The organism is Caballeronia sp. M1242, from assembly GCF_017220215.1.
In the GTDB taxonomy this organism is placed as follows: domain Bacteria; phylum Pseudomonadota; class Gammaproteobacteria; order Burkholderiales; family Burkholderiaceae; genus Caballeronia.
On sequence record NZ_CP071130.1, the window covers coordinates 683928 to 740086 of the forward strand.

The 56159-nt window shown below is 64.5% G+C and carries 54 protein-coding genes and 1 pseudogene (2 of these 55 cut by a window edge); 18 read left to right on the top strand and 37 right to left on the bottom strand.

Going from position 1 to position 56159, the window contains the following annotated elements; all coding sequences use genetic code 11:
- From JYK05_RS16620 to JYK05_RS16655, 9 genes and pseudogenes are all read right to left on the bottom strand, one after another.
- A protein-coding gene (locus tag JYK05_RS16620; RefSeq protein ID WP_206468319.1) for a peptidylprolyl isomerase crosses the window boundary here: on the bottom strand, positions 1-85 show its 5' portion. The gene continues 668 nt to the left of window position 1, outside the view; 85 of the gene's 753 nt are visible here — the first part of the coding sequence; its start codon is at positions 83-85; the stop codon falls past the left edge of the window.
- A 25-nt stretch (positions 86-110) separates the two neighbouring features.
- Entirely contained in the window at positions 111-1484 is a 1374-nt protein-coding gene (locus JYK05_RS16625) for an HlyD family efflux transporter periplasmic adaptor subunit (RefSeq protein WP_206468320.1), read from the bottom strand.
- Positions 1462-2868 carry a hypothetical protein gene (locus tag JYK05_RS26725; protein WP_371826459.1) on the bottom strand — a complete coding sequence of 469 codons (1407 nt, stop codon included), beginning with the start codon at positions 2866-2868 and terminating at the stop codon, positions 1462-1464. The genes JYK05_RS16625 and JYK05_RS26725 overlap by 23 nt, the downstream gene beginning before the upstream one ends.
- 483 nt (positions 2869-3351) lie before the next feature.
- Positions 3352-3975: pseudogene (locus JYK05_RS26730) on the bottom strand (FHA domain-containing protein); the annotation flags it as partial.
- Positions 3976-4123: 148 nt separating this feature from the next.
- Positions 4124-5527, bottom strand: a complete 1404-nt coding sequence (locus tag JYK05_RS16635) for an efflux transporter outer membrane subunit (protein ID WP_206469598.1) — start codon at positions 5525-5527, stop codon at positions 4124-4126.
- 236 nt (positions 5528-5763) lie between these two features.
- Positions 5764-6042, bottom strand: coding sequence for a hypothetical protein (locus tag JYK05_RS16640; RefSeq protein WP_206468322.1), 279 nt, complete (start codon positions 6040-6042; stop codon positions 5764-5766).
- Positions 6043-6081: 39 nt separating this feature from the next.
- Positions 6082-6366 carry a hypothetical protein gene (locus tag JYK05_RS16645; RefSeq protein ID WP_206468323.1) on the bottom strand — a complete coding sequence of 95 codons (285 nt, stop codon included), beginning with the start codon at positions 6364-6366 and terminating at the stop codon, positions 6082-6084.
- Positions 6367-6584: 218 nt separating this feature from the next.
- Positions 6585-7043: a DUF4399 domain-containing protein gene (locus JYK05_RS16650; protein ID WP_206468324.1), complete on the bottom strand. Its 459-nt coding sequence runs from the start codon at positions 7041-7043 to the stop codon at positions 6585-6587.
- Between the two features lie 59 nt (positions 7044-7102).
- Complete coding sequence (locus JYK05_RS16655; protein ID WP_175941598.1) at positions 7103-7540, bottom strand: DUF4399 domain-containing protein; 438 nt, start codon at positions 7538-7540, stop codon at positions 7103-7105.
- A gap of 223 nt (positions 7541-7763) precedes the next feature.
- Here JYK05_RS16655 and JYK05_RS16660 point away from each other — a divergent pair, with 223 nt between their 5' ends.
- Positions 7764-9605: an SUMF1/EgtB/PvdO family nonheme iron enzyme gene (locus JYK05_RS16660; protein WP_206469606.1), complete on the top strand. Its 1842-nt coding sequence runs from the start codon at positions 7764-7766 to the stop codon at positions 9603-9605.
- Between the two features lie 6 nt (positions 9606-9611).
- On the opposite strand, the gene JYK05_RS16665 is transcribed toward JYK05_RS16660, so the two are convergent.
- Positions 9612-11489: a DUF3857 and transglutaminase domain-containing protein gene (locus JYK05_RS16665; protein WP_206468325.1), complete on the bottom strand. Its 1878-nt coding sequence runs from the start codon at positions 11487-11489 to the stop codon at positions 9612-9614.
- Positions 11490-11640: 151 nt separating this feature from the next.
- On the opposite strand from JYK05_RS16665, the gene JYK05_RS16670 reads away from it, so the two are divergent.
- Genes JYK05_RS16670 through JYK05_RS16680 form a run of 3 tightly spaced genes read left to right on the top strand, consistent with a single transcriptional unit; the run spans position 11641 to position 15009 of the window.
- Positions 11641-12786, top strand: a complete 1146-nt coding sequence (locus JYK05_RS16670; RefSeq protein WP_206469608.1) for an HPP family protein — start codon at positions 11641-11643, stop codon at positions 12784-12786.
- Positions 12787-12793: 7 nt separating this feature from the next.
- Positions 12794-13204: a MarR family winged helix-turn-helix transcriptional regulator gene (locus JYK05_RS16675; RefSeq protein WP_175941602.1), complete on the top strand. Its 411-nt coding sequence runs from the start codon at positions 12794-12796 to the stop codon at positions 13202-13204.
- Positions 13205-13233: 29 nt separating this feature from the next.
- Positions 13234-15009 (top strand): chloride channel protein, encoded by a 1776-nt coding sequence (locus JYK05_RS16680; protein ID WP_206468326.1) that lies wholly within the window; start codon positions 13234-13236, stop codon positions 15007-15009.
- Here the strand turns inward: JYK05_RS16680 and JYK05_RS16685 are convergent.
- Entirely contained in the window at positions 14988-16253 is a 1266-nt protein-coding gene (locus JYK05_RS16685) for a glycosyltransferase family 9 protein (protein WP_206468327.1), read from the bottom strand. The two genes, JYK05_RS16680 and JYK05_RS16685, sit on opposite strands and share 22 nt — an antisense overlap.
- Before the next feature lie 197 nt (positions 16254-16450).
- Between JYK05_RS16685 and JYK05_RS16690 the strand changes: the two genes are divergently transcribed.
- From JYK05_RS16690 to JYK05_RS16720, 7 genes are all read left to right on the top strand, one after another.
- On the top strand, positions 16451-17020 hold the full coding sequence (locus JYK05_RS16690; protein WP_206468328.1) for a hypothetical protein: 570 nt from the start codon (positions 16451-16453) through the stop codon (positions 17018-17020).
- Between the two features lie 246 nt (positions 17021-17266).
- Entirely contained in the window at positions 17267-17626 is a 360-nt protein-coding gene (locus JYK05_RS16695) for a winged helix-turn-helix domain-containing protein (RefSeq protein ID WP_175941611.1), read from the top strand.
- A gap of 65 nt (positions 17627-17691) precedes the next feature.
- The gene (locus JYK05_RS16700) at positions 17692-18630 is read left to right on the top strand and encodes an aldo/keto reductase (RefSeq protein WP_206468329.1); all 939 of its coding nucleotides are present in this window, start codon (positions 17692-17694) and stop codon (positions 18628-18630) included.
- A 24-nt stretch (positions 18631-18654) separates the two neighbouring features.
- Positions 18655-19077, top strand: coding sequence for a DUF1810 domain-containing protein (locus JYK05_RS16705; protein ID WP_206468330.1), 423 nt, complete (start codon positions 18655-18657; stop codon positions 19075-19077).
- 58 nt (positions 19078-19135) lie between these two features.
- Positions 19136-19351: a DUF2945 domain-containing protein gene (locus JYK05_RS16710; protein WP_206468331.1), complete on the top strand. Its 216-nt coding sequence runs from the start codon at positions 19136-19138 to the stop codon at positions 19349-19351.
- Between the two features lie 118 nt (positions 19352-19469).
- On the top strand, positions 19470-19907 hold the full coding sequence (locus JYK05_RS16715) for a PRC-barrel domain-containing protein (protein WP_206468332.1): 438 nt from the start codon (positions 19470-19472) through the stop codon (positions 19905-19907).
- Between the two features lie 66 nt (positions 19908-19973).
- Positions 19974-20954, top strand: coding sequence for an MDR family oxidoreductase (locus tag JYK05_RS16720; RefSeq protein ID WP_206468333.1), 981 nt, complete (start codon positions 19974-19976; stop codon positions 20952-20954).
- 462 nt (positions 20955-21416) lie between these two features.
- On the opposite strand, the gene JYK05_RS16725 is transcribed toward JYK05_RS16720, so the two are convergent.
- The gene (locus tag JYK05_RS16725) at positions 21417-23105 is read right to left on the bottom strand and encodes a methyl-accepting chemotaxis protein (protein WP_206468334.1); all 1689 of its coding nucleotides are present in this window, start codon (positions 23103-23105) and stop codon (positions 21417-21419) included.
- 210 nt (positions 23106-23315) lie between these two features.
- On the opposite strand from JYK05_RS16725, the gene JYK05_RS16730 reads away from it, so the two are divergent.
- Positions 23316-24578: an aminotransferase class V-fold PLP-dependent enzyme gene (locus tag JYK05_RS16730; RefSeq protein WP_206468335.1), complete on the top strand. Its 1263-nt coding sequence runs from the start codon at positions 23316-23318 to the stop codon at positions 24576-24578.
- Positions 24579-25082: 504 nt separating this feature from the next.
- Here the strand turns inward: JYK05_RS16730 and JYK05_RS16735 are convergent.
- A complete protein-coding gene (locus JYK05_RS16735) occupies positions 25083-25928 on the bottom strand; it encodes an NAD-dependent protein deacetylase (protein ID WP_206468336.1) in 846 nt (281 codons plus the stop codon).
- Positions 25929-26108: 180 nt separating this feature from the next.
- On the opposite strand from JYK05_RS16735, the gene JYK05_RS16740 reads away from it, so the two are divergent.
- Positions 26109-27119: a zinc-binding alcohol dehydrogenase family protein gene (locus JYK05_RS16740; protein WP_206468337.1), complete on the top strand. Its 1011-nt coding sequence runs from the start codon at positions 26109-26111 to the stop codon at positions 27117-27119.
- A gap of 138 nt (positions 27120-27257) precedes the next feature.
- Here JYK05_RS16740 and JYK05_RS16745 read toward each other — a convergent pair whose 3' ends face one another.
- From JYK05_RS16745 to JYK05_RS16755, 3 genes are all read right to left on the bottom strand, one after another.
- The gene (locus JYK05_RS16745) at positions 27258-27659 is read right to left on the bottom strand and encodes a GFA family protein (RefSeq protein WP_206468338.1); all 402 of its coding nucleotides are present in this window, start codon (positions 27657-27659) and stop codon (positions 27258-27260) included.
- A 65-nt stretch (positions 27660-27724) separates the two neighbouring features.
- Positions 27725-28303, bottom strand: coding sequence for a hypothetical protein (locus tag JYK05_RS16750; protein ID WP_206468339.1), 579 nt, complete (start codon positions 28301-28303; stop codon positions 27725-27727).
- 184 nt (positions 28304-28487) lie between these two features.
- Positions 28488-29117 (bottom strand): OmpW family protein, encoded by a 630-nt coding sequence (locus tag JYK05_RS16755; RefSeq protein ID WP_241269921.1) that lies wholly within the window; start codon positions 29115-29117, stop codon positions 28488-28490.
- A 183-nt stretch (positions 29118-29300) separates the two neighbouring features.
- On the opposite strand from JYK05_RS16755, the gene JYK05_RS16760 reads away from it, so the two are divergent.
- Complete coding sequence (locus JYK05_RS16760) at positions 29301-29645, top strand: hypothetical protein (protein WP_175941636.1); 345 nt, start codon at positions 29301-29303, stop codon at positions 29643-29645.
- Between the two features lie 24 nt (positions 29646-29669).
- On the opposite strand, the gene JYK05_RS16765 is transcribed toward JYK05_RS16760, so the two are convergent.
- From JYK05_RS16765 to norR, 10 genes are all read right to left on the bottom strand, one after another.
- Positions 29670-30248: a hypothetical protein gene (locus JYK05_RS16765; RefSeq protein WP_175941638.1), complete on the bottom strand. Its 579-nt coding sequence runs from the start codon at positions 30246-30248 to the stop codon at positions 29670-29672.
- Between the two features lie 113 nt (positions 30249-30361).
- Positions 30362-31075 (bottom strand): extensin family protein, encoded by a 714-nt coding sequence (locus tag JYK05_RS16770; protein ID WP_241269922.1) that lies wholly within the window; start codon positions 31073-31075, stop codon positions 30362-30364.
- Positions 31076-31105: 30 nt separating this feature from the next.
- Positions 31106-32167 carry an NAD(P)/FAD-dependent oxidoreductase gene (locus JYK05_RS16775; RefSeq protein WP_206468340.1) on the bottom strand — a complete coding sequence of 354 codons (1062 nt, stop codon included), beginning with the start codon at positions 32165-32167 and terminating at the stop codon, positions 31106-31108.
- Between the two features lie 122 nt (positions 32168-32289).
- Positions 32290-33093, bottom strand: a complete 804-nt coding sequence (locus JYK05_RS16780) for a cytochrome c (protein ID WP_206468341.1) — start codon at positions 33091-33093, stop codon at positions 32290-32292.
- The gene (locus JYK05_RS16785) at positions 33090-34715 is read right to left on the bottom strand and encodes a b(o/a)3-type cytochrome-c oxidase subunit 1 (RefSeq protein ID WP_206468342.1); all 1626 of its coding nucleotides are present in this window, start codon (positions 34713-34715) and stop codon (positions 33090-33092) included. The genes JYK05_RS16780 and JYK05_RS16785 overlap by 4 nt, the downstream gene beginning before the upstream one ends.
- Complete coding sequence (locus JYK05_RS16790) at positions 34705-35271, bottom strand: cytochrome C oxidase subunit II (RefSeq protein ID WP_175941646.1); 567 nt, start codon at positions 35269-35271, stop codon at positions 34705-34707. Before JYK05_RS16790 ends, JYK05_RS16785 begins: the two co-directional genes overlap by 11 nt.
- A gap of 38 nt (positions 35272-35309) precedes the next feature.
- The gene (locus JYK05_RS16795; RefSeq protein WP_175941648.1) at positions 35310-35468 is read right to left on the bottom strand and encodes a hypothetical protein; all 159 of its coding nucleotides are present in this window, start codon (positions 35466-35468) and stop codon (positions 35310-35312) included.
- 13 nt (positions 35469-35481) lie between these two features.
- Positions 35482-36750 (bottom strand): cytochrome c, encoded by a 1269-nt coding sequence (locus JYK05_RS16800; RefSeq protein WP_206468343.1) that lies wholly within the window; start codon positions 36748-36750, stop codon positions 35482-35484.
- An 11-nt stretch (positions 36751-36761) separates the two neighbouring features.
- Positions 36762-37373, bottom strand: coding sequence for a c-type cytochrome (locus JYK05_RS16805; protein WP_206469611.1), 612 nt, complete (start codon positions 37371-37373; stop codon positions 36762-36764).
- 450 nt (positions 37374-37823) lie between these two features.
- Complete coding sequence (norR, locus tag JYK05_RS16810) at positions 37824-39413, bottom strand: nitric oxide reductase transcriptional regulator NorR (RefSeq protein ID WP_206468344.1); 1590 nt, start codon at positions 39411-39413, stop codon at positions 37824-37826.
- Positions 39414-39532: 119 nt separating this feature from the next.
- Here norR and hmpA point away from each other — a divergent pair, with 119 nt between their 5' ends.
- On the top strand, positions 39533-40717 hold the full coding sequence (gene hmpA / locus JYK05_RS16815; protein ID WP_206468345.1) for an NO-inducible flavohemoprotein: 1185 nt from the start codon (positions 39533-39535) through the stop codon (positions 40715-40717).
- Positions 40718-40852: 135 nt separating this feature from the next.
- On the opposite strand, the gene JYK05_RS16820 is transcribed toward hmpA, so the two are convergent.
- The 7 genes from JYK05_RS16820 to JYK05_RS16850 form a co-directional block, all read right to left on the bottom strand.
- Positions 40853-42250: an OprD family outer membrane porin gene (locus JYK05_RS16820; protein WP_206468346.1), complete on the bottom strand. Its 1398-nt coding sequence runs from the start codon at positions 42248-42250 to the stop codon at positions 40853-40855.
- 162 nt (positions 42251-42412) lie between these two features.
- Positions 42413-43402 carry a murein tripeptide/oligopeptide ABC transporter ATP binding protein OppF gene (gene oppF / locus JYK05_RS16825; RefSeq protein ID WP_206468347.1) on the bottom strand — a complete coding sequence of 330 codons (990 nt, stop codon included), beginning with the start codon at positions 43400-43402 and terminating at the stop codon, positions 42413-42415.
- Complete coding sequence (locus JYK05_RS16830; protein ID WP_206468348.1) at positions 43395-44393, bottom strand: ABC transporter ATP-binding protein; 999 nt, start codon at positions 44391-44393, stop codon at positions 43395-43397. The genes oppF and JYK05_RS16830 overlap by 8 nt, the downstream gene beginning before the upstream one ends.
- A 3-nt stretch (positions 44394-44396) precedes the next feature.
- The gene (locus JYK05_RS16835) at positions 44397-45287 is read right to left on the bottom strand and encodes an ABC transporter permease (protein ID WP_241269923.1); all 891 of its coding nucleotides are present in this window, start codon (positions 45285-45287) and stop codon (positions 44397-44399) included.
- A gap of 11 nt (positions 45288-45298) precedes the next feature.
- Positions 45299-46219, bottom strand: a complete 921-nt coding sequence (locus JYK05_RS16840; protein ID WP_206468349.1) for an ABC transporter permease subunit — start codon at positions 46217-46219, stop codon at positions 45299-45301.
- A gap of 18 nt (positions 46220-46237) precedes the next feature.
- A complete protein-coding gene (locus JYK05_RS16845) occupies positions 46238-47872 on the bottom strand; it encodes a peptide ABC transporter substrate-binding protein (RefSeq protein ID WP_206468350.1) in 1635 nt (544 codons plus the stop codon).
- A 348-nt stretch (positions 47873-48220) separates the two neighbouring features.
- Positions 48221-48691 (bottom strand): VOC family protein, encoded by a 471-nt coding sequence (locus tag JYK05_RS16850; protein WP_206468351.1) that lies wholly within the window; start codon positions 48689-48691, stop codon positions 48221-48223.
- A 182-nt stretch (positions 48692-48873) separates the two neighbouring features.
- Here JYK05_RS16850 and JYK05_RS16855 point away from each other — a divergent pair, with 182 nt between their 5' ends.
- The 3 genes from JYK05_RS16855 to JYK05_RS16865 all read left to right on the top strand — a co-directional run bounded on the left by JYK05_RS16855 (position 48874) and on the right by JYK05_RS16865 (position 53162).
- Positions 48874-49635, top strand: a complete 762-nt coding sequence (locus tag JYK05_RS16855) for an SDR family NAD(P)-dependent oxidoreductase (RefSeq protein WP_206468352.1) — start codon at positions 48874-48876, stop codon at positions 49633-49635.
- A 58-nt stretch (positions 49636-49693) separates the two neighbouring features.
- On the top strand, positions 49694-51427 hold the full coding sequence (gene ggt / locus JYK05_RS16860) for a gamma-glutamyltransferase (RefSeq protein ID WP_206468353.1): 1734 nt from the start codon (positions 49694-49696) through the stop codon (positions 51425-51427).
- A gap of 334 nt (positions 51428-51761) precedes the next feature.
- Positions 51762-53162, top strand: a complete 1401-nt coding sequence (locus tag JYK05_RS16865; protein ID WP_241269924.1) for an NCS2 family permease — start codon at positions 51762-51764, stop codon at positions 53160-53162.
- 102 nt (positions 53163-53264) lie between these two features.
- Here JYK05_RS16865 and JYK05_RS16870 read toward each other — a convergent pair whose 3' ends face one another.
- From JYK05_RS16870 to JYK05_RS16885, 4 genes are all read right to left on the bottom strand, one after another.
- On the bottom strand, positions 53265-53411 hold the full coding sequence (locus tag JYK05_RS16870) for a hypothetical protein (protein WP_175941675.1): 147 nt from the start codon (positions 53409-53411) through the stop codon (positions 53265-53267).
- 126 nt (positions 53412-53537) lie between these two features.
- A complete protein-coding gene (locus tag JYK05_RS16875; RefSeq protein ID WP_206468354.1) occupies positions 53538-54659 on the bottom strand; it encodes a succinylglutamate desuccinylase/aspartoacylase family protein in 1122 nt (373 codons plus the stop codon).
- An 85-nt stretch (positions 54660-54744) separates the two neighbouring features.
- On the bottom strand, positions 54745-55503 hold the full coding sequence (locus JYK05_RS16880; protein ID WP_206469614.1) for an ABC transporter substrate-binding protein: 759 nt from the start codon (positions 55501-55503) through the stop codon (positions 54745-54747).
- 166 nt (positions 55504-55669) lie between these two features.
- Positions 55670-56159, bottom strand: the 3' portion of a protein-coding gene (locus JYK05_RS16885) for a calcium:proton antiporter (RefSeq protein WP_206468355.1). The gene runs 605 nt beyond the window's last position; 490 of the gene's 1095 nt are visible here — the last part of the coding sequence; its start codon lies off the right edge, out of view; its stop codon occupies positions 55670-55672.

Genomic DNA, 56159 nt, shown 5'->3' on the forward strand with positions numbered 1-56159 from the left:
CGTCGAACTGTCCATTGAGTTTCAGGAGCCTGAGAAATTCGTCGACATCGACCACTTCATCGTCGATTCGCACAATCGCCGTCATGTCGTTCTCCGTTCGGTTTAGCCCGCTAGCCTGCTACGCTTCGGAAGGGATCGAGCCCGAGGTCGATCAGTCGCCGCTCGCGCACCACGATTTCTGCGGAAGCCGTCATGCCATAGCGAAGCGGATATCGCGTACCGGCAATCTGGTAGTAGTCGCGGTCCAGCGTCACTCGTCCTTCATAGACCGGCTGCTTGGCAATTGCGCCCGGCTTCGTCGCTGGCGAGATGAAGGCGAGCGTGCCGTCGATCACGCCATATCGTTGATAAGGAAACGCATTGAATTTGAGTTTCACGCGCTGTCCTTCGCGCAGGAACGCGCGATCATGCTCGGCGATCTCTATCTTCAGCACGGGCCGCGCATTTGCCGGCGCAATACCACCGAGCGGCGTGTTCGCCTGAATCTTGTCGCCCGGCTGAGTCGACGTTACGTCCGTGACCACGCCCGACACAGGGGCCAGAATCAGCAGAAAGTTGTCTTTGTCGATGCTCTCGAAGCGGATGCGCGCAGCGGCGTCCGCGACGAGACGCGCGGTCTGCAATTGCAACCGCAGCTTGTCTTCCGTGCTCGTCACCTCGCGCATGGCCGACTCGTATTGCAGCCTGAGGCTCGTTGCTTCCTGACCGCTCGTTTCGAGTTGCGCCTTCGCTTGCTTGAATTCATGGCTCAAGCGAAAGTCGAGTTCAGCGAGCTTCGCCTGTTCGACGCGATAAGCGCCATCCGCTTCGAGATAGACGTTGCGCTTCGCTTCCACTTGCGATTCCGACACGCCGCCGCCGCCCGGCAAAGCGAAGAGTCGCGCGAAGCGGTCGAGTTCGCTCTTCGCGGCGTCGCGGGCGCGGCGCGCATTCTCCAGCACGCTGCGCTGCTCCTGGAGTTGCGCCTTCTGCCCTTCGGCGAGCTTGCTCGTGCCTTCGCTCACTCGCTGCTGATGCTGATGTTCCTCCACTTCCATCTGGTCCTTGAGCGCGGCGATTCTGCGTTCCATCAGCAACTTCTTCTCGGGAAACTGCTTCCATTCGCGCTCGGCGTCGTCGAGCTTGAGTTGCGCTTCCAGTGCGTTCGTCGCGGCTTCGATTGCGCCACGTGCGTTCAAGCGCGCCACGACGTCGTCCTTGCGCACCGGTTGCCCTTCCGCGATATAGAGGTCGGCCAGTTCTCCGTCGATAGGCGCGTAGAAGCGCCGCACCTCGGATTCCGGCGCAAGCGTGCCTTGCGCGGTAACGAGGACGTCCGCGTGACCGATGAAGGACCACGCGAGCGCCGCCACGACGAGCGCGACCATGGCGAGCACCACGGCTTGCGTGAGCTTCAGCGGCTCAGCGGTCAGAATCGCGACGCCTTCCGCGCCGTGATCGCCGAGCGCCTCGGAGAATGGCCTAAGGGCCGCGTTGCGCTTCACCGCTCGTCCCTCCAATCAGGTTCAGTTTCGCTTGCAGCAGCGACGGATCCAGCACCATGCGAAGGTCTTGTAGAGAGCGCCGTTGCAGAGCCGCTTCGTCATCGATCTCTTTGCTCAGCGCATTCCATTTGCCTTGATCCGCCGCGCCGTTTTGCGACGCTTGCCTGAGCATGCGCATGCCGCGAACGGAAGCATCCCGCGCATCCGACAAGCGCTTGGCTTGCGTTCGAAAGCCATCCGACACATCCGACTCCAGCCGTTGCGACCCGCCTATTCCACCGTTCGTCCGGTACTGCTCCCAAAGCGTCTGCGCATGAGTCATCAACGCTTGTCCTCGCGCGGCTGCTTTACCGTTGAGCGCTGCAATGTCGGGCGCGATAGCCTTAGCGAAATAGCCGTCGCTCTGCGGGTCGAGCGATTCATAGAACGAAAGCAGTGCGTCTTCATAGCGTCCGGAGCCGCGTGTCTTTCGCAATTCGTCGAACTGGGCGGCCACCGCCTTTTTGTGAGCCAGTTCACTCTGCAAGGTCGGCGTCCAATTGCCCTGCGGAATCTTCGTCAAGAGGTCAATTGCCTGGGCACTGCGCCCATTGCGCCAGGCGTCGGATACAGCGGCGTATTGCGCCATCACAGGTGCGGGCGGCAACTGGTGCGCGCTCAATTCCGCCCACTTGTCCTTGAAAGGGGGCGTCGAGAATGTCGTCGTTCCGATCCAGTCGGCGAGCGGTGCGAGGCTCTTCGCGGTCATCGCGTGCCTGAGGCTCGCGTAGGCATTCGCATCGGCGCGCAGGCGTTCGAGACCGCCCAGACGCGGATACCGGTCTGCATAGTCCTTCAACGCGGCATCGATCGCATCGAGGTCGTCCGTGGCGAGGCTCTTCACGACACTCGCATTCAATCGATCGATGGCGGCGAGATAGACCGAATCATCGCTTTGCAGCTTGCGCAGATGGCTGAGCGCGAGCGCGTAAGGATCGCGAAACTCGGGCATGTAGCCCGCGATGCGGTCCAGATCGCGCTGATGGCTTCCTGCATCCGCTTCCCGATGCTTCAGGATGTCCGCGATGCGCGGTTCGTCTGCGTACATTCGAACGGGCGCGTCAGGGCCGCCACGGCTCATGACGAAACGTTCGAGCTTGCCGATCCAGCGCAATTCATCGAGCATGGAACGGACTTCCGCGTTGTGCTCGCTCAACGCGTCCATCTGCGCGATGATGCTGTCCGCCTGCGCATAATCGCCTTTGCGCAACGCGACCAGCCAACGCGGCACGTCGGCCTTCAGAACGGCCTCTGTGTTCATCGACGCGAACGGCGCGTCGTGCGGATGCATGCGGAGATAATCGTTGCTCAACACCGCAGCTTGCGCATAGTCGCCGCTTGCCATGAGCGACTTCGCGCGGCGCTCGAGTGATCCGGCATGAAAAAGCGCGAAGCCTCCGGCTGCAAACGCCAACAACACGCAGACAGTGACGACGCGTGCCCGCCGCGTGACGCGCTGATCCTCGCCTATGAACGCCCGTTCCAACTCGCGAATGAAGAGAGCCCACTTGCCGCGTTTGAGTTTGACCTCGCCGCGCTGTTCCTTTTGAGCCGAGTCGGCCTGAGCGTCGGCGTTGATCTCATCATCGCCCGGCGCGGCATGATCCACGCAGAAGATGTCAAGAAACGAATGCGCAGAGCCGACGAAAGTCGTCTTGTCACTGTCGCGCTCGTCTTGGGCATCAGGCTGCGCTTGTACCGCCATTTCAGTCAACGTGGATTCGCTTTCGTCGCCATGCAGACTCACTCGATAGACGAAATGCGTGCCGCCGAACGCCAGAGTGTCGCCGTCCTTGAGTGCGATAGCCGAGTCGCCTATGCGTTGGCCGTTGACGAAAGTGCCGTTGGTGCTGCCGAGATCTTCGACGAACGGCGCCCCGCCCTTTTCGAACACATGCGCATGACGGCGCGACACGTAGTTGACCTGATGCGGGTAACGCGGGCGATAACGCGCGAAGATATTGTCGGTCTTGCTGACGAGAAATGGAAACTGCGTGAGTTCGATCGGTTCGAGACCGAGTTCTTCGCGCACCGGCACGAGCGTGAGCGCGACCTGCTTCGCTGCATGAATTCGACGACGACGGGGCACGAATTGCACGCGATACGCGAGCCGGCTACCGAACGCAATCTCGTCACCGTTTCTGACGCGAGCGGGGACATCACGCACGGGCGTGCCATTCAATGTCGTGCCGTTCTTGCTCCCCAAGTCCGCGACATAGACAGAGCCGTGCTCGATGAAGATGCGCGCATGACGGCGCGACAGTTGCGCGACGGCCTCGGGCGGGCTCTCGTCGAACGGCGCTTCGCCGCGGCCGATTGCGAAGAGATCGTCCTCGATGCGAATCTCGCTCAACGCATGCGCCGGCGTGCCGCGCGACGCCGGCTGAAGGACGACATCGAATGCTTCGTCCACGCGCGGTTGCGGTTCGGCTATCGGTTCGCCTGGAGCCATGTCAGTTCACAGGTTGCGTCGGACCGCTGCGAAGCGAGCGGCTGTTCGAAGTGTAAGACACGCATCCGCTTAGTCAATTGCGCATTAGGGTGAGCGAACGCGATCGTGTGGACGTCGTGTATTCCGGTACGATCGTTAGCCATGCGATTCACTCATTCTTTCCAATGGCGGCGCTCTGTACGTCGACCGCCGGCCATCCACCGCCGAGCGCCTTGTAGAGCGTGACCGTGTCCGACAAGATCTGCTGATGATTCGCGAGCAACGCGAGCTGCGCCGCGAGCAGCGTGCGTTCGGTCTCGAACACTTCGAGTTGTGAAATCACACCTTCTTTCAGTTGCGCATCGATCTGCGCGGCAACGATCGTCAGATGCGCGACTTCCTGCTGCAATTCTTCTCGCTGCTTCGTATGCGAATCAAGATTGACGAGCGCATTCTCCACTTCCTCGAACGCATTCATCACCGTGCTTCGATACTGCTGTTCCGCGACCGTGCTTTGCGCTTCGGTGGTCTTTACGTGCGCGCGCACGCTCGGGTCGAGAATCGGAATATTGATGCTGGGTAAGAAGCTGAACGTGAAGGACTTCAATAAGTCCGTCAACGCAAAGCTCGCGGTGCCGCCACGCCCTGTCAGGCTAATCGTGGGTAACTGCGCGAGTTTCGCTTGTCCGACCAGATCGTAAGACTCGAGCACGCGATACTCAGCGGCAATCAGATCGGGCCGCCGTGCAAGCAACTGCGACGGCAGTCCGGAAGGCACGGGCGGAACCTGCACGCGCTTCTGCAATTGGCCGTCGGGCACTTTGAATTCGCCAGCAGGCACACCGGTCAACGTAGCCAGCGCATTGTCCGCAAGGTCACGAGCGCGGCGCAGTTCGAGCAGATCACGCGTAAGACGATTCAGTTCGGCGCGTTGATTCAGCACCTGAGTATGCGGCACAAGACCGTTCTTCTCCATGCCCTCGAATATCGTCAGTATTTTCTGGTTCGTCGCAATAGTCAGCATATGCTGCTGAATCTGGTCATCGAACTGGAGGATCTGAAAGTACGTCGTCGATACATTCGCGACGAGTTCGAGATAGCCGGCACGCCAGTCCGCTTCGCTCGCGCGATACTCGGCTTTTTGCGCCTGCACGCCCTTTTCCACGGCGCCCCAGATGTCGATGTCCCAGTTCACCTGCGTGCCGAGGTTGTATTGCTTCGTGAACGGCTGGCCCGTGGTCTTTTCGAAACTGGCGCCCGCGCCCACATCCATCGAAGGCAGCGCGCCCGCGCGCGCCTCGCCGATTTGCGCACCCGCTGCCTGAATTCGCGCTGCTAGCACCTTGATATCGAAGTTTCCGTTGATGGCCTTGTCGATCAGTCCGTCGAGATACGGATCCTGAAACTGCTTCCACCAATCGGGCCGAATGGTCTCTGCGGGGGCGGCCTTGGGGACGCTTATCGTAGTGAACGCCGTCTTCTCCGGCGTATCGGGCCGCTTATAGACCGGCACGTTCACATCGATGCAGCCGGCGAGCAGCACGGCGGCAAAGAGAATCGCGCATGCGGTCATGAGGCGCGACGAGGGGATCAAAGCTCGCACGATCTGCTCCGACGATCAGGCTAGTACGAGGAATGCGCGTTTCTCCATCACCGCGCTCGGTTGCGGATCGCTCGGCGTCTCGGGAACGACGAGCGATCCGCGCCGCCTTGCGACAGGCGGTTTGATGCAGCGGAGCTCCCCGTGCTCCGCCTCTACTGCCAACAACATGAAACACCTACCCCGCCGTTATCCGGCGTGTTCCTGCTTCACACCGCATACGGCCCATAGACGTTGATGTGGCTCGTGTTGTCCGCTTTCTGATGCGGCGCCACTTTCGCCGTGGTGTCATACGTGAATGCGTTGTTCACGCCGTTTGCGCTGAGCGTGTTCTGCGCCTGGTTAGTCAGTTGCTGCGTAGTGGCGCTCAGATCGAAGCTCGACTTGTAGCTCGGGAAATAGAAGGCGGTGCCGCCGCGCACCGCGGACATTTCATGACGGCCCAATTCGGCGTGATGGACGAGATCGTGGATAGTCAGCGTAGACATGATGTCGGTTCCTGGCTTGAGAGTGATGAATGGTGGCGATCAGCGGAGCTCGAAGCCCGATCCGACGTTGACGGTGCTCGTGTTGCTGGCCTGCTGCTTCGGCGCGATGTGGGCCGCGATATTGCCGCCGAACGCCACGTTCACGCCGTTTTGGCTTTGCGTGTTCTGCGTCTGGCCGATGAACTGCTGCGTGTCGAACGAGAGCTCGACCTTCGAGACGTCATAGCCGGGAAAGTAGAACGAGGTGCCGCCGCGTACAGCCGACATCGCGCGGCGGTCGAGTTCTTCGGTGAGGGGAATGTCGAGGATCGTCAGCGTCTTCATGGTGGTTCTCCTTGGGTGCGCATTGCGCGTCGGGTGGGTTCGAGCAATCTGTTTGCTCGGGCCACTACAATGCACGGGGTATGCCATCTTTGCGCTGTTTCCCGCAATGCTTTGCAGTACAAGGCTTTCCACTCCAACGGTCCAGTGCCGGTTTCCGTTCGCGATCGGTTCAAGACAAACACTTCGGAGTCCGACTGTTTGTCTTTCACCGACACTGGTCACCTGATATAGACCGTGATCTTCTTCGAATAGACGGGCGGATTGTGCGGAATATGCCGGTCGTCGCCCATCAAGAGTTGAAGCGTATGCTTACCCGGCGGCAATTCGAGCATGGTCTCCGTTTCGCCTGCGCCGTAATGCAGATGATTACGGTCGGACGGAATCTCCTGATCCAATGGCGGCAAATCCGTATCGATCAATAGATGGTGATGTCCGGTGTTCGGAAACTTCACGCCGCGCGGAGCGACGCCCATGAACCGCAGCCCGAACCACACGCGGAAGGGTTTTCCCGCCGGAAGCGTCTGCCCGTCGTTGGGATAGCCGATATACGCGTGCGCGTTGGCGGGCGCGGGCGTCGGTCCGCCCGACGCGTGGCTCGCAGGGAATGGCGCGGCCAACGCCGCGGCGAGCAGAATCGAACGTGCGCACGAATGTGCGCCGGCAGTGCGTCGTTTCATGTCGTGTACCTTCAGGATGTGCGCCGGACGGTTTGCATCGGACGAAGCGACGGCCCGGCTCATTTCATCGTGATCGTGATCTTCTTCGAATAAACGGGCGGGTCATGCGGTACATGGTTGTAATCGCCCATGAGCAGTTGCAGCGTGTGCTTTCCGGGCTGCAACTCAATGCGCGCATCCGTTTCGCCGGCGCCGTAGTGCAGATGATTGCGATCCGACGGAATCTCCTGATCCAGCGGCGGAAGGTCCGTATCGATCAGCAGATGGTGGTGGCCCACGTTAGGCATATCGATGCCCTTCGGACACACGCCCATATTGCGCAGGCCCATGCGCACCCATAGCTTGCCGCCTGAAAGGACGGCGCCGTCGGGCGGCCAGATGATGTAAGCCTCTGCGTTCGCGGGTGCCGGGCTGCGGGTACGCCCGGCTGAAAACGACGCGTCCGCGGCCAGCGCCGCTATCGAAGCGAGCGCGCCGAGCACAGTTCTTCTCAGCATGTTTCGGATGCCTCTTCAAAGAAAGGCCGTTCACAGGCCAACGATCAAGCTCTGTGTTCAGATTAGGACGTAACGATTTGAAAAGATACATGCGTGCGAGGGGTCGCAGACGCTGCATGCGGATACCTACGTTTAGGGGATCAAAACGTGGCGGACAGCGTGCTATCGTTGTTTGTGCGGCACACGTGCGTCTCCCTCAACGCCATACGGACAGGGTATGAATATGTGGCGGATATTCTTCGTTGCGACTGTGTTCGTCGCCATGAACGCAGCCTTCGCGCAATCCGGAAAGTCGCCCGCTCCAGTACTCATCGATCACGACGGCTCAGCGCATAGTGTCGCGCTCGTCATCGGCAACGACCGTTACGGCGAAGAGCCGCTGAGCAGCGCGGCCACGGACGCGAGAGACATGAGCGCCGCACTCTCCGCGATGGGATTCGACGTGACGCGCCGCACGAATCTCAGTGCCGATGCAATGCGGCAAGCCGTTCAGTCATTCATCGATCATCTTGGTCCGCGCGACACCGCGTTGGTGTATTTCGCCGGGCACGGCGTTGAGGCGCGCGGACAGGCGCTGCTCTTGCCGATCGATGCAAGCAACATCGAGAAAGGCATCGCAGCGCAGGATCTCGCGGCGCGCATGGCGCGTGCGAGGCCGCTTGCTACGAACATCGTCGTGCTCGACATGTGTCTCGGCTATTCATCGCCTCATGCTTCGGCCAGACCTGTTCAACTTCCGCCGCGAACGCTGATCGCTTTCGCAACGCAGCTCAACGCAGGCGCAGCCGAAGACGGACGCAACGGTCGCTACACCGCGGCGCTTCTACGCGCCTTCGCGAAAGACAAGCAGATGACGTCCGCTTCATTCGATACTGCCGCGTCCGACATTGCCAATGCTTCCCGTGGCGCACAACGGCCGTGGGTGGCATCGACATTGACCGGGCCTGTCACGCTCGGACGCGCAACGGTGGCTCTGCCGGCGATGGCCGAATTTGCCGGCATCGATGGCGGACCGATCCGCATGCGCGGCATTCTGCCGAAAGACAGCAGCGAGCAATACGAACTGGCGTTCTGGGAATCGATCAAGGACAGCACGTATCCGAGCGATTACGAGGCGTACTTGAAGTCGTATCCGAATGGGCGTTTCGCGGCACTTGCGAAGGCGCGCATCGAGCGGCTCAAAGCGACCGCGAGCGCTAAGCCTTCTGTTGCGGCTCCGGCATCGGCTCAAGCATCGGCTCCAACATCGGCTCAAGCATCGGCTCCGGCCAAGCCGGCCAGCCCCGTCGCGAGCGCCAAACCGATGGCACCGACGAACACCACGGCCAAGCCCACGGGCAACGAGATCAAGGACTGCCCGCAGTGTCCGTTGCTCATTCCCATCGTGCCGGGCGCTTTCACGATGGGCAGCAACAACGATGATCCCGGCGAGAAGCCGTCGCATCGCGTGACGCTCGGGCGGCCGTTCGCCATCGGCAAATACGAAGTGACCGTCGAGCAGTGGAATGCGTGCGCCGATGCGGGCGCCTGCACCCGCATCGCGCCGGACAGCAACGCAAGCGCCCCGCCGCCACCCAATTCGCCGATGCGCAACGTCAGTTGGGACGATGCGCAGGTCTACGTGAAGTGGTTGAGCAAGGTAGGCGGCAAGCCGTATCGTCTGCCGAGCGAAGCCGAATGGGAGTTCGCCGCGCGCGGCGGCACGCAAAGCACGTTCTGGTGGGGCGATCAGATGAAAAAAGGCACGGCCGACTGCAAGGACTGCGGCGAGCCGTATCACGCGGATGCGCCGGTGCCCGTGGGTTCGTTCGCGCCGAACGGGTATGGCCTCTACGACATGAACGGCAGCGTGTGGGAATGGGTCGCCGACTGCTGGCATAGCTCATACAAGGGCGCGCCCGTCGATGGCCGCGTGTGGGACGAGCCTTCCTGTTCGGTGCGCGTGATTCGCGGCGGCTCCTGGCGCGAAGGCGGCGACTATATGCAATCCGCCACGCGCTTCAAGTACAGCGCGAGCGTGCGTCAATCGCAGAACGGCTTTCGCGTGGCGCGCGACACGCAGTGACCGCGCTCACTGCGCCGATACCTTGACGATGATCTGCGCCTGCGTATCGCGTTCGATTCTTCGAAGCGCCGGCAACGATGCCTCGAAATCTTCGGGCGAACAAACCTGCTTGCCGAAACGCGCATCCAGCGTGCGCGATACCTGGATCACATTGCTCGCCGGATCGAATACATAGCGCGAGCGATAGCGAAAGAAGCCGCTCGTCAGGTCGAGATCGTCGGGCACTTCGGCGACTCGCATGGTCTTCGGCAGCGCGATCTGCGATACCTCGTCGTATGCGCCGCCCACGCACAGATACGGCTGCGTGCGCGAGCGTTCCGCGAGCCAGTTGCGCGTCTGCGTGGCGATGCCGCCCGACAGGCTCGTGAGCGCGGGCAAGGCGGTCGTGCCGGTCGGCCAGACGACGTCGTCGAGCGTGCCGCGCAGCGTCGTCGCGAACGGGCCGCTGGTCGCGTCGACATCGGTGGTGGTCAGCGCGCCCGCGCCGCGCAGGTTCGTGAAACGCAGGCGGTCCGCGGCGATCTGGTCGCGCCGCTGCGCGCTCGCGAGCCGCAGATTCATACGCTCCAACTCGGCGCTCCATCCCGCGTCCTGCACCCAATACGCGAACGTCGCCTCGCCTTGAGGCGCGACGTCGATCTGAAGACGCGCGGTGCGCGACAACGGCTGCGTCGCGGGCGTGCGCGAAAGCGCGCCGCTATCGACGAGCAGCGTCGGTCGGTCCATGTCCGCGAGCGGCAAGAAGCCGAACTCCACGCTCGACGCCGTGCTGTCCGCGAACATCGCGAAGTCCGGCAGATACGTGATGATGTGATTGATCGCGCCCGCGCCGTAGCCCGGCACCGAAGGCAGCGAGTAAACCGAGCCGAGGCCGATCAACGCGGGCTCGTTGCGAATGCCCACCGCGTCGAGCAGCGCGCCGTACAGCGCGACATGGTCCTTGCAGTCGCCGTAGCGGTTCGCGAGCACGTCCGTCACGCGATGCGGCACGGCCGGACTCTGCCCGATGAACATCGCCACGTAGCGAATGTTGCGGCGCACCCAGTCGTAAAGCGTGCGGGCCTTCGCGCGCGCGTCGGCGTCGTTGGCTGTCAGCGTTTGAGCGAGCGCCCGCACGGCAGGATCACGCGCGCTCGCATCGGCGGCGGACGCGCGATAGCTCGCCGCGAAGCTCGCGTAGTCGGGAAACGTGGAGACCATCAGCCGGTCGCCGTATTGCGCATAGCCGACGGAACCGCTTTCGATGCGCGCGATCTGCTCGCGACGGTAATCAAACACGTAGCGCGTGCGGCCGTTTGCGGTGACAGGCGCGCGCGCGACATAGCCGCGCGTATCGGCGTAGAGCGGCTTCGTCGCGGGAAGGTCGAAAACGAGTTGCTGATCCAGCACCGGCCGCTGTCCCGGCTCGACGTAATAGCCGAACTGGCCGGGAATGACCGGGCTCGCCTGACTCTTGCGCGAATGCAGGTGCACCGTCGAGCCGACGCCCACAGCCGGAAAGATCACCGCGCGCAGCTTCGCGTCCTGGAACGTCGGCGCGCCCGCCGAGCGCGGCTCCTGAATATCGCGGATCTGATCAGACGAGACGTCATGGCGCGCGCCGTTCGCATCGACGGAATAGGCCTCCACGATGTCCACCTTCGACACGCTGCGGTCGTACCAGACGTAACGCTGCGCGATCTCGTCGACGCCCGCCGCCGTGTTCGCGCGCAGCACGGTGCGGTCGTCTTCGCTGACGGAGCCGTCGTCCGCGACGACGAACTCGTGCACGTCGCTCACGACGGTGGACGGCTCGTCGGCGTCGGGCGCCGGCGCGGCCCAGGCGCCGGTCGCAGCCAGGCACAGCGCCAATGCGTACGGGATTTGCCTGAAGAACCGGCTCATGTTCGGCTCACGAGGAAACGCGCGAACGTTCATCGTACCCGAGCCGATGTCGCCGCGACAATCTGTATCACGTTGCGATAGAATTTCACGCTTCGCCGCGGTCCCGACGCGCGATTCATTGACCCTCTCACAAGAACTCATCGCTGAAAACGTGTCGCGCACCGTCCTCTTACGCTGGTTACATGGCTTCCTTCCCGCACCCGTCACACTCAGATGGACCGAACGGCTGCGCGCGGGCGCGGGCGCGCTCATCGGCATTGCGCTGACGGGCGGCATCGCGCGTCTGCTCGTGGGCGATAGCGCGGCGATTCCGTTCCTGATCGCGCCGATGGGCGCGTCCGCCGTGCTGCTCTTCGCCGTGCCCGCGAGTCCGCTCGCGCAGCCGTGGTCGATCATCGGCGGCAATCTCGTGTCGGCGGTCGTCGGCGTGTCGTGCGCCGCGCTGATTCACGATCCCGTCGATGCCGCCGCGCTCGCCATCGCGCTCGCCATCTGCGGGATGTTCGCGCTGCGCTGCGTGCATCCGCCATCCGGCGCGGTGGCGCTGACCGCGGTGCTCGGCGGCCCGTCGATCCACGCGCTCGGCTACGGCTTCGTGCTCGCGCCGGTGGCCATCCAGTCGGCGGCGCTGCTGTGCTCGGCCATCGTCTATCACGCGCTGACGGGGCACCGTTATCCGCACGTCGCGCAGGCGTCGCCGAAAGCGCCGGACGGCGCGGCCTTCACGCGCGCCGATCTCGAAGCCGTGCTTGCGCGTCGCAGCGAAATGCTCGACGTCGATCCGGACGATCTCGAAGCGCTGCTGCGCGAAACGCAGTTGCAGGCCTACGCGCGCCGCTTCACCGAATTCAGTTGCGCGGACATCATGTCGCGCGGCGTCGTGTCCGTGACGCCCGACACGACGGTCGACGAGGCGCTCGCGCTGCTCGCTCGGCATCGCGTGAAGGCGCTGCCTGTGATCGACATGACGCGACGCATTCGGGGCATCGTCACGCGAGCGGACCTCGCGCCCGCGCACCGGTCCGCGCCCCGCGATGCCTTCGCGCGCGCCGTCGAGCGCATCATGCGCGGCCCGTCGCAAGCGCCGGCGCGCGTCGGCTCGCTGATGACCACCGATGTCTGCACGATCGACTCGCGCACGCCCATCGCGGAACTGGTGCCGATGTTCGCGGACTTCGGGCACCACCACATTCCGGTGGTCGATCACAACGAGCGCCTGCTCGGCATGATCACCGAAACCGATCTGATCTCGGGGCTGTATCGCCAGAGCTTCGCGAGCGAGCGCAAGAGCGCCTGAAAAAACGATGAAAAACGCACGCACCCTGACCAAGCCGGACTTCGAGCAGCTTTCCGAATTCCGCTATCAGATGCGCCGCTTCGAGCGGTTCTCGGAGCGCGCCGCGCAGGAAGAAGGCATTACGCCGCTGCAATATCTGCTGCTTCTGCACATCAAGGGCTTTCCGGGCCGCGCGTGGGCGACGGTCGGTGAGTTGGCCGAGCGATTGCAATCGCATCACCACGGCGTCGTGGCGCTCGTCACGCGCTGCGAAGCGCTCGGGCTCGTGCGACGCGAGCAGAGCGCGGAGGATCGCCGGCAAGTGCAAGTGCATCTCGAAGCGCGCGGCGAGCAGGTGCTCGCGCGCCTCGCGGCGCTGCATCGCGCGGAGTTGAAATCGCTCGACGGCGCGTTCCGCGTCCCGCAAATCGATCTTTGAATCTCGCGGAGTTTTCTGGAGTGACAGCCATGAATCATCATAAACGCGACTTTTCCGTGAACGACCGGCTGCTGCGCATCTGCGCACTCGCGGCAGTCATCGGCGGCATCAGCACGCTTGCGGCGGTCGTCCTGCTCGCGCTCATTCATCTCTTCACGAATCTGTTTTTCTTCCAGACGTTCTCCATCGAGGATCGCTCGCCCGCGCTCCATACGCTTGGGGCCTGGGTCATCGTGATTCCGGTGATCGGCGGGCTGATCGTCGGACTGATGGCGCGCTTCGGCTCCGAGAAGATTCGCGGCCACGGCATTCCCGAAGCGATCGAAGCGATTCTCTTCGGCAAGAGCCGCATGTCGCCGAAGGTGGCGGTGCTGAAGCCGCTGTCCTCGGGCATCGTGATCGGCAGCGGCGGGCCGTTCGGCGCGGAAGGTCCGATCATCATGACGGGCGGCGCACTCGGCTCGCTGATCGCGCAGTGCATCGACGTGACGGCCGCCGAGCGCAAGACGCTGCTCGTGGCGGGCGCGGCGGCGGGCATGACCGCCGTGTTCGGCACGCCGGTCGCGGCGGTTCTGCTCGCGGTGGAACTGCTGCTTTTCGAATGGCGGCCGCGCAGCTTTCTGCCCGTGGCGCTAGCGTGCGCCGTGGCCGGCTTCGCGCGGGCGTTCGTGTTCGGCACCGGCGCGCTTTTCCCGATGCAGACGCAGCCCCCGCACATGATTTCGCTGCTGTCGTGCCTCGTCGCGGGGCTGTTGTCGGGCGTGCTCGCGTCGGGCCTGTCGGCGGCGCTCTACAAGCTCGAAGATGCGTTCGGCAAGCTCCCGCTGCACTGGATGTGGTGGCCGGCCATCGGCGGCGTCGTGGTCGGCATCGGCGGATATCTGGAGCCGCGCGCGCTCGGCGTCGGCTATGACGTGATCGGCGATCTGCTGCATCAGCACATCGCCATTCAGGTGGCGCTCGCGATTCTGGCCGTGAAGGCGGTGATCTGGGTCGTGGCGCTCGCGTCCGGCACGTCGGGCGGCGTGCTCGCGCCGCTCTTGATGCTCGGCGCGGGTCTCGGCACCGTGCTCGGCGCGGTTCTGCCGGGCCACGACACCGCGCTCTGGCCGCTCGTCTGCATGGCCGCGACGCTCGGCGCGACACTCGGCGCGCCGCTCACGGCCATCGTCTTCGCGTTCGGCCTCACGCACGACAGCAACGCGCTTCTGCCTCTGCTGGCGGCGACACTCGTCGCCCACGGCTTCGCCACCGTGGTGATGCGTCGCTCGATCATGACGGAGAAGATCGCGCGGCGCGGGTATCACATCTATCGCGAATACGGGGTGGACCCGCTGGAGCGTCACCACGTCGATGAAGTCATGACGCGCGACGTGAACACGATCGACGCCGCGACGCCGCTCGCTGACGTGCTCGCGCGGCATTTCGGGCCGCAGCAGGCGCACCGGGCGTATCCGGTCGTGCGCGACGGGGCGCTCGTCGGCATGCTGGATCGCGCGGCATTGGCGGCGCTCGGCGAGGCGTCGCAATCGGGCGGCATCACGATCGGGGAGGCGCTCGCGCAAAAAAACGATGCCGCGCCTGCCGTCGCGCTGCCCGGCGAACCGTGTCGGCTTGCGGCCACGCGCCTTGCCGTGCATGACCTGGAACGCCTGCCGGTCGTGGCGGACACGGCGTCGATGCGGCTTGTCGGCATCGTCTCGCGCAGCGATCTGGTGAAGCCGGCGCGCGCGCATTTCGACGAAGAACACCAGCGCGAACGCTTCCGCGGCTTTCGGCGAACTCAGGCGTTGCGCAAGCCGTAAGCGTTATTCGACGTGGGGTAGCGATGCAGATCCGCGCGCAATTCCGCGAGCGGGCGCGACCAGTCGCCGAGTTGCGTCTGCCGGTAGAGACGCATGGACGGATACCACGGCGTGAAGCGCGCGCAGTCGTACCAGCGGCAATCGCAGGCCTGCGCAAGCAGCACCCACACCGGGCGATTCAGCGCGGCGGCGAGATGCGCCGGACCGCTGTCGATCGAAATGATCAGATCGAGCGCCTCGAACGCGCGGCCCGTATCGCCGAATGTATGCAGATACGGCGCCATGTCGACGACGCCGTGCGCGTTCATCAACGCGCGCTCGGCGTCCCCCGGTTCGCCCACTTGCAGCGAGTAGAAACGGCAGGTCGTATCGGCGAGCACGCTGGCAAGGTCGGCCAGCTGCATCGAACGATACGGCTCGTGGCGCGCGCCGCTCGCGCTGCGCCAGATCAAGCCGACTTTCGGCCGCGGGCCGTCCGCGTGCAACAGTGCGTTCGCTTCGGGCGCGAGAGGCTTGGCGGCATCGAGACCGATTAGCGCCGCCGGATCGGCTTGCGGCGCGTAGGGCGACGGCTGATAGCGCGCCCACAGATGGAACACGGAGGCGACGCGGTCGCACCGTTGGGCTTCCATTGAACGCGCTTCGACCGTCGGAACCGACAGGCGCACGCGCTCTCGCGGCCGCACGACGTCGCGCCAGGAATCGAACATTTCGATGACCACCTCGCGCGCGCCTTCGCGCAGCAGGGCATCGACATAGCGCGAGAAGAGCACGAAATCGCCGAAACCGCCTTCCATGAGCAGAAGAATCGACTTGCCGGCGACCGGCTCGTCCATCCCGAGCATCTTGGGCTCGAGCCACTCGATCCACGTCCTGTCGCCGCAGAACAACGTATGAAGAAGCGCCTCCACGCATCCGGTGTCACGGTTCGCGCGGTGCAGTTCGTGCGCTTCGTGGTATTGGCCGAGGCTCAAGAGCACCATGATCAACTCTTCGGTGAGTTGATAGCGGCCCACGTTCGGCACTGGGTAATCAAGGCCGCGCCTCAGCCACGCCTGCGCTTCGGCGAACATGCCGAGATAGTTCATGTCGATGCCCATCTGCCCCGCCCACGCGCCGCCGGCATCCGGCAGTGCGGCGATCGCGCGCAGCATGGCTTGCGCTTCGGGCGCCCGCCCGGCCATGCGCAACGCGCGAACGCTGTCGATGGTGACCGGAAGTCGGGCGTCGGATTGAACGGGCATATGCTGAACGAGAGTGAAATGACAGCGCACGATGCCAGATCGGCCGCTTCTTTCGATGTAATAAAAGGTGCCGACTTAAATGATAGGCATGTTGCGGCCGGAATCGATCAATAAAATATCGCTGCTTGTTTGCAGTTTGCGCATATCAGCCGCACGGCAACGCGACTCGCGCCGCTGCCTCACCGTTATCACATGTCATGAACTATCTTCGTCAACGCGTGCCGATTATCGCGGGCACGGCCGCGCTTTTTCTCGTCACGCTTGTCGGAAACGAATTACTGTTTCCGCATTCCGAATACGTGCCTGGCGCTAACTGGATTTATCTGCCAGCCGGCATGCGCTTGCTTTGCACGCTGCTCTTCGGGGAAGCCGGCGCAATCGGCATGCTGTGCGCCGCCTGGGTCAGTTGTGTTTTCCTGTATTTTCCCGACGATCCGGTGCGCTCGCTTTTCTACGGCACCATTTCCGCGCTTGCGCCTTATCTTATTTATCTATTCGCGACCGGCGCGCTCGGTTTGCGCACGTCGTTATCCAATCTGACGGCGAAGCGTCTTTTGCTGCTGATTCTGCTGTATTCGATCGCCAGTCCCGCCCTGCATCAGATCTGGCTCGCCATGCATGGGGAAGCCGCGGGCGCGGGTAAGCGCTTCGTGGTGATGGTGGTGGGAGATTTATCCGGCAGTTTGATCATGATCTACGCGATCAAACTGGCGTTGTGGGTGATGGTGCGAGTCGCGCCGTTGCGGCGGCGTTTGGGTGATTCATGAACCGGCCGAAGGATGGCGCCGCCCGGCTTCGATGCCGGGCGGCGCCTGTTTCACCGCTTCTCTCATCTCTCTCAGGTTCTCGCGTAGCAATCAGCCATATTCAGCAATTCATTGCCAACTCGATTGTTTCGCATCATAGCATTTGCTTATCAGCTTGATAAGTTTTTTGTGCAAGGAGCGTCAGACGCGAACGAGTATGATTCACTGCACTACGATGTCTATTTCCCCAAGCGCTGGAGCAAGCGCATGACAATGACGAAGAAACCGCTCGTCGACGCTTACTTTCGCTTTCTGAATCTCGCGCAGGCCGTGCAGGCGCTGCCTTCCGTGCCGAAGTTGGACGCGGCCGAGGAGCGCCTTCTCGAAGCGCTGACGGCGGCCTGGCACGCGGGCCGCACGCTGACGGTCACCGAAACGATGGCGCTTTCCGTCGCCGGCGCGCCCGCCACCGTCCACCGCAAGCTCACGCGCCTCAAACAGCAAGGTCTCGTCACGCTCGATGAAACCGGCGCGGACTTGCGCACGAAATCGGTGGTGCCGACCGCCAAGGCGCTCGCCTACTTCGAAAAGCTGGCCGCGTGTCTGGAGGAAGCGAGAAAGAAGTAGCGCGCGGGTCCGCGCCGCGCGGTTTATTCTGTGGCTCCTGCACAACGAAAGCGGGAGTCGGAGTCATGAAGCCTCTCAACACGCGGCGCTCGCCCGGCCGGCGCGACTTCCTGCGCGCGACCGCAGCCGCCGCGCTCGCCCTGCCCGGCGTTGGCGCATCCGCCGCGGACGCGGCCATCGAGCCGATGCACAAGCGCCCGATTCCCTCGACCGGCGAGGCATTGCCGGTCGTCGGATGCGGCACCTGGCGCACGTTCGATGTCGGCAACGACGCCGCCCGCCGCCGCGAACTCGCCGATGTGCTGCGCGTGCTGTTCGCGGCGGGCGGCTCGGTCATCGATTCCTCGCCGATGTACGGCAGCTCCGAAGCGGTCGCCGGCGCGCTGCTCACCGAACTGCACGCGCGCGACAAGGCGTTCGTCGCGACCAAGGTCTGGACCGAAGGCCGCGAGGAAGGCATCGCGCAGATGGAGCAGTCGATGCAGCGCCTCGCCGCGCCCCGCATCGACCTGATGCAGATTCACAATCTCCTCGACTGGCGCACGCAGCTTGCCACCCTGCGCGACTGGAAAGCCGCCGGACGCGTGCGCTATATCGGCATCACTCACTACACGTCGGGCGCGTTCCCGCAGGTCGAAGCCGTGTTGCGCGCCGAGCGCGTCGACTTCGTGCAGATCAATTACGCCGCCAACGACCGCGACGCCGAAGCGCGCCTGCTGCCGCTCGCGGCAGACCGTGGCGTCGCGGTGATCGTCAATCAGCCGTTCGGCGGCGGGTCGCTGCTGGCCGAGCTGCGCGGCAAGCCGCTGCCGCCTTTCGCGGCGGAGCTCGGCTGCGCGAGCTGGGCACAGCTTCTGCTCAAGTTCGTGCTGGGCAATCGGGCTGTCACGTGCGTCATTCCGGGCACGGGCCGCCGCGAGTACATGATCGACAACGTTCACGCGGGCATCGGCGTCTATCCGGATGCGGCGCTGAAACGGCGAATCCAGGAAGCCGTCGCGTGACGTTCAACGGGAGAAAGACGATCGATGGGCGATCCGTTCAACCTGCAACGCTTCGTGAGTGCGCAGGAAAGCATCATCGATGAAGCGCGCGCCGAGCTCTCAGCCGGCCGCAAACGCACGCATTGGATGTGGTTCGTGTTTCCGCAGATCGCCGGGCTCGGGCACAGCCCGATGGCGCAGCGTTACGCGATTCAGTCGCTTGCCGAGGCGCAGGCGTATCTCGCGCATCCGGTGCTGGGCGCTCGGCTCGTCGAACTGACGCGCATCGTCAATGGCGTCGAGGGGCGCAGCGTCGAGGACATTTTCGGCTATCCGGACCATATGAAATTCCATTCGTCGATGACGCTCTTCGCGCGCGCCGCGCCCGACGAGCCGCTCTTCGAGGAAACGCTGCGCCGCCATTTCGACGGCCAGCCGGACGAAGCGACGCTCATGCGCCTGCGCTGATTCCGGCGACAGGCATGGCCGTTGCAGCATGCGCATGTCTACTTCAACGGAGCCCGACATGAGCCGATCGCTGAAAGTCCACGACCACGTAAGCTGGAATACGCCGCAGGGCGAAACCACGGGCCGCGTGGTGCGCGTCATTTCCGAGCGCACCACGCTCGACGGTCACACCGTCAACGCGTCGAAAGACGATCCCCACTACGAAGTCGAAAGCGACAAGAGCGGCAAGCGCGCGGTCCATAGAGGCAACGCGCTCAAGCACATATCGCACTAACGGCACAATGGTGGCGGCGCGGTTCATGCAAAAGCCCCGGGAAACGGTCAAACTGCTACCGCGCTTTCCATTGCGCCTTTCCGCAGAACCGTTTTGCCAAATCTTTTGAGGAATCGATATGAACTTGAAACTCGTGGCATCGCTCTTCGCTTCGTCGGCCATCGGCCTTGCTTCCACCCCTTCGTTCGCGCAGGTCGCGGGCGCGCAGCCGCTCGGCGTGTCCGTCCAGGTCTCGACCGCGATCATCGACGGATGGAGCGTCAAGAAGTCGATTCTGAACAAGCCTGTCGTCAATGACGAAGGCGCGCGCGTCGGCGTGATCCACGACATCATCATCGCGCCCGACCGTTCGGTCTCGTTCGCGATCATCGCGGCCAATCAGTTCCTCGGCGTCTCTCACCACGACGTGGCGATTCCGATCGAGCAGTTCGACGTGAAAAACGGCAAGCTCGTGCTGCCGGGCGCGACCAAGGACGCCATCAAGGCGCTGCCCGAATTCCAGTACTCGAAGGTGAAGTCCACGCCGGCGCCGCGCGCCGACGCCGAACATCACTGACCTGGTGATTGAATGACGCAGCGGCGCGGTGGCCGCTGCATCCCTCTTACGTTCGACGGAACTCCTATGTTCAACGCGCTGCTGCTCGACAAGGACGACCGCACGGTTGCGTCCATTCAGTCAATCGACGAGTCGCGTTTGCCGCCGGGCGACGTGCTCGTGCGCATCGAATATTCGACACTCAATTACAAGGACGCGCTCGCAATCACGGGCAAGGGACCGGTCGTGCGGAGCTTTCCGATGGTGCCCGGCATCGACTTCGCGGGCGTCGTCGAGGAGAGTACGCACGCGGATTACAAGCCGGGCGACCGCGTCGTGATGAACGGCTGGGGCGCCGGCGAAACGCATTGGGGCGGTCTCGCGCAGAAGGCGCGCGTGCCGGCCGGGCATCTGATTCCGCTTGCTGCGGGCATCACGACGCGTCAGGCGATGGCCGTCGGCACGGCCGGCTATACGGCGATGCTCTGCGTGGAGGCTTTGGAGCAGCACGGCGTCACGCCCGGCGACGGCGACGTGCTCGTGACCGGCGCGAACGGCGGCGTCGGCAGCTTCGCGGTGGCGATTCTCGCGAAGCGCGGCTATCGCGTCTTGGCATCGACGGGCCGGCCCGAAGAAGCGGCGCGGCTTCGCGAACTCGGCGCGGCGGATGTCATCGACAGACAGACGTTGTCCGCGCCGGGCAAGCCGTTGCAGAAGGAGCGGTTCGCGGCGGCGGTCGATTGCGTCGGCAGCCACACGCTCGCCAACGTCTGTGCGAGCTTGCGATACGGCGGCGCGGTCGCGGCGTGCGGCCTCGCTCAGGGCATGGATTTTCCGGCGACGGTCGCGCCGTTCATTCTGCGCGGCGTCGCGTTGCTCGGCGTCGATAGCGTCTACGTGCCGCGCGAACGGCGCATCGCGGCGTGGAACGCGATCGCTGCGGACGTGCCTGTGAAGACCATCGAGCGCGTCGCGAGCACCATCTCCCTCGCCGATGCGCCGGAAAGCGCGGCGAGCTTGCTGCGCGGCGAGATCAAAGGGCGCGTGATCGTGGATGTGAATGCGTGAGCGCGGCGGGGCGTTGGCGGCGAATTCGGCTGGTAGCACGTTACGACCATCCCACTGTGCGAGGCCGATTGCACGCGCCCCGACACACGCAGAGTCTGCTGCGGGTGAAACGAAGGGGCGTGCTCGTCGATTGCCATGGCGTGCGCGCGGCGCAGCGTGACTCGCAATCCGTGCTTCCGACGCCCGCAGCGATCCTCATCTCGCTCGCCGACGCGCTGAATGCGGCGGGCGGGGCTTCTCGGCGAATCAAAGGGCACGGGTCCGTCAATGAGAACGTGGAGCGCTGCGCGGCGCGGCGTGGACCACCACTCGCGCCGTCGATCGACACTTCGCCATTTGAGTGCGTCGCCCGCCGACGCGCCGGAAAAGCCGTATGTCTGTTTCGCGGCGAGATGGACTGGCGCGCGATCGTGCATGCAAACGCGGAGTCCGACACAGCGGCTTGCCACGCTTCACTTCGCGTTAAAACGTGCTCCATCCGCTAGCATCAGCTTCAGCGCTCGCCGCTGCCTTGCGCACCGGCGCGGGCCGCGTTGCCTTGCGCGCGACGACCGGCGCAGGCGCCGCAATCGCTGCAATCACCGAACCGCCCGCCTCCACGCTAAAGAACGCCATCGCTTCGTTCAGCTTGCGCCCCTGTTCTTCCAGCGCCTGCGACGCGGCCGCCGCTTCCTCCACGAGCGACGCGTTCTGTTGCGTCACTTCGTCCATCTGCGTGATGGCCTGATTGATCTGCTCGATGCCGCGTCCCTGCTCCACCGACGCCGCCGCGATTTCCTCCATGATGTCGGTCACGCGCGCAACCGCCTGCGTGACTTCGCTCATCGTCGAGCCCGCTTCGCCCGCGAGCGCCGAGCCGTCGCGCACCTTGTCGACCGACTCCGCGATCAGTTCCTTGATCTCCTTCGCCGCCGTCGCGGACCGCTGCGCCAGGCTGCGCACTTCCGTTGCGACCACCGCGAAGCCGCGTCCCTGCTCGCCCGCGCGCGCCGCCTCGACCGCCGCGTTGAGCGCCAGGATATTCGTCTGAAACGCGATGCCCTCGATCATTCCGGTGATCTCGGCGATGCGCGCGGAGCTATCGCTGATGCCTTGCATCGTCGACACGACGCGGCCGACGACATCGTTGCCCTTGCGCGCGACTTCCGACGCATTCGATGCCAGCGAGCTCGCCTGCTGCGCGTTGTCCGCGTTCTGACGGACCGTCGACGTGAGCTGCTCCATGCTCGCTGCAGTCTCCTGTAGGGATGCGGCCTGTTCTTCGGTGCGCTGGCTCAGGTCGGTGTTGCCCATCGCGAGTTCTTTCGCCGCGCTGCCGACGGCACCGCCGCTTTCACGCACGAGGCTCACGGTATCGGTCAGGCGCGCGTTCATGTCGGCGAGTGCGCGCAGCAGATCGCCGGTTTCGTCCTTCGTCTCGGCGACGATCCGGCTGCGCAGATCGCCGCGCGCCACGGTCTGCGCGATCCCGACCGCTTCCGCGATCGGCGCGGTGATCGACCGCGTGACGGTGATGCCCGCGATCACGGCGAACAGTCCGCCGAACACGCACAGCGCGAGCAGCACGTTGCGCTGCGCCTGATAGTTCGCCTCGAATTCGCGCACCATTTCGTCGCGGCGCACATTTGTATAAGTCGCGTAGTCTTCGGTGGCCTTCACAAGGCGCGCGAGCAGCGGGCGGCAATCGTCGTCGAGCTTCACGATGGCTTCGTCGTGACGGCCCGCGAGCGCGAGCGCTTCGATGGCGGTCGCCACCGGCCCGTACAGCGCCTCGACGCGCGTCATTTCGGCAACGAGGCTGCGCGCCTTGTCGCTCGTGTCGTTCGCGGACGCGACCATGTCCTGTAACTGTTTGAGGCGCGCCTGCACGTCCGCGTGCGCGCGCTCGACATCGGCCTTCTCCAGTTCGAGATCGGCGGGCTTCGTGACCAGCACGAGATTGCGCGCCGCGATGGCGCGGCGGTCCACGGCGGCGCGGACCTGCGCGGCGACGTCGGCGCGCGCGTTGATGCCGTGCACGTAATGCGCGAAGCCGTCGGTGGCCGTGGACAGCGCCCGCAGCGACATGCCCGCGACCAGCACGAGCAGCACGGCGAGCAATCCGAAGCCGGCAATCAGTTTGTTCTTGATGGTGATATTGCGGAGATTCACGCTTGGGCTCTCTCAGGTCCGGAAAATCGTTGTTTGCATGACGCCCGCGCTCTTCGGCGCGAAAAAAGGACGCGAACGTTTGCTGTCCGCGCGTCGCGTCGCTCTAGATTTGATTACGGCGCGGCGGGCGCGCGTCTGAAGGGCTGCACGTGTCATCGTCGATATTCTGTTCGTCGACGATAATGACGGCTTTCCGCCTCCACTTTGCTCATGACCGATCCGCTCGATATCCGCACGCCCGAATTCGACGCCGCGTTGCGCGCGCTGCCGCCCTCGCCTGCTTCGTCCGCCGACGTCGCCACCGACGAGACGTACTGGGACGCCGTGCGCGCGCTGTATCGGCAGACGGATGCCGTCGTCAATCTGGAGAACGGCTACTGGGGCGCGATGGCGGAGCCGGTGAAGTCGGTGTTTCATCACTGGATCGACCGCCTCAATTACGAGACGACGACGCTCGTGCGTCCGCACTGGGGCGCGATCCACGACGGCCTGCGCGAGCGCGTCGCGGCGGCGATGGGCTGCGGCGTCGACGAAATCGAACTGACCCGAAACGCGACGGAGGCGCTGCTCGCGCTCATCAGCGGCTACAACCGCCTGTCGCCGGGCGACACCGTGCTGTACAGCGATCTGGACTATCCGTGCGGCAAGGACGCGATGGAATGGCTGCGCGAGCGGCGCGGCGTGACGCCGGTGCGGATCACGATTCCCGAACCGCGCGCGAAGGAGGATTTCCGCCGCGCGGTCATCGACACTTATGCCGAGGCGCTGCGGGCGCATCCGCGAACGCGGCTCGTACTGGTTTCGCACGTCTGCTTCGCCACCGGCCTCGTGATGCCGGTCGCGGAACTGTCGGCCCTGGCGAAAGAAGCAGGCGCGGACGTGATCGCCGATGCCGCGCATTCCTGGGGCGCGCTCGATTTCGACGTGCCCGCGCTCGACGCGCCCTTCGCCGCGCTGAATCTGCACAAGTGGATCGGCGCGCCGCTCGGCTGCGGCGCGATCTTCATCCGCCGTGGAGATCTCGACAACATCGATCCGTATCTCGGCGACCGCGCCTGGCCCGCCGACGACATCCGCTCGCGCGTGCATACCGGCTCGCCGAACTTCGCCGCGTGGCTCGCGGTGCCGGCGGCGCTGGAGTTTCACGCGCGCATCGGCGCGCATGCGAAGGAAGCGCGTCTGCGGGCGCTGCGCGATGCGTGGGTGAAGCCGGCGCGCGCGCTGCCGGGCGTGCGCATTCTGACGCCGGACGATCCGTCGATGGCGGTCGGCATCACCGCTTTCCGGCTCGACGGCCAGAGCGCCCGCGCGACGTGCGATGCGCTGCGCGAACGCTTCGGCATCTTCACGGTGACGCGGCCCGGCCCCGACACGGGAGACGTGGTCCGCGTGACGCCCGCGCTGTTCTCGCGGATGTCGGATGCGGAGCGGCTGGCCGAGGCGCTCGGCGTGTTGTCGCGCGAGGCGAGCTAGGAGCGCTAGGCGGGCGCGGCCTTGCTGATTGCGGATGATGCATCGAGCCGCGCAATGAGGTCGCGTAGGCCTTCAGCGCGGGCGACAAAGATTCAACATCTTCACAGTGACCGGGCCCGCGACGCCCGCGTTATTCTCGCGGATGTCCGATGCCGAGCGGCTCGCCAAGACGCTTGGCGTGTTGTCGAACCAAGCGAACTAGGCGGGCGGGGCTTCGCCGTCCACGCGCCTCACGTCGACCCGCGCGATCAACATGCCCAGCCGCTCCGAGCTTGGCGCTTCCCCGTCAGCGCGCGAGGCAAGCTAGGCGGGCGCCGCTTCCGCTGCCTGCTGATCGCGCGTCGAGCCGCGCGATCAGTTCGCCGAGCGCCTCGGAGCACGGTGCTTTAACCTTCGCGCGCGCAGCGAAGGTCGACGTCTTCACCGCAACGCGGCCCGCTGTTATAGCGGAGGTCGGATGCCGAGCGGCAGGCGCAGATGCTCAGGGTGTTGTCGAATAAGAAGCTAGGCGGGCGCGGCTTCGCTGCCTGCGGATCGCGCATCGAGCCGCGCGATCAGTTCGCCCAGCGCCTCGGAGCACGGTGCTTCCACCTTCAGCGCGAGCAGCGCATCGGCGCGCGTCTTGCCGATGTTGATCGCCGCGATCGGCTTGCCGCTTTTCGCGGCCCACTCGCAGAAGCGGTAGCCGGAATACACCATCAAGGACGAGCCGATCACGAGCATCGCGTCCGCGCCGTCGAGCGCGCTCGCCGCGTCCTGCACGATCTCGCGCGGCACGCCTTCGCCGAAGAAGACCACGTCCGGCTTCAATAGCCCGCCGCAACGCGTGCAGCCGGGCACGTCGAAGGCGCTGAAGTCCAGGTCTTCGATCAGCGCGTCGCCGTCCGGCACGGCGGGCGCCGTGTAGCCCACGAAGTCGGGATTCGCCGCTTCCAGCAGGCGTTGCACGTCGGCGCGCTCGTGCCGCGCGCCGCAGTCCATGCAGCGCACGCGGCCGATGTTCCCGTGCAGTTCGATCACGTCCGGATTTCCGGCGCGCGTGTGCAGGCCATCGACGTTCTGCGTCACCAGCCGATGCACGCGCGAGCGCGCCGCGAGCGCCCGCACCGCGTGATGCGCCGCGTTGGGCCGAGCGCTCGCCACCACCGGCCAGCCGATCAGGCTGCGCGCCCAGTAGCGCCGCCGCGCGTAATCGGAGCCGAGAAAGTCTTTGAGGAGAATCGGCGCGCGGCCGGTGCGCTGGCCTTCGCGATCGCGATAACAGGGAATGCCGGACTCGGTGCTGATGCCCGCGCCGGAAAGTACGAAGAGCCGCGGATGCCGCTCGACAAAGTCATGAAGTGAAAGCACGTGCCGTCCTCGAGGCGCAAAAAACGCGCGGTAGTTGCCGGTGCGGTATCTTGAATATAAGGCGAAATGCCCACCGATGCACCGGCCTTACCACTTCGTCGATTTCGGAATTGGCTTGACCAAAGCGCGGCGCGCCGATAGATTGATGCGCTGCCCCACCTCATTCGAACGAGAGACACGATGCTGACCGTCATCTGCGAAACCCCCGGCACCCTCAAGGCCGAAGAACGCGCGAAGCCGCAGCGCGCCGAGAACGAAGTGCTGCTGCGCGTGAAGCGCGTCGGCGTGTGCGGCACGGACCTGCACATCTTCACCGGGAACCAGCCGTATCTGTCGTATCCGCGCGTGATGGGCCACGAGTTGTCCGGCGTGATCGAGGAAGCCGACGCCGCGAGCGGCTTGAAAGCGGGCGATACGGTCTATGTGATGCCGTATCTGTCGTGCGGCAAGTGCATTGCCTGCCGTCAGGGCAAGACGAACTGCTGCGTCAACATTCAGGTGCTCGGCGTGCATCGCGACGGCGCGTTCACGGAATATCTGAATCTGCCCGCGCAATTCGTCCACAAGGCCGAAGGCGTCACGCTCGATCAGGCGGCGATGGTCGAATTTCTCGCGATCGGCGCGCATGCCGTGCGCCGCGCCGACGTGCAGCCGGGCCAGCGCGTGCTGGTGGTCGGCACGGGACCGATCGGCATGGCGGCGATCACGTTCTCGCGCCTGCGCGGCGCGAACGTCACCGCGCTGGATACGCGCGAAGACCGCCTCGCGTTCTGCAAGCGCGAACTCAAGGTGAACGCCACCGTGCAGATCGGCGAGCGCGACAAGGAGGAGTTGTCGCAACTGACGAACGGCGAGTTCTTCGACGTGGTGTTCGACGCGACCGGCAATTCGCGCGCGATGGAGCGCGGCTTCGAGTTCATCGCGCATGGCGGCAAGTACGTGCTCGTGTCGATCGTGCCGGACCGCATCTCCTTCGCCGATCCCGAGTTCCACAAGCGCGAGGCGACGCTGCTCGCGAGCCGCAATGCGACGCCCGAGGACTTCGAGACGGTGCTCGCCGCGATGCGCCGCGGCGACGTGCCGACGGATGCGCTCAACACGCATCGCATGGCGCTCAATGATGTGCCCGCGCAGTTTTCGTCGTTGCTTGACCCGAAGGCGGGCGTCGTGAAGGCGATTGTGGAGTGTTGAGGCGCTGATCTGTTCGGCTGCGCGTAGCGCGGCTGGCATTGGGGGTGGCACATCGATCTTGAAGAATTGCCCGCTACTGAGGCCGCGCCGTTTGCGCTGAAGCGGACGACGCGAACCCGATCGTGGACTGCCTCGCTGCTATTGAGGCCGGCTGCGCACATAACGCGCCCTGCCTTGAGCGTCGTGCCACGGCTCGGCGGTATCGCGCCAGATCTCATACTCGGGCGGATACAGCCCGATCTCATCGAAGATGCCGGTCGGCACTTCGATCTCCGGCACGCCATCGAACGCGAGATAGACCGGCGAACCGCACGTCGGACAGTGATGGCGGCGGCCCGTCGCGGAGCTTTGCCACGCGATGGTATCGCCGGACACCTCCACCGCGTCGCGCGCGAAAATCGCGTACACGCCGAACGGCGCGCCGTGGATGCGGCGGCACGTCATGCAGTGACAGAGATTGACCTCGTTCGGCTCCGCGAACACGCGCACCCGAACCGCGCCACAGGCGCAATGTCCTTCGTGAATGAAATGGCGGCTCATGCATCGCTCCCGGCGTTGCCTGCTTCGCCGCAATCTCGCGACGAAGCACGAGCGCGCTCAGGCGCTCATCGCACGAAGTATCCGCGGTTTTGCATGCACTCGCCGTACGCGCGCCAGTAGCGGACCATCGGCGGCTCGGGCGGCGGAAGCGGCGGCATCTTCATGTCGCCGCTATAGAGCGCATCCGATGCGCCGCTCGCCATGCCCGGCATCGCTGGCATGCCTGCCATGCCCGTGCCTGCGGTGCCGGACGCCGCAATCGCCGCCGACGCGCCGCGCGGCGCCGATGCGCCCGCGACGACCGCCGCCGATGCCCCCGACGCCGCCACGGCGGCCGATGCCCCCGAAGCCGGCGACGCAGCCGATGCCGCGAGCGCACCCGATGCGGTCGGCGGCAGCGGCGGTTCGACGGCACGCGGCGGGCTTATCGTGCGCGTGTCGGCTGTGCTCTGTTTCGGCGCGGCCTGCGACTCGCGCGCCATGTTGACCTTCGTCGTCTGATTGGCGTACGCATAGCAGGCGGCGTTGTCCACGGCCTGTTGTCCGGCGCTCTGGCTGCGGCCGGGCAAGGTCATCGGCTGCTGCGCGAGAGCGGCGCAAGAGCCGGCGAGCAAGGCGATTCCCGCGAGATGTGAAGGTTTCATTGACTGCGTTCCCCGATGCGGTGTTTTTAGTCGTTGCAGTTCGCTCGCCACCGCGTCGCTCGCGCGTATGGCCGCGAGTCTGCGCCGGGCCTGCTGTCAAGGATACCGCGCTCACGCACCGCGCCACGCCAGAAACACCGGTATCTTCCGCCAAAATCCGCATCCGGCGCGCCCCGCCGCCGCGTCAGAACTTCATGCCGACGCCCACGCCGAGCACCCACGGATCGATCTTGAGCGACCCCAGATCCGCCCCGCCCGCCGACGCGCTGGTGCGCATCCAGATCTTCTTCACGTCCGCGTTGATGAAGACGTTCTTTGCGACGTCGACATCCACGCCCGCCTGCAACGCCGGGCCGAAGCTGCTTCGCTTGATGGACACGGGCGTATCGCCGGCTTCGAGCTTGTCGTTGTAGAAGTACGTGTAGTTCAGTCCCGCGCCGACGTACGGCCGCACATGGCCCTGATGATTGAAGTGATATTGCAGCAGAACGGTCGGCGGCAGCACGCCCACGCCACCCAGTCCGCCGATGTTCGATGTCACCTGATGCCGCGACGTCGCGAGAATCAGTTCGACGCCGATCTGATCGCGGATCATGTACGTGAAGTCGAGCTCCGGCACGATCGCATTGTTCACATCGACGCCCAGCGAGCCGAGCGTGCCGCCCGCCGACACCTGCGGCTGTATGCTGATCGCCCGCAAGCGCACCAGCACGTCGCCCGCGTGAATGCCGGTCATCGTTTCATCACCGGCATGTGCCGTCCCTGCAAAGAAAGCCGCGCTTGCCAGCAGCATCGCCCGAAGTTTCGTTCTCATCTTTCGCATTCCCGGTTGAAAGCTCGATTGTCCCGGCGAGCGGCGAGCGTCTACTTGACGGCGAACAACGGAATTCAGCGTGTGCTTATCCCGCGACGCGACACCTTGCGCATCGACAAGGAAAACGGCCGGGTCCGCTGCTTGCTTTTACAGAAGCAAAGGACAGAACATTGGGAGAACGAGATGAGACCCACTTTTGGAGCAGCGGCTCGACTGGCGGCGATGCTGGCGGGTGCCACATTCGCAATGGCGGCGAACGCGCAAAATCCGACGTCGAGGCCGGAAGGCCATCCGAGCGGTCAGCAGACCACGCAGCCGAACCAGACGAAGCCGAGCCGGCTCGACAACGACAGCACGCCCGCGTATCAGGAACAGAACGTCACGCCGCCGGCCGTCGCGGCCGAGCACGCAAGCGGCGTGCTGAGAACGCAGCCGGGCAAGACGTCGGCGGGAAAAGCGCCGCCGCCGAAGCGCCCAAACGGCCTCGGCTTCGATACCGACGCGGGCAGCATGGGAAAGAAGCCTTGATCGTTTAAAGGACGCGAGCCGCGTTCACGTCGTCTTGTTCGGCCAGGGCCACGTGAGATAGCGAGACGGCTTTTGGGTCTCGCTCTTTTGCTTCGGCGCGTCCTCGCTCTTCTGCTTCGGCGCGTCCTCGCTCTTTGGCTCCGGCGCGTCCTCGCTCTTTGGCTTCGGCGCGTCCTCGCGGGCTGCATGCGCGGGCGCCGCGCTTTCGGCGATCTCGGGCAAGTCCTCGCCGAACCACGGCACTTCGCCGCGCCTCTCCTCCACATACGCGCGCCAGCCGGTCGGGTTGTCCTCGAAGAGATCGTGCTTCACGGTGTTCGCGAGCATCGGACGATTCAGCGATTCGTCGAGCAGCGCCTTCGGCCACACGAAGAATGCGCCCGATGCGCGCCGGATGAACTCGCGCGGCGTCATGCGCGCATCGACGAAACCGAGCAGCGTGAAGCCCGCGAGCGCGTCGTTGCCGCGCACCGCGTCGCCGATGCTCGCGTACTCGTCGGCGCATTGGCTCAGGCAAAACACCGTCTCCAGCACATCGCCGAGATGCAGCAGCAAGGCGCGTCGTTCGTAGGGTTCCTGTATCGGGGCCGCTTGGTTCGTCATGCGCGCTTTCCTTCCGGTAGGAGATGAGATGCGGACGGCGCGCATCGCATGACACACGCCGCGTTCACCCCGATTCTAGCGAACCTCGCGTTGGATTCCGACTCGCGCGTGCATTAGCGGCAGATGCGATACGGGCCCATGTCGACGTGAAAGTGCGTCCTGTGCAGCGCGTTGTAGTCGGGCCCCAGCGTGGTGTCGAACGAACGGCACGCGCCGTCGTGAATGCGGCGCAGAAACACGGCGTCCGGCGACGCTGCGTCGTCGTCCCAGCGCGCGAGCGTGATGCGCCGACCGTTTGCGAGCACGAAGCCGGTCAGGTCGATGGCGTTCGCGCTCGCATGCTGACTCAGCCCCGCGTCCTTCTGATGATTCACGTTGCGGCACGCGTAGCTGCCGACATGCTCGATGCGCGTCACGCGCTCGCCGAACACGTCGATGGCGGCACGCTGGAGATACTGATGCTCGAAGAACGCGATGCCGAGCGCGAGCGGACAGGTCGCGAGAAACGGCGCGCTGAAGCGCACGTCGCCCGATTGCGTGACGCGCACGACGTTCGTCAGTTCGCAGCCGCCCGGCCCGGACGTGTCCGCGATCGGCCGATACTGAAGGCCCGATTGCGCGAGCGCGGCATCGCAGAGTTGCGGGTCGTGGGTCGTGCGCCAAAGCTTGAATTCGGTCAGCGGGCCGGGCGGCGCGCGCACGTCGAGCGGCGCGAACGGATCATAGCGTTCCGGCACGGCGATGCGTCGCGTGTACACGCCATACGCCAGCGCCAGCGCCGCGACGAACGCGAGCAGCAACAGCCAGCGGATGATTCGCCCGATCACCCTGCTCTCCGCGTTCCGGCGCGCTTGCCGTCAGCCCGCGGGATGCGAGGCGTCCGTTGCACTGGCCTGCACGCGCTCGGCGAGCTTCGCGTCGTAGCTCGAATGGATGTGCGTGCGCTTCTTGTCCGGATACGCGTATGAATATGCCTTTCGTAAAGCGAGCGACGCTTCGTGGAAGCCAGAGAGAATGAGCTTCTGCTTGTTCGGATAGTTCGCGATATCGCCGACCGCGAAAATGCCCGGCCGCGACGATTCGTAGTTCGACGTATCGACTTCGATGCGCCCGCCGCGCACGTCGAGATTCCAGCCGGCGATCGGCCCGAGATCCGCAACGAGTCCATACAGCACGATGAGCTTGTCCGCCGCGATATCCGTCGTGCCTTCCACATGCTTGATGCGCACGCCGCGCAGCGCGCCATTGGGCGCATCGAGCGAATCGATCGTGCCGACGACGAAGCTCATCTCGCCCGCCTCGACCTTCGCCTTCATCGCCGCGACGGAGGCCGCCGCCGCCGAGAAGCCGTTGCGCCGATGCACGAGCGTCAATTTGCGGGCGACGCCCGCGAGCGCGTTCGCCCAATCCAGCGCCGAATCGCCGCCGCCCGCGATCACGACCTCTCGGTCCTGAAAATCCGCGATACGCGCGACGCTATAGAGCACGTCGCGTCCTTCGAGCGCCGCCGCTTCCGGCAATTGCAAACGCTGCGGCACGAACGCGCCGTTGCCCGCCGCGATCAAGATGGCGGCGACATCGAAAGTCATGCCTTGTTCGGTGCGCACCGTCCAGCGTTGATCGTCACGCTGCTCGACGGCCTGCACGCGCTGGTCGAGATGAATCGGCACGTCGAACGGACGGATCTGCGTGAGGAGCCGGTCGACCAGTTCCCGCGCGGTGCACGAGGGAATGGCGGGAATGTCGTAGATCGGCTTGTCGGGATACAGCTCGATACATTGGCCGCCGATGCGCCCGAGCGCATCCACGATATGACACGAGAGCCCGAGGACGCCCGCCTCGAACGCGGCGAACAGGCCCACGGGACCGGCGCCGATGATCAATACATCCGTCTGAATGGTGCTGCTCGATGCGTTCATGTAGTCGTCTTCCGTTGTGCCGGCTGTCCTGCGTTGCCAGCATTCAACGGTCCACGATACAGAAAGCATCCGGGCGCGGCAACGAAGCCCCTGCGCCCAGGGCGGCGATTCCGCGCTGCGGCCTACTGCTTGTTCAACTCGCGCGCGTAGTACGCGGACGCGGCATCGATCTCTTCCGGCGTCATGTTGCGCGCGACGTTGCGCATGACTCCGTTGATGTCGTTCGTGCGCGTGCCTTTCGCGAACGCGATCAGTTGCGCCTTCGTGTACGCCGCCGGCAAGCCGTCGATCCACGGACTGCCCGCCTTGTTGTCGATACCGCCGTGACACGCCGCGCACGGCGCGACATTGCGCATCGGCGCGCCGTGGGAGACGATGCCCGGCGCGAGCGAATCGCTGACCTTGCGCTGCGCGGGCGGCCTCGGCAGGCTCGCATAGTAGGCGGCGAGATCGCGCATGTCCTGATCGCTCAGGTTGGCGGCCATCGGCGACATCACGGCATTGTTGCGCGCGCCCGTCTGAAAATCCATCAACTGCTTGTAGATGACCGACGCATACTGCCCCGCGAGATTCGGCGAATTCGCCTGGCTCATGCCGCGTTCGCCGTGACACATCGTGCATCGCAGGGCGAGCGTCGCGCCGCGCCCGATGGAGTTTGCGCTCGCGTGCGCGAGCATTTGCGGCGTGACTTCGACGGCGGACAGCCTGCTTGTCGGCTGGACGGTCGTGTCACCGCTGTGCCACACGCGCGGCACGCCCGCCGCGCTGCAGATGGCGTTCCATACGCCGGTGAACGAGGCATCGCGCTGCGCGGACGGCAGCCACACGAAGCCGATCAGCGCCGATACCGCCGCGACGCCGACCGTGGCGAATACGCTCGTCGCGAACCAGCGGTTGCGCAAGGTGAAGAGGCGTTCGTCACTCATCGCTGCGCTCCGATGGGAACGGCCGGCACCGACGTATCGGAGCGCGCCACGAGCTGCGCGATCGGATAGCCGTAGTTGACGAGCGTGAGGCCGATCATCAGCGCGATCCACAGCCCGAAGCTGTTCAGCGCGACGGGGATGGTGCGCGGCTCATGGATCGCGCGACTGAAGCGGAACTCTTCGACGCTCACGCGCGGCGCGCGGTGCGCACGTATCAGCACGACAAAGAACAGAATGGCGGACATGACCAGAATGAACCCGCCGATGGTCGATGTCACGACAGAGGCCGCCTGCGCCGCGATTTGCGGATCGCTGTAATCGTAGAACGCCATGCGTCGCGGCATGCCGAGCACGCCGACGTAATGCCACGGGAACGTCAGCACGATCATGCCGATGAACCACAGCCACAACTGCCAGCGCATGAGCTTCACGTCACGCAGCGCGCGGCCGGTGAGATGCGGCCACAGGTCGTAAGCGATCGCGAAGTACATGATGACGATCGCGCCCGCGAAAATCAGATGGAAATGGCCCGTGACCCATTGCGTGTTATGGACGGTCGAATCGAGCTGATAGCTCATGTTGATGATGCCGCCCGCCCCGCCGAAGCCGAGCATCACGAACGAAAACGCGACGGCGAGCATCATCGGGTTGTCCCACGGCAGCGCGCGAATCCAGCCGAGCGCGCCGCGGCCGCCGCGCAGCCGCGCCGCGATCTCCACCGACGCGCAGATGGTGAACACGGTCAGAAGCGTCGGCACGGCGACGAGCGCCGTGAACACCGAATGCATGAACTTGAAGCCCGAGCCCACTTGCGGATCGGCGAACAAATGGTGAATGCCGATCGGCATCGACACCACGAGGAACAGGATGAACGAGATACGTGCCATCGCGTCGCTATACAGACGCCCGCCGATGGCGCGCGGGATGATCGTGTAATACGCGATGTACGCGGGCATCAGCCAGAAGTAGACGATGGCGTGCAGCGTCCACGAGAAGAAGACGCGGGCGAGACCTGCGTCGATGGTGCTCTTCCAGCCGATCGCCACCGGCAGGATCATGAACAGCACTTCGATGGCCGCGCCGACTGCCGTCCAGCCCCACAGATACGCGCCCGCGACGGTCGCGAACATCGGCAGCGGCACGGTCTTGCCGGGGTTGTCGCGCTTCCATGCGTGCAGATTCACCGACATCAGCGCGACCCAGATCCACGATCCGACCACCACCAGCACCACGCCGAGATAGTAGAACGCGTTGCCGATCATCGGCGGATAGAAGGTGTAGAGCACGGAGGCCAGACCCATCGCGACCGGAATCATCGCCATGACGGAGCCGACCGCGACCAACCAGAAGCCGAGCCACGCCCAGCGCACGCCGACGAGCGCGCGCTTGAGCGCGAGCTCGCTCACCGCGTAGCCGAAGCCCATCGCGATGAGCGTCGGGAACACGTAGCCCATCGCGGAGCCGTGCGCCGTCACGGACCGGTAATAGATCTCGGGATTTTGCAGTCCGATGAAGAGCGGACTGCGCGCGAACATCTGCCAGGCGCCGAGCAACAGCGCGACGCCGAAGGCCGCGAACGCGAGCCAAAAGTGCGCGAGGATAAGGCGCTTGCTATTTAACACAGGACAGTCTCCGCGAATGGGCCGGCAACTTGTCGGCCATCTGCATGAATTCGGCGCGATCGATCACCTTCACATGCGCCCACATGCCGTGATGCCCGACGCCGCAGAACTCGTGGCACGGCATCAGATGGTCGCCGGGTTCGTCGAACGTGGTCTTGAAGGTCGAGACATAGCCCGGTTCCAGCATCGAGTTGATATTGGTCTTCGTGATCAAAAAGCCATGCACGACGTCCGAACTCGTCGCGCGGAACGTGACAGGCACGCCTGCCGGCACGAGCAGGCATTGCGGCGTGAACGAGTACTGTTGCGCGACGACGCGCACCGTCACCGAGCCGTCGGCCTCGGGCGCCGTGCCGAGATTGCTTTCGACGAATTCGCCGGACACGTGCAGCGTTTCGGGCCGCACGGTCTCGACGCGCGAAGGCGGCATCATCGCCCAATGCAGGCCGGTGTAGACCACCATCGCGACCAGCACGGCGACGATGGCGAGCACGAGCATCGCCCAGCGTTTCTCGACGCGCTCCGCGACTTCATGTGAACCTGGATGAATGGCCATATATCGCTGCTGTATCGATCAATGAGTGGGTCAATGCGTCACTGAATCACGCCGCGAGGCAGAAACACGGCGAAGTAAAAGACAAACCAGATGCCGATGACAATGGCCGTCGCGATGCCCGCGAGCGCGAGCGCACCGCCCGGCCCGCTGCGCACGATTTCGTCGAGTCTTGCGTCTTCGTTCGGATCGTCGTTCATGGTCGTGTCGAGACTAGTAAAGAGGCGCCGAGCGCAGTTCGTTGACTTCCTTCACGGAGACCGGCGTGCCGTTATTGCCCCACGTCGTGCGGATATACGTGACCACGGCCGCGACCTCTACGTCCGACAGCGATTGCGCGAACGGCGGCATGCCATAGGGCTTCGGATTCTTGAACGTACCGGGCGGGTAGCCGCCGTTGAGCACCATGCGAATCGGGTTGACCGCGGAACTCATCACGATCGACTGGTTGTTCGCGAGCGGCGGAAAATGCGGCGGCTTGCCCTGGCCTTGCGCGGCGTGACAGACGGCGCATTGCGCGTCGTAGATCTTCTTGCCGAGCGGCGAAAGACTCGTGCGTTGCTCGACCACGGCCTGCGTCGGCGGCTCCGACTTGTCGCCGGTGCGCGCGGGCAGCGCCTTGAGATAGACGGCCATCGCGCGAACGTCGTCTTCGCTCAGATACTGCAAGCTGTCGTAGACCACTTCGGCCATCGGCCCGTACACCGCGCCGCGGTCGGAGACGCCTGCATGCAGCAAGCCGACGATGTCGTCCATGCCCCAGTTGCCGAGACCCGCTTCCTTGTTCGACGTGAGCGACGGCGCGTACCAATTCTGAATCGGAATGAGGCCGCCTTCGAACGCCTTCGAGCTGACGTTGCCGCCGAGCGCGTTGATCGCGGTATGGCACATCGAGCAATGGCCGAGACCTTCGACCAGATACGCGCCACGATTCCATTCGACGGACTGCTTCGGATCGGGCTGATACTCGCCCTGCCTGAAGAACAGCGACCGCCAGCCGATCAGCAGTTCGCGCCGGTTGAACGGGAAACGCAACTCATGCTGACGGTTCGGCTGATGCACGGGCGGCGTGGACATCAGAAATGCGTAGATGGCATCCGAATCGGCGCGCGTGACCTTTGTGTACGACGCGAAAGGCATGGCCGGATAGAGCAGCGAGCCGTCGCGCGAGCGGCCCGTGTGCATCATGTTGTAGAACTCGTCGGCGGTCCATGAGCCCAGGCCCGTCTCCTTGTCCGACGAGATATTCGGCGTGTAGAGCGTGCCGAACGGCGTGTCCATCGGACGGCCGCCGCCGAAGGTCTTGCCCGCCGGCAGCGTGTGACACGCGATGCAATCGCCCGCGCGCGCCAGATACTCGCCGCGCTTGACCGTGTCGGCATCGGCGGGCTTCGCCTGCGCCATCGCGTTGCCGGCCGGCACGGCGCACGCCGCGAAGAAGACCGCTACGGCAAGCGCCCGAAGTTGTCTGAAACGAAGCACGTCGGCCCTCTCTAGTGTTGGACGCTGCCGCACGCGAGCGGCATCTTCAGCGAGCCGGCGGCGACGGGCGTCGGATTGGCCGGCGCGGGCAGCGAAGCCAGATAGGCGGAGATCGCGGTGATGTCCCGCTCGCTCAGAAGCTGGGCGATCTGCCGCATGCAGTCCGGCGCGACGGTCGAACGCGTGCCGTAACGCCAGGCGCCGAGTTGCGCGCTGATGTAGTCGGCATGCAGGCCGAGCAGCCCGGGGATCGCCGGCTCCATGCCGGTCATCGACGCCCCGTGGCAACTGACGCACGCCGGCACCTTGCCCGACGCATCGCCCTTCATGACGAGCGTCCTGCCGAGATCGAGCGTCTTCGGATCGACGGTGACGGCGGACGGCGGCGGGAACGGCGGGCGCTCGGCGGCGAAATAATCGGCGATCTGTTTCAGATACGCGTCGGGCAAGTACGCAAGCAGGTAGTTCATCGGCGGGTACTTGCGCCGGCCGTCGCGAAACGCGAGCAGTTGGTTGTACAGATAACCGGCGGGCTTGCCGGAGAGGCGCGGAAAGTAGTCGTTATCCGTGCCCTCGCCGTGCGCGCCGTGGCACGCGGCGCAACCCATGACGCGCGCCTGCATGGTGTCGGGCGCGCGTTCGAGAGGCGCGTCCGCGGCGTACGCATCGAAGCCGCAAAACGTGCAGAGCGCCGAAATTAGCAACAAGGCGCTGCGCTGAGCCACGTTTCCCACGTATCCCCCGTTTCAGGTTGCCGTTTTCGTTTGGACGCGCGGCCCATCGCATGCAACGGGTTGCATGCGATGGGCGGCGACGCTGTACTTAAAGCTAAAGGTCTTGCCGGTGGCGGGCTGTGCTTGGCTCTTCAGATGGTAGGAGACGCGCTTCGTTTCCTCCAGTCCTCAGATTGTCTCAATACATGCGATCGCTGCGCGTGACAAGACAACGCAAAACTTTGCGTTTGATCAAACGCGCGCATTATTTCGAGATGCCCAACCAAGCGGTTGACGGTCTCTGTGGTGCTTATGGATTGGCTCTGCGGAGATGGCGATTTTTTTTGAGATTCGCACTCTTCATTTGAGCCCGAGCCGTCGCGCGAGCCGGTTAAGGTTCGCCCGGTCGATGCCCAACTCGCGCGCCGTCGATGCCCAGTTCTGCTGATTGCGCGCGAGCGCATCGAGAACCAGCGTGCGCTCGTATGCCGTGACCGCTTCGCGCAAGCCGACAGCAGCGGGCGCATTTGACGCCGGCGATGCGGGCGGCGCGACGCTCGCCGTATCGCCGATGCCGAAGTCGGCGGCGGTGAGCGTCAGAATGCGCGGCCGTTCGCGATGCCCCGCGAGCGCCTTCAACGCGCTTCGCCCGATGAGGTGCTCCAGTTCGCGCACGTTGCCCGGCCAACGATAGGCAAGCAGCGCGGCCTGCGCATCGGCGGAGAGCCGCAGGCCCGACAGGCCGAGCCGCGACCGGTTCTCCTCCAGAAAGTAGCCTGCGAGCAGCAAGATGTCGCGACCACGCTCGCGCAGCGGCGGCACGACGAGCGGATACACCGACAGGCGGTGATACAGGTCCGCGCGGAAACGTCCGCCGCGCACTTCTTCGGCCAAGTCGCGGTTGGTTGCCGCAATCAGCCTCACATCCACGCGATGCTCGCTGTCCGAGCCGATGCGCTGCAACTGGCCGTTCTGCAACACGCGCAGCAGCTTGGCCTGCACGGCAAGCGGCAGTTCGCCGACTTCATCGAGGAAGAGCGTGCCGCCGTCCGCGAGTTCGAACTTGCCGCGCCGGTCCGACGATGCGCCCGAGAACGCGCCGCGCACATGTCCGAAGAGTTCGCTTTCGACGAGCGTGTCCGGCAGCGCCGCGCAGTTGAGGCTCACGAGCGGCTTGTCCGCCCGGGGCGAACGCGCGTGAATCTCGGAGGCGACCAGTTCCTTGCCGACGCCCGTTTCGCCGGTAATCAGCACGGTCAGATCGCTCGACGCCACGATTCCGATCTCTTCCAGCAAATGCTTCTGCGGCGCGCTGCTGCCGATCATCTCGCGGCGGCGCGGGCCACTCGCCTGCCGATACACCTCGGCCCGCTGGCGCTCCGCCTCGCTCGTGCGCGCCAGCCGGTCGATGCGTTCAGCGACGCTCACGGTCGCCGCCGTGAGACTCAGAAATGCCTGGAGCGAAGCCATGTCGATGCCGTCGAAACGCGCGGGATCGAGCGCATCGAGCGTCAGCACGCCCCACGGACGTCCGCCGATGAACAGCGGGCTGCCGAGGCAATCGTGTACTTCGAGATGCGCGCCGGCGTGCTTGACGAGGCCGTCGTAGGGATCGGGGAGACTGGAATGCGCGGGAAAACGCGTCGGCTCGGGGCGCGCAAGGATGCGCGCAAACCGCGGATGGTCTCGCACGAGGAAGCGCCTGCCGAGCGTATCGCTCGATAGGCCGTCGATGGCGAGCGGCACCAGCGTTTCGCCGTCTAGCCGCAACAGCGCAGCGGCGTCGCTCGGGAAAAGCGCGCGTAGCGTGCTCAGCAATCGGCGATAGCGCTCGGTATCTGGAATGTCGTGCGATAGGTCTTCGATCAGCGGCACAAGGGCGTCTAAGACGACGCGCGAAGTCATCGCGACTACGTCGGCAGTCTTTTGGACTAGGGTCGAAGTGACCATGCTTCCCCACAAGTCGTTGAATCTACGAGGATTCTACACTGGCATAGAAGCTGTATGAGGTGACGGCACAAATCGCTCGCGGGGCTTTCCGGCTCCGCCCTTGTCACTAGGACTACACCATGCTGTCAGCAGAACACCGTTCCATCATCAAAGCCACCGTGCCGCTTCTGGAAAGCGGCGGCGAAGCGCTCACGCGCCACTTCTACGCCACCATGCTGAACGAACACCCCGAAGTGCGCCCGATGTTTAATCAAGCGCATCAGGCAAGCGGCGCCCAGCAACGCGCGCTCGCCAACGGCGTGTTGATGTACGCGCGGCATATCGACGAGCTCGACAAGCTCGGCGGGCTCGTCGGGCAGATCATCAACAAGCACGTCGCGCTCAATATTCAGCCGGAGCATTATCCGATCGTCGGAAGTTGCCTGCTCCGCTCGATCCGCGAAGTGCTCGGCGCAGACATCGCCACCGACGCCGTCATCGAGGCGTGGGCCGCTGCTTATGGCCAGCTAGCGGATCTGCTCATCGGCCTGGAGGAAGGGATCTACAGCGAGCGCGAACACGCGCCGGGCGGATGGCGCGGCACGCGGCGCTTCGTCGTCGCGCGCAAGGTCGCTGAAAGTGACGAGATCACGTCGTTCTATCTCGTGCCCGAGGACGGCGGCAGTCTCCTCGATTTTCATCCGGGACAGTACATCGGGCTGCGTGTGTTCGTCGACGGCGAGGAACTGCGTCGCAACTACTCGCTGTCGGCGGCGCCCAACGGCCGCGAATATCGCATCAGCGTCAAGCGCGAGAAGGAAGGCAAGGTGTCGAGCTTCCTGCACGACCGCATTCACGAACGCGACACGATCGACCTGTATCCGCCCGCCGGTGACTTCAGGCTCGAACACGGCGACAAGCCGCTCGTTCTGATCAGCGGCGGCGTGGGCATCACGCCGACGCTCGCGATGCTCGACGCCGCGCTCGCCACGACGAAGCGCCCGATCCATTTCATCCACGCGGCGCGGCACGGCGGCGCGCACGCGTTCCGCGAGACGATCGACGAACTGGCCGCGCGTTATCCGCAACTCAAACGCTTCTATTGCTATGAGAATCGGCGCGACGGCGACAGCGAGCCGCACGGCGTCGGCTTCGTGAACGAAACGCTGCTCGACCAGTGGCTGCCTGCGAACCGCGACGTCGATGCTTACTTCCTCGGGCCGATGTCGTTCATGAAGGCGGTGAAGAAGCATCTCAAGGCGCTCGGCGTGCCGGAAGCGCAGAGCCGCTATGAGTTCTTCGGGCCGGCTGCTGCGCTTGATTGAGCGTTCATTTGCGTCGAGAAGACGGACGCGCGCTGGACATGGCAATCCGCTGCACGCACTCTCTTTATAGATGAAAGCGTATCGTAATGCAAAGAGCGCTCTTTGTAGGGTAAACGCTTGCGACGGATGGCTCAGTTAGAACACATTAAACGGCACATTCACCATCAGCCGATATATGTCGCTCGTCCCGTCGGAATAATACTTACTGCCTTGGTGATGCATGTAATAGAACTTGACCGACGTGTTCTTGAACTTGCCCTCCGGCACGGTGTAACTCGGAATAATGCCGAATTCGTGATGCGTGCCGTGCACGGGTTCCCCGTTCACGATATAGCTGCTCGCGTTGACCGTGCCGCTATTGGCCATGGCACTGCCGTCTGCGCCCCACCCATATGCGACCCACGTCGTCACCTTGAACCCGGGCATGCCGTAGTCCTTAAGATTCAGCGAATAAGAAAGACTGACTGACTTTTCGTGCGGCTGGTTGTAGTCGACATCCAGCGAGTTCGAAAGATAATCGCCGCCCGACTCGTGCATGTAGTCGAACATCTGATCGCCGAGAATCTGCTGGAAGGCGAACTGCAGCGTATGCGCGCCATGCGTGCCGGCGAGCGCGAGGCTATACGCGTTGTTATTGATCGGCCCCTGACGCTTGTCGCCGATTGCGCCCGTGTAGTAATAGTTGAGCGCGCCGGTCCAGCGGACGGATTTCGCGTCGCCGATGCTTTGAGTCGCCGAAAGATAGTACTGCTGCCAGACGTTATTCGCGATGCTGCCGTACAGCGTGACCGCCGTATCGTCGCCGCGCGTCCAGTCGCCGCCGAAGTACGTGAATTGTGAGACGTGCTTGCCGCCGTATTCGGTTGAAAGCCCGGTTACGGTCGTCATGCCGCGCGAGATCACGCCATCCACCGTGCCGGCTTTCAGCGTCAGGTTCTTGAACTCGTCGCTGGCGAGCGAGAAGCCGCGATACGTCGGGGGCAGCGCGCGATTGTCGTGCGGCACGAGGAACGGGTTGTCGAAGAGTTGCTGGCCGTATTTGAGCACCGTGTTCGACACGCGCGCCTTCACGTCCCACACGCCCGGATACGCCCACGCAAGCTGGTTCGCGCCGCCGCCGTCCGTGCCCACGTGTACGCGGGTGCCCGCGCCGTTGCCGCCGTTCAGCTTGAACGCGCCGAACATCGACACGTCGCCGCCGAGCCCGATGAGCCCGCGCGTGAAGCCGGATTCGAACACGGCCTGTGCGCCGAGCACCCACGCGTCTTTGTCCTTTGCGCCCTTCGGTTCGAAATGTTCCGAGAAAGAGCGGCCGAGCAAATTCAAATGCGAGTCTTCAATGAAGCCCTTCGACTTCGCCTGATTGCTCACGGGCGCGTCGGCTTCGGTATTAGGCGGCGAACTCGGGACGGTTTCGGTATGGCGAGAAAGCGGCTCGGTATCGGCTTCCTGGCCATATGCGGCCACGGTCGCGGCCATCACGCCGCTAAACAGCAAAATCGAAAGTGCGACTGAAAGTTTTTCTTTTTTCACGAAAAGTATCTCCAACGACTGACTCAACCTGCGGACTGCACAAACCAACTCTCAAAATCGACGGCTGCAACGAGCCGCGCCCGGCGACCGAAGCAGTCGGGACGAGCGACGCGTGCTTAGGGCTACTACGCGTGCATGTCGTGAGCTATGGAAACTTGCGCATCAGGCGAAAAAGCACGCGGCCGACGCGCCGTTATCGAGCACGCGCAATTCGGGCATTTCCAACGCGCATCGCGCTTCTGCCATCGGGCAACGCGTATGGAACACGCAGCCGGAAGGCGGACTGATAGGGCTCGGGATATCACCGGACAAGATCTGCACGGTCTTGCCGCGCTCGACAGCCGGATCAGGCACCGGCACCGCCGAAAGCAGCGCGCGCGTGTACGGATGCCGCGGCGTTTCGTAAAGCGCCTGCTTGTCGGCGAGCTCCATCACGCGGCCGAGATACATCACCATCACGCGGTCCGAGATATGGCGCACCACCGCGAGATCATGCGCGATGAAGATGAGCGACAGCCCCATCTCCGACTGCAACGACTTCAGCAGATTGACGATCTGCGCCTGAATGGAGACGTCGAGCGCGGAAACGGGTTCGTCGCAGATCACGAGCTTCGGCTCCACGATCAGCGCACGCGCGATGCCGATACGCTGGCACTGACCGCCCGAAAACTCGTGCGGATAGCGGTTGATCATCTGCTCGCGCAGGCCGACTTTCGCCATCATCGCGCGCACGCGTGCCTGACTTTCCTCTTTGCCGATACCCGGCCGATGCTCGGTCAACGGCTCCGCGATGATCTGCCCGACCGTCATGCGCGGATCGAGCGATGCGAGCGGGTCCTGAAAGATCATCTGCACGTCGGCGCGCGCCGCATGCCATTCGCGCGGCGAGGCCCGCGTGAGATTCGTGCCCATCCACACGATGTCGCCGCTCGTCGCCGGGATCAGGTTCAGAATGGCGCGCGAAAGCGTCGACTTCCCGCAGCCAGATTCGCCCACCACGCCGAGCGTCTCGCCCGCGCGAAGATCGAAGCTCACGCCGTCGACGGCCTTCAGCGTGCGCGCGGGCGCCCACGGCAGGCGGCTCTTCGCCTTCACCTGGAAATGCACGCGCATGTCGCGCACGGAAAGAATGGTCGATGCCGCGTCAGACATGGCTCGCCTCCCGATAACGCGTCGCCAGCGCATCCACGGGCCGATGGCACGCGCGCAGCCAGTGCGCGCCGTCGACCGCCGCAAGCGCGGGCGCGCGCTCGGCGCATTCTGCGGCGGCATCCGCGCAACGTTCGTGGAACGGGCAGCCCGCCGGCGGATGCGCCATGTTCGGCGGATTGCCGGGAATGCCGGTGAGCTCGCCGCCTTGCTGGTCGAGGCGCGGCAACGCGCGCAGCAAGCCGATGGTGTACGGATGCGAAGGTTTCGCGAACAGCGTGGCGGCGTCGCATTGCTCCATCACGCGGCCGCCGTACATCACCATGACCTTTTCGCACAAACCGGCGACGACGCCGAGATCATGCGTGATCAACACGATGGACGTGCCGAAATCGCGCTGCAAGTCCCGCAGCAGTTGCAGCACCTGCGCCTGCACGGTGACGTCGAGCGCGGTGGTCGGCTCGTCGGCGAACAGCACTTCGGGCTCGCAGAGCAGCGCCATCGCGATCATCACGCGCTGCCGCATGCCGCCCGACAACTCGTGCGGATACTGTCCGATGCGATGCGCCGCCTCGGGAATGCGCACGGCTTCCAGCATGGCGATGGCCCGCTTCTTCGCCTCGCGGCGCGTCATGTTCTTGTGCAGTTCCAGCACTTCGGTCATTTGCCGCTCGATGGTCAGGTACGGATTGAGCGAGCTCATCGGGTCCTGAAAGATCATCGAGAGGCGGTTGCCGCGAATCCGGTTCAGCGCCTTCGCGGACATGCCGAGCAGGTTCTCGCCGCGATACATCGCGTGGCCGCTTGCGCGCCCGTTCGACGCCAGCAGCCCGAGCATGGCGAGCACCGTCTGGCTTTTGCCTGAGCCCGATTCGCCGACGATGCCGAGCGTTTCGCCCTCTTCCAGCGTGAAGCTCACGCCGTTGACCGCGCGAACGGTGGCGTCGTGTGTCGCGAACTCGACGCGCAGATCGTTGATTTCGACTAGCGGCATGGCTCACCTGTCCTTCGGATCGAGCGCATCGCGCAGCCCGTCGCCGACAAAATTGATGCAATAGAGCGTCACCGACAGCAGCCCGGCCGGAAACAGCAGAATCCACGGCGACGCTTCCATCACGCCGACGCCGTCCTGAATCAGCACGCCCCAACTGGTCATCGGCTCCTGCACGCCGAGACCGAGGAACGACAGCACCGACTCCGTGAGAATCACGCCCGGCACAGTGACGGTCGTATAGATCGCGACGATGCCGAGCAGATTCGGCACCACATGCCGCGCGATAATGCGCCGCGTCGGCACGCCGATGGCACGCGCCGCCTCCACGTATTCCTTCGAGCGGATGGCGAGCGTCTGGCCGCGCACCACGCGCGCCATGTCCATCCACGAGAAGACGGTGATGGTCAGCACGACGAGATAGAACTCGCGGCCGAGCAGCGTCACCATCAGAATGGCGATGAGCAGGTACGGAATGGCGTACATCATGTCGACGAAGCGCATCATTGCGTTGTCGACGCGTCCGCCGACGAAGCCCGCAATCGCGCCCCACACGATGCCGAGCGTCACGGACGTGAGCGTGGCGAGCGCGCCGATCATCAGCGAGACGCGTCCGCCGACGAGACAGCGCACGAGCAAATCGCGGCCGGTTTCGTCCGTGCCGAAGAGATGCCAGCGAGCGAACGTGGGCGGCGCGCTCATCGCGTTCCAGTCGGCGGAATCGAACGCGTTCGGCAATACCCAAGGTCCGACGATGCACGCAAGCGTGATGAAGGCGAGCAGCGCCAGACTCACGACCGCCGCCTTGTTGCGCAGAAAGCGCGCGCGGGCGTCCTGCCACGGACTGCGGCACGCAATCGCCTGTTCGAGCATTGGCGCCAGAGAAGCAGATTTCATCGCGCGGCCTTTCAGTAACGGATCTTCGGATCGAGCCACGCGTACGCGAGATCGACCAGCAAGTTGAGCAGCACGGCCACGACCGTGACCAGCACGACGAGGCCGAGCACGAGCGTGTAATCGCGATTGGCCGCGCCGTTCACGATCAGCTTGCCGATGCCGGGCAGCGAGAACACGGACTCCGTGACGACCGCCGCCGTGATCGACGAGATCGCGAGCGGCCCGATCACGGAGACGACCGGGATCAGCGTCGGCTTGAGCGCATGACGCAGCACGATGGCGCGCATCGGCAAGCCTTTCGCGCGGGCGGTGCGAATGTACGGCGTGTTCATCACTTCGATCAGGCTCGCGCGCGTGACGCGGCCGACCGTCGCGACGTTGATCATCACGAGGAGCGCGACCGGCAGGACCATGTAGCGCGCGTCCGCCCCGTTCCAGCCGCCCGCGGGCAGCCACTTGAGGCCGATGGCGAAGACGAGAATCAGCACCGGCCCGATGACGAACGACGGGAACGCATTGCCCGCGTTGCTGATGAGCATCAGCGCGTAGTCCGCGATGCTATTGCGCCGCAGCGCCGCGCCCGCGCCGAGCAGCACGCCGACGACGATGGCCAGCGCCATCGACACGCCGCCGATGGTGAGCGATACCGGCAGCGCGCGCAGCACGAGTTCGTTCACGCTCCAGTCGGCGTAACGGAACGACGCGCCGAGGTCGCCGTGCAGCAGGCCGTCGAGGTAAAGCAGATACTGCTTCCACAACGGCTCGCCGAGGTGATACTTCGCCTGCAGGTTCGCGAGCACTTCGGCGGAGACCTTGCGCTCGCCGTCGAACGGACCGCCGGGCGTGGCGTGCAGCAGCAGATAGCAGACCGTCACGACGATCAGGAGCGTCGGCAGCGTGAGCAGCACGCGACGCAGAGCATATGACCACATGAGAGCGCGTCCTTGGCGTCAATGCTTGACGATGTAGAGGTCCTTGCTGCCGTAGTGGTCCGCCGGATTCTTCAGCGAATAGCCGCCGACCGTGCTGCGCACGAGGCGCGGCAAGCCGTATTGCAGAAGCGGCAGCATCGGATAGTCGTCCATCACGAGCTTGGCCGCCTCGGTCAGCAGTTGCTTGCGTTTGACGAGATCCGTGGTTTCGCTTGCTTGTTTGACGAGCGCGTCGGCCTTCGGATTGCAGTTGAAGTTGTCGTTCTGCTCCGACTTGCACTGCACGAGCGTGAGGAAGGTCGTCGCGTCGTTGTAGTCCGCCACCCAGCCGTTGCGCGCGATCTGGTAGTCGCCGTCATGGCGCTTCTTCAAGAGCACCTTGAATTCCATCGACTCGATGTCGGTCGCGAGGCCCAGCTTCGTTTTCCACTCGGACGCCGCGAAGATCGCCATCTTCTTGTTGTAGTCGCTCGTGTTCATCGCGAAACGCAGCGTCGTGCCCGGCTTCACGCCCGCCTGTTCGAGCAGCTTCTTCGCTTCGGCGACGCGCTTGTCCATCGGCCAGTTCGCCCATTCATAGGCCGATACGTCCGCGCCGCTCACGCCCTTCGGCAGCAGGCCGTAGCTCGGCGTCTGGCCGTCGGCGGTTACGCGTTGCGCGAGCAGATCGCGGTCGATCACCATGGAAAGCGCCTTGCGCACGCGCACGTCCTTCAGGAGCAGATCGCGGTTGTTGAAGCTGTAGTAGCGCGTGCCGAGAATCAGCGAGTTGCGGATATCGTTGGGAAATTGCTGACGGTACTTGGCGTACGTGCCGGTGGGCAGTTGATACGTCATGTCGTTCTCGCCCGACTGGAACAGTTTGACGTCCGTGTTCTCGTCCTCGACCGGCAAGTATGTAACTTTCGTCAACTGGACGTGTTCCTTGTCCCAGTAATTCGGGTTCTTCGCGAGCACGAGCTTGCTGTTGACCTGCCAGTCCTTCAACTGGAACGGGCCGTTGCTGACGATATTGCCCGGCTTCGTCCACTCCTTGCCGAACTTCTCCACCGTCGCGCGATGCACCGGCCCGAGGTTCGCGTTCGACATCAACTCGGGCAAGAACGGCACGGGACCCGAAGTCTTCACTTCGAGCGTGGTCGCGTCGATGGCGCGCACGCCGAGCGCGCTCGCCGGCTTCTTGCCCGCGACGATCTCCGCGCCGTTCAGAAGGAACGGGCCGAACACGCTCGCGTACGACGACGCCGTTTTCGGATCGATGAAGCGCTGGCAGCCGTACACAAAGTCGTTCGCGGTCACCGTGTCGCCGTTGGACCAGCGCGCGTTCTTGCGCAAGTGAAAAATCCACGTCGTGGGGTCCTTCTGCTCCCACTTCTCCGCGACGCCGGGAACGACTGCGCCGTCGCCGTTGGTCGCCGTGAGCCCTTCGAAGAGGTCGCGCGCCAGATTCGCCGCGCCGACCGATTCGACCAGCGCCGGATCGAGCGTCTCCACTTCCGAGCCGTTGTTGCGCACCAGTTCCTGCTTGGCGGCAAGCGTCACGCCGGGCGGGACGATGGCGGCTGCGGCAGGCATCGCCACGAACACGAAGGCGGCGCTGGCGGCCGCAATTGCTGTGCGGTGGAAGCAGCTTAGAACGGCGAATGACTTCATCGGATTCCTCTTTGTCTCGTTGTCGTGTTTCTTCTGGAAGCGGCGCGTGCGGCAACGTTTAGCGCATATTCGCTAAACCAACGAACGATCGCGCTTAGTACGTCTAATGAGTCGAAACCATGCGTCGCGTTCGGAACATTTCCGAGCGGCGCTCGATTTGCTTGATGACTGCCGGCGAGTATTTCGCATCGGTCATGCGGATGCCACCCGCAATCGCGCTTGATGACGAAATTTTTCGAAATATTGCCCGAATGAGCGACTAGGACCGGAGCGAGCCTGCGCCGGCTCCACCGAACGGACCGCAGCGTATCGTCGCAAAAATCGCGCGACGACACGCTCACTGCAAAATCAGGCTCCGCCGAAGAGGCGCTCCGCGCGAACGCGCAATTCCTCGGGCGATACGTCTTCCTTGTGCGTCGCGATCCACCAGACATGGCCGAACGGATCGCGCACCTTGCCGCCGCGGTCGCCGTAGAACTGGTCTTCGACCGGACGCAGAATGGTGGCGCCCTCGTCGACGGCGCGCTGCACCACGGCATCGACGTCTTCCACGTACAGATGCAGCATCACCGGCGTGCCGCCGATCGCAAGCGGACCTCTCACCTCCATTTCGGGGAATTCGTCGCTCAGATAAAACGGATTGCCGCCGATCAGCAGCTCCGCATGTCCGACACGCCCGCCCGGCTCCTGCATGGTGAAGACTTCGGTCGCGCCGAACGCTTTCTTGTAGAAGTCGATGGCCGCGACGCCGCCCGCCACCGCGATATACGGAATCACGCCATGACGGCCTTCGGGAATAGGATCGACTGGTGCACTCATGAATGCCTCCTGGAATCGGCTAAGGTTAGCGGACGCCGCATTCGCCACCGGCGGCGCACATCAAATGGTGCCGGTTTTGGCGAGCGCCGCAAAGCACGGCCACGCGCGCTTAACAAGTTTTCACTATTCGCTTCATACTCTCGGTCGGAGCACGTCCCACTTCCCCATCAAACGGAGCACTCATGCACGATCTGAAAGGCAAGTCGATCCTCATCACGGGCGCGAGCACGGGCATCGGCGCGGCGGCGGCCCGCGCGTTCGGACGTTACGGCGCGAATGTCGCGGTGCATTACAACAGTTCGAAGGACCAGGCCGAGGAAGTCGCGAAAGACGTGCGCGCGCTCGGCGTGAGCGCGATCACCGTCGGCGCGGACGTGCGCGATTCGAAGGCGATCGTGGCCGCCGTCGCGCAAACGGTCGATGCGTTCGGGAAGATCGACGTGCTCATCAACAACGCGGGCAGCCTCGTTAAGCGCGAGCCGCTCGAAAGCGCGACCGACGAACTCTTCGACGACGTCATCAACATCAATGCGCGCTCGGTCGTCGTGTTCACGCGCGCGGCGCTGCCTTCGCTGCGCTCGGGCGGCGGCGGCTCGATCATCAACGTGACGTCGGTGGCGGCGCGCAATGGCGGCGGTCCGGGCGCGCTGCTGTACGCGGCGTCGAAAGGCTTCGTCAGCACCATCACGAAGGGCATGGCGAAGGAATTCGCCGCCGACCGCATCCGCGTGAACGCCGTCGCGCCGGGCGTGATCGGCACGCCGTTTCACGACCGCTTCTCGACGCCCGAGCAACTCGAAGGCTTCCGCAAGTCGATCCCGATGGGTTATATCGGCGAAGCGGACGATTGCAGCGGCGCGTTCCTGTATCTTGCGTCGGAGGCGATGTCGCGCTACGTGACCGGCCAGATCATCGACGTCAACGGCGGCCAGTTGATGCCGTGAGGCGCGCCGGCCGTGTTATAAGGCGCAAGTCGTTACCGAAAAAAGGAGAATGCAGGAGATGCCGTTGAAACAGCAACATCGCTTTCGGTCCCTCGCGCTGACGGCCGCGGCCGTCGCCGCGTTCAGCGTCGCCGGCTTCGTCGAAACGTCGCCCGCGTATGCGAAGACAGCGGACACGCAGCCGCAAGTCCTGACCGCCTCCGCCGTCGCCGTCGCGGACAAGTACGCCGCCGACACCGCCGAGCAAATCTTCAAGCAGGGCGGCAATGCGGTCGACGCGGCCGTCGCCATCGCGTTCACGCTCGCGGTCACGTATCCGGAAGCGGGCAACATCGGCGGCGGCGGGTTCATGACGCTTTACGTGGACCATCGGCCGTACTTCCTCGACTACCGCGAGCGCGCGCCGATTTCCGCCACGCGCAACATGTACCTCGACGACAAGGGCGAGGTCATCAAGGGCATGAGCCTGTACGGGCATCGCGCGGTCGGCGTGCCGGGCACGGTGGAAGGCATGTGGGAAGCGCAGAAGCGTTTCGGCAGGCTGAAATGGAAGCAGGTGCTCGCGCCGGCGATTCAGTACGCGCAGGACGGTTTCGTCGTCGACGATCAACTGATCGAGCGGCGCGATCGCGCGTCGAAAGACTTCGCCGGCAAGACGAACTTCGACCTGTACTTCGGCGGCATGAAAGCGGGCGAAGTGTTCAAGCAGCCGGATCTCGCGCAGACGTTGCAGCGCATCTCGGACAAGGGCGCCAAGGGCTTCTATCAGGGCAAGACCGCAGAGCTGATCGCCACGTCGATGACCGGACACGGACTCATCACCGCGCGCGATCTGAAGGAGTACAAGGCGGTCTGGCGGCAGCCGGTGGTGGCGAGCTGGAACGGCTATCGCGTGATCACCGCCCCGCCGCCGAGCTCGGGCGGCGTCGGCCTCGTGCAGTTGCTGAAGATGAAGGCCGACCTGAAGGACAAGTTCGAAGGCGTGCCGCTGGATTCCGCGCAGTACATCCACCTCGTCGCGGAGATCGAGAAGCGCGTGTTCGCCGACCGCGCGCAGTATCTCGGCGATCCCGACTTCTACAAGGTGCCGGTCGCGCAACTGATCGACGACGACTACATTCTGAAGCGCGCGCAGGAAGTGAATCCGGAGACGCCGTCCGATACCAAGAGCGTGCAGCCGGGGCTCGGCACGTCGATGCCCGAGAAGGCCGAGACGACGCACTTTTCGGTCGTCGACAAGTGGGGCAACGCGGTGTCGAACACGTACACGATCAACGGTTACTTCGGCGCAGGCGTCGTCGCGGAAGGCACGGGCGTCGTGCTGAACGACGAGATGGACGACTTCTCCGCGAAACCGGGCGTGGCAAACATGTTCGGCGTGGTTGGCAGCGACGCGAACGCCATCGCGCCGCGCAAGCGCCCGCTTTCGTCGATGACGCCGACCATTCTCACGAAAGAAGACCAGGTCGCGATGGTGATCGGCACGCCGGGCGGATCGCGCATTTTCACGTCGATCTTTCAGGTGCTGTCGAACGTGTACGACTTCCAGATGCCGCTCGCGGAAGCGGTGGGCGCCACGCGCTTTCACCATCAGCTGCTGCCGCCCAACACGATCTATCAGGAGCCGTTCCATCAGCTCGATCCGGAGGTCGTGAAGCAACTGGAGGCGAAGGGCTATACGTTCTCGATGCAAGGCTTCAACGGCGACATTCAGGCGATCCGCATCAACGGCGAAACGCCTGAGCCGATGTCCGATCCGCGCGGGCGTGGCGTGTCGCGCGTCATTCAGTAACGCGGCTTTGGCGCTTTCAAGATGAAAGCGTCACACTCGGTCCGGACTAGGCATTTGCCCTAGTCCGGCTTTCGCTGGTCGCGCTCCTACGCCCGTCCTAGGCGGGATTCTCAGAAATATAAGAATGCTGGCATGAGCGGCATGTTTCGCGCGGGATTGGACCGCGCGTTTCGTTCCCCTAGTCTCTGTCCTGACCGAGTGCACCATGCGCCGCTGTGCGCGACGCACCCGGCATATCCAGAACTACATACGAGACGACCCTGACGACGGAACCGCAGTGCGCATCGACGCGCGCACGGGCATTCGTTTCAGCGTGCTGATAAAGGAGCAGCTCATGTTGGAATCCCCCGCCCAGCAGCTTGGTGATATCACGCCCGTCAATCGGGAACAGGATGTTCAGACGGCCAGCGGCGGCGCGCTCGACCGCTACTTCGGCATCTCGCGAGCCGGCAGCACGCCTAAACGCGAAGTCGTGGCCGGCGTCACGACTTTCCTCGCGATGGTCTATTCCGTGTTCGTCGTGCCGGGCATGCTCGGCAAGGCGGGCTTCGATACGAGCGCGGTGTTCGTGGCCGTGTGCCTCACCACTGCGTTCGGCTCGCTGCTGATGGGCGTGTGGGCGCGCCTGCCGATCGCCATCGGCTGCGCCATTTCGCTGACCGCGTTCACCGCGTTCGGCCTCGTGCTCGGCAAGGGGCTCTCGCCCGCCATCGCGCTCGGCGCGGTGTTCCTGATGGGCGTCGTGTTCACGGCGATTTCCGTGACCGGCGTGCGCTCGTGGATTTTGCGCAATCTGCCGACGGGCGTCGCGCATGGCACGGGCATCGGCATCGGGCTGTTTCTGCTTCTGATCGCATCCAACGATGTCGGCCTGATCGTGAAGAACCCCGCGCCCGGCATGCCGGTCTCGCTGGGTCACATCACGGCGCTGCCCGTGCTGATGTCCGTGGCTGGGCTCGCGGCGATCTTCGGTCTGGAGCGCCGGCGCGTGCCGGGCGGCATTCTGCTGGTGGTGATCGGGCTCTCGGCGATCGGTCTCGTGATCGATCCGGCCGTGCGCTTTCATGGCGTGTTCGCGCTGCCGTCGCTGTCCGCGCCGGGTCATGCGTCGCTGATCGGCGCGATGGATATCAAAGGCGCGCTCTCGATGGCCGTGCTGCCGAGCGTGCTCGCCCTCGTGATGACGGCGGTATTCGACGCCACCGGCACGATCCGCGCGGTCGCGGGCCAGGCGGGCCAGATCGACGCGAACGGACGCATCGTGAACGGCGGCCGCGCGCTGACGGCGGATTCCATCAGCTCGATTTTCTCCGCGTGTTTCGGCGGCGCGCCGGCGGCGGCGTATATCGAATCGTCGGTCGGCGTGGCGGCGGGCGCGAAAACGGGGCTCGCGGCGAGCGTCGTCGGCGCGCTCTTTCTCGCGGTGATGTTCCTCTCGCCGCTCGCGAGCCTCGTGCCCTCTTACGCGACCGCGCCCGCGCTGATGTACGTCGGCTTGCTGATGCTCGGCAACGTCGCGAAGCTGCACATGGACGACACGGTCGACACGATGTCGGGACTCGTCTGCGCGGTGTTTATCGTGCTGACGGCGAACATCGTGACCGGCATCATGCTCGGCTTCTGCACGCTGGTGATCGGGCGCGTCGTCGCGGGCGAAATCCGCAAGCTGAACGTGGGAACGGTGGCGATCGCAGCGGCGCTCGCGGTGTTCTATCTCGGCGGCTGGGCGATCTAGACGCGGTGCGTTGAAACGACAAAGCCCCGGAAGCGTTGGCTTCCGGGGCTTTGTCGAATGCTGATGCGCTTGACCGGGCGTCAGGCCGAGGCGGACTCGGACTTACTTGCGATACGCTTCGACGAGGATCTCGCAGTTCTGCAGATGCAATTGCAGCGCGCGATTCCACTCGCGACGCACCGCAGCCTTCGCCGCGCGCATCCACGAACCGAACGAAACGAGCACAGATTGTTGAGCGGTGGTTTTCATGGAAAGCTCTCAGGGTAAGTAGCTAGGGGATAACCCTAACTATACGCTTTTCATGCTGCATTGCAACCAATTCTCAAAAAAGCTACACCGTCTCTCGCCAGTCTCCCGGTCGCATTTTCCGATTCATCACTTCGCCAGCAGTTCGCCGTGACGCGCAGGCCCGTTGCCCGCGATCCGCGCGACCAGCATTCCCGTCGTCGCAAAGCGCGTCCAGTGGCGCGCGTAGAGCACGCCTTCCGTTTGCGCGACGAGCGGAACGAGCCGGTCTTCTAACGGATCGAGGATGTCGGCGATCGTCTCGCCGGCACGCACGCGCTCGCCGACCTCGCGCCGATGCAGGATCACGCCCGATTGCGGCGCATACAGATACTCGCAGCCGGCAAGCGGCGTAGCGGGACGGCGCAACGCCGGCGGCTCGGTCGCGCGACCGGCGACGAAACCCGCGTGGATCAGATAATCGACGATCGCCTGAGCGTCGTGCGCCGCCGTCTCGTGCGACACATCGCGCACGCCGCGCAGTTCGAGCGTCACCGGCGTGACGCCCATCGGAATGGGAAAACGCGCGCCGAACGCATCGCGCAAGAAGCGCCACGCCGCCGTGCATGCTTCGTCAAACGGCTCGCCGCCCGACACGTCCGCCAGCAATTGCGCCTCGCTGCCGATAATGCGCGCGAGCGGCTCGATGGCGGCCCACGCATCCGGCGTCGTGTAGAGATGCGCGACGGCCTCCCAGTCGCAATGCAGATCGATGACGAGATGCGCGTCGCAGGCAAGACACATCAGCGCGATGCGTTGCGACTCCAGTTCCGTCGCGCCTTCCCTCGCGGCGAAATGCCGGCGCAACGCGGCGCGGATCAGGTCTGCGTTGCGCGTGGCGTCGTCGGTCAGGCGGTCTTCGAGTTGCGTCGCCAGCGCCGGGCCGGGATCGGGAAAGCGCCGGTTGAAGTCGTGTCCCGACTGCATGTCGAAGCGGCCCATGTGCGTGCCGAACCAATGCTGATTCAGCCCGGCGGGATTCGCCACCGGCACGAGCACGATCCGCGCGTTGAGCAGCCCCGCGGCTTCGAGCTCGGCGAACCGGCGCTTGAGCATCCACGCGACCACCATGCCGGGCAACTCGTCGGCATGCAGCGAGGCCTGGATATAGACCTTCGGCGCGGCGTCGTCGCCCGGTCCGAACGAATAACTTCTGATCGCGCGCCGGGTACCGAGCGCGGCGCCGACGAGCGGATGATCGTGAATCTGCATGGCCCTGACCTTCGACACTGCCGCCTAAAAAAAGCAAAAGGCACCGCGAGCGATGCCTTTCGACCGGATGCGCGACGCTTGGCGCTTACTGGATAGAAACGTCGGTCGCGAAGTACTTCGCCATGATGCGCTTGAACGTGCCGTCCTTCTTGATCGCGTCGAACGCCTGATTCAGACCCTTCTGCAGATCGGCGTCGCCCTTGCGCAGGCCGATGGCCGTGCCCGGACCGATGAGCGCCTTGTCCTCCACGATCGGCCCGACGAGCGCGAACGGCTTGCCCTGCGGCTTCTTCAGAAAGCCGATGGCCGCCTGCGCCGCGTCCGTGAACATGGCGTCGATTCGGCCCGCGACGAGGTCGCCTTCGACCTGTTCCTGATCGCCGTACGCGACAACCGTCACGCCTTGCGGCTCCCACTTCGCCTTCGCGTAGCGTTCCTGCACGGTGCCCTGCTCGACGCCGACGCGCTTGCCTTTGAGCGCCTGCGGCGTCGGCAGAATGCCCGAGCCGGCGCGCGCGACGAGTTGCGCGTGCGTGTCGTAGAGCGGTTCGGTGAAGTCGATCTGCTTCAGACGCTCTTCGGTGATGCCCATGTCGGAGAGCACGGCGTCGAACTTGCGCGCTTTCAGGCCGGGAATCATGCCGTCGAAATTATTTTCGACCCAGACGCACTTGACCTTCATCTGCGCGCACAAGGCGTTGCCGAGGTCGATGTCGAACCCGACGAGCTTGCCGTCAGGCTGCTTCGATTCGAACGGCGGATACGACGGGTCCACGGCGAAGCGAATTTGCGTGATGTCCTTCGCGTGCGCGGAGAACGAGCTGATGGCGAGTGCGGCGAGCATCGCGCGCAGAGCGAACGATGCGGACTTGCTGACGAACTTCTTCTGCGACATTCCAATCCTTCGAGACTTGCGGTGATTGCTGGCGCGCTGCGTTCCTCTACGACGGAACACGCGGCGCGCGTTGGACCCTTTCGGGAAAACCCTGAATGGTAGCAAACGCGATGCGTCACGGCACGACAGAAAGGAACAGAAACGCCGCGAAAATGACGAGATGCACGACGCCTTGCAGCACCGTCGAGCGGCCCGTGCCGAGCGTGATGACGGAAACGACGAGCGTCAGCGCGAGCATCGTGATTTCCTTTGGCGCGAGGCCGAGCGCGATCGGCTGGCCGATAGCGATCGACACGATCGCCACCGCCGGAATCGTCAATCCGATGCTGGCGAGCGCCGACCCGAGCGCAAGGTTGAGGCTCGTCTGCAAGCGGTCGAGCCGCGCCGCGCGCAGCGCAGCGAAGCCTTCGGGAAGCAGCACGAGCGCGGCGATCACGACGCCGACGACCGCCTCGGGCGCGCCCGCCGCCGCCACGCCCGCCTCGACGGCCGGCGAAAGCAGCTTGGCGAGCCCGACCACCGCGACGAGCGACAGCATCAGAAATGCAAGCGCGATCCACGCTTGCGCGTTACTCGGCGGCGGCGCGTGCGGGCCGTCGTCGGCG

What these genes read in the sequence shown, in the direction of transcription:
- JYK05_RS26725 (WP_371826459.1), bottom strand. Translation starts at nt 2,868, where the DNA reads ATGGCAAGCGGCGACTATGCGCAAGCTGCGGTGTTGAGCAACGATTAT.
- JYK05_RS16635 (WP_206469598.1), bottom strand. Translation starts at nt 5,527, where the DNA reads ATGACCGCATGCGCGATTCTCTTTGCCGCCGTGCTGCTCGCCGGCTGC.
- JYK05_RS16640 (WP_206468322.1), bottom strand. Translation starts at nt 6,042, where the DNA reads ATGTCTACGCTGACTATCCACGATCTCGTCCATCACGCCGAATTGGGC.
- JYK05_RS16645 (WP_206468323.1), bottom strand. Translation starts at nt 6,366, where the DNA reads ATGAAGACGCTGACGATCCTCGACATTCCCCTCACCGAAGAACTCGAC.
- JYK05_RS16650 (WP_206468324.1), bottom strand. Translation starts at nt 7,043, where the DNA reads ATGAAACGACGCACTGCCGGCGCACATTCGTGCGCACGTTCGATTCTG.
- JYK05_RS16655 (WP_175941598.1), bottom strand. Translation starts at nt 7,540, where the DNA reads ATGCTGAGAAGAACTGTGCTCGGCGCGCTCGCTTCGATAGCGGCGCTG.
- JYK05_RS16660 (WP_206469606.1), top strand. Translation starts at nt 7,764, where the DNA reads ATGTGGCGGATATTCTTCGTTGCGACTGTGTTCGTCGCCATGAACGCA.
- JYK05_RS16665 (WP_206468325.1), bottom strand. Translation starts at nt 11,489, where the DNA reads ATGAGCCGGTTCTTCAGGCAAATCCCGTACGCATTGGCGCTGTGCCTG.
- JYK05_RS16675 (WP_175941602.1), top strand. Translation starts at nt 12,794, where the DNA reads ATGAAAAACGCACGCACCCTGACCAAGCCGGACTTCGAGCAGCTTTCC.
- JYK05_RS16680 (WP_206468326.1), top strand. Translation starts at nt 13,234, where the DNA reads ATGAATCATCATAAACGCGACTTTTCCGTGAACGACCGGCTGCTGCGC.
- JYK05_RS16685 (WP_206468327.1), bottom strand. Translation starts at nt 16,253, where the DNA reads ATGCCCGTTCAATCCGACGCCCGACTTCCGGTCACCATCGACAGCGTT.
- JYK05_RS16690 (WP_206468328.1), top strand. Translation starts at nt 16,451, where the DNA reads ATGAACTATCTTCGTCAACGCGTGCCGATTATCGCGGGCACGGCCGCG.
- JYK05_RS16695 (WP_175941611.1), top strand. Translation starts at nt 17,267, where the DNA reads ATGACAATGACGAAGAAACCGCTCGTCGACGCTTACTTTCGCTTTCTG.
- JYK05_RS16700 (WP_206468329.1), top strand. Translation starts at nt 17,692, where the DNA reads ATGAAGCCTCTCAACACGCGGCGCTCGCCCGGCCGGCGCGACTTCCTG.
- JYK05_RS16705 (WP_206468330.1), top strand. Translation starts at nt 18,655, where the DNA reads ATGGGCGATCCGTTCAACCTGCAACGCTTCGTGAGTGCGCAGGAAAGC.
- JYK05_RS16710 (WP_206468331.1), top strand. Translation starts at nt 19,136, where the DNA reads ATGAGCCGATCGCTGAAAGTCCACGACCACGTAAGCTGGAATACGCCG.
- JYK05_RS16715 (WP_206468332.1), top strand. Translation starts at nt 19,470, where the DNA reads ATGAACTTGAAACTCGTGGCATCGCTCTTCGCTTCGTCGGCCATCGGC.
- JYK05_RS16720 (WP_206468333.1), top strand. Translation starts at nt 19,974, where the DNA reads ATGTTCAACGCGCTGCTGCTCGACAAGGACGACCGCACGGTTGCGTCC.
- JYK05_RS16730 (WP_206468335.1), top strand. Translation starts at nt 23,316, where the DNA reads ATGACCGATCCGCTCGATATCCGCACGCCCGAATTCGACGCCGCGTTG.
- JYK05_RS16740 (WP_206468337.1), top strand. Translation starts at nt 26,109, where the DNA reads ATGCTGACCGTCATCTGCGAAACCCCCGGCACCCTCAAGGCCGAAGAA.
- JYK05_RS16745 (WP_206468338.1), bottom strand. Translation starts at nt 27,659, where the DNA reads ATGAGCCGCCATTTCATTCACGAAGGACATTGCGCCTGTGGCGCGGTT.
- JYK05_RS16750 (WP_206468339.1), bottom strand. Translation starts at nt 28,303, where the DNA reads ATGAAACCTTCACATCTCGCGGGAATCGCCTTGCTCGCCGGCTCTTGC.
- JYK05_RS16755 (WP_241269921.1), bottom strand. Translation starts at nt 29,117, where the DNA reads ATGAGAACGAAACTTCGGGCGATGCTGCTGGCAAGCGCGGCTTTCTTT.
- JYK05_RS16760 (WP_175941636.1), top strand. Translation starts at nt 29,301, where the DNA reads ATGAGACCCACTTTTGGAGCAGCGGCTCGACTGGCGGCGATGCTGGCG.
- JYK05_RS16765 (WP_175941638.1), bottom strand. Translation starts at nt 30,248, where the DNA reads ATGACGAACCAAGCGGCCCCGATACAGGAACCCTACGAACGACGCGCC.
- JYK05_RS16775 (WP_206468340.1), bottom strand. Translation starts at nt 32,167, where the DNA reads ATGAACGCATCGAGCAGCACCATTCAGACGGATGTATTGATCATCGGC.
- JYK05_RS16780 (WP_206468341.1), bottom strand. Translation starts at nt 33,093, where the DNA reads ATGAGTGACGAACGCCTCTTCACCTTGCGCAACCGCTGGTTCGCGACG.
- JYK05_RS16790 (WP_175941646.1), bottom strand. Translation starts at nt 35,271, where the DNA reads ATGGCCATTCATCCAGGTTCACATGAAGTCGCGGAGCGCGTCGAGAAA.
- JYK05_RS16795 (WP_175941648.1), bottom strand. Translation starts at nt 35,468, where the DNA reads ATGAACGACGATCCGAACGAAGACGCAAGACTCGACGAAATCGTGCGC.
- JYK05_RS16805 (WP_206469611.1), bottom strand. Translation starts at nt 37,373, where the DNA reads ATGCAGGCGCGCGTCATGGGTTGCGCCGCGTGCCACGGCGCGCACGGC.
- norR (WP_206468344.1), bottom strand. Translation starts at nt 39,413, where the DNA reads ATGGTCACTTCGACCCTAGTCCAAAAGACTGCCGACGTAGTCGCGATG.
- hmpA (WP_206468345.1), top strand. Translation starts at nt 39,533, where the DNA reads ATGCTGTCAGCAGAACACCGTTCCATCATCAAAGCCACCGTGCCGCTT.
- oppF (WP_206468347.1), bottom strand. Translation starts at nt 43,402, where the DNA reads ATGTCTGACGCGGCATCGACCATTCTTTCCGTGCGCGACATGCGCGTG.
- JYK05_RS16830 (WP_206468348.1), bottom strand. Translation starts at nt 44,393, where the DNA reads ATGCCGCTAGTCGAAATCAACGATCTGCGCGTCGAGTTCGCGACACAC.
- JYK05_RS16835 (WP_241269923.1), bottom strand. Translation starts at nt 45,287, where the DNA reads ATGAAATCTGCTTCTCTGGCGCCAATGCTCGAACAGGCGATTGCGTGC.
- JYK05_RS16840 (WP_206468349.1), bottom strand. Translation starts at nt 46,219, where the DNA reads ATGTGGTCATATGCTCTGCGTCGCGTGCTGCTCACGCTGCCGACGCTC.
- JYK05_RS16845 (WP_206468350.1), bottom strand. Translation starts at nt 47,872, where the DNA reads ATGAAGTCATTCGCCGTTCTAAGCTGCTTCCACCGCACAGCAATTGCG.
- JYK05_RS16850 (WP_206468351.1), bottom strand. Translation starts at nt 48,691, where the DNA reads ATGAGTGCACCAGTCGATCCTATTCCCGAAGGCCGTCATGGCGTGATT.
- JYK05_RS16855 (WP_206468352.1), top strand. Translation starts at nt 48,874, where the DNA reads ATGCACGATCTGAAAGGCAAGTCGATCCTCATCACGGGCGCGAGCACG.
- ggt (WP_206468353.1), top strand. Translation starts at nt 49,694, where the DNA reads ATGCCGTTGAAACAGCAACATCGCTTTCGGTCCCTCGCGCTGACGGCC.
- JYK05_RS16865 (WP_241269924.1), top strand. Translation starts at nt 51,762, where the DNA reads ATGTTGGAATCCCCCGCCCAGCAGCTTGGTGATATCACGCCCGTCAAT.
- JYK05_RS16870 (WP_175941675.1), bottom strand. Translation starts at nt 53,411, where the DNA reads ATGAAAACCACCGCTCAACAATCTGTGCTCGTTTCGTTCGGTTCGTGG.
- JYK05_RS16875 (WP_206468354.1), bottom strand. Translation starts at nt 54,659, where the DNA reads ATGCAGATTCACGATCATCCGCTCGTCGGCGCCGCGCTCGGTACCCGG.
- JYK05_RS16880 (WP_206469614.1), bottom strand. Translation starts at nt 55,503, where the DNA reads ATGCTCGCCGCACTCGCCATCAGCTCGTTCTCCGCGCACGCGAAGGAC.